A 57671-nucleotide genomic window follows, 5' to 3' on the forward strand; every position below is an offset into this window, starting at 1 on the left:
AGGATCACGGCGTTGATCTTGATCCTGTCAAAGCCGGCTGCTTTGGCGACATCTATGCCCTTGAGCACCCGCTCCAGTTTGCCGTTACGGGTTAGGGTGGTGAAGAGTTCGCTCTTTAGAGTATCCAGGCTGATATTAAGGCGGTTCAAGCCGGCGGCTTTCAGCGCCGGAGCCAGCTTGGCCAGCCTGGAGCCGTTGCTGGTCATGGAAAGATCCTTGAGCCCGGGTAGCGCCGCCAGCTGCGCCACCAAGCGGTCGCAATCACTGCGTACCAAGGGTTCGCCGCCGGTGAGGCGTATCTTGCTGACGCCAAGCTCGGTAAATGCGCGGCCGATAAAGGCCAGTTCCTCCAGGCTCAGTACCTGTTCCCGCTCCAGAAAACAGGGATCTTCACTCATGCAATAGATGCAGCGAAAATCACACCTGTCGGTAATGGAGAGGCGCAGATACTCTATTTTGCGGCCAAAGCCGTCACTCAGGCTGTTCAAGGGCAGCCTCAGAGCAGGTCTGCAAACGGGTGTACATAGACGGTTTCACCCGCCTCTATGCGTTCATCGGCCTCGCCGATGATCACCAAGCAGTTGGCCTTGACCATGGAGCTGAGCATGCCTGAGCCCTGGGCACCGGTCGTGCGTACGTGTAATTGGCCGTCATCTCCCAGGGTCATGATGCCGCGGCTGAATTCGGTGCGGCCGCTGCGGCTGCGCATGGCTTCATCGGCAATCGCCGGTAATAGTCTTGGCTGCCAGCTTGGTTCACCGGCCAGTTTACGCAATGCCGGTTGAACAAACATCAGGAAAGAGACCATCACGGCCACAGGATTGCCGGGCAAGCCGAAGAACAATGTTTGGTCTATCTTACCGAACGCCAATGGGCGTCCCGGGCGCATATTGATACGCCAGAAGTTGATTTTCCCCAGCTGGGCCAGCACTGTCTTGATATAATCGGCATTGCCGACGGACACCCCGCCCGAGCTGATAATCACATCGGCCTGATTCGCCGCCTGGCTCAATGTTTGGCTCAGAACGGCTTCCGAGTCTTCGATGATCCCCAAGTCCAGCACTTCACAGCCAAGGCGTTTGGCCATCGCCTTGATGGTATAGCGGTTGGAGTCGTAGATGCAGTTGGCCCTGAGCTCAGTGCCGGGTTGGCTGACTTCATCGCCGGTGGAAAATACGGCAATTCTGGGGCGGCGTTTGAGGGGCATCTCAAACAGTCCCAGTGAAGCCAGCAGGCCTTGTTCGGCAGCGCCTAAACGTGTGCCACTGCCAAGGGCCACGGCACCTTGGGCTATATCTTCACCCGCCAGACGCACGTGCTGGCCGCGATAGATTTTGCCACTGAAGCTGACCTTGCCATCGGTTTCGGTGGCAAGCTCTCTGGGTTGAATGGTATCTGCGCCAAGAGGAACCGGCGCACCTGTCATAATTCGTACCGCTTCACCCGGCTGCAACTGGCCAGAATATTGATGACCGGCTAGCACTTCTCCTTTCAGTTCAAAGGATTGTGACATATTGTCTTGAAACGCGAAGGCGTAACCATCCATTGCCGAGTTGGTCTGCTGCGGTACGTTCACCGGTGATATGGCGTCCTGGGCCAGAATACGGTTGTCGGCCTCATCGAGCGTCAACAGCTCTGTCTCTGTGACGGGTTTGACTTGCTCCAGGATATGGTCGATGCCCTGACGTACCGACAGATTTTGTTCGCTGCCGAGCTCACAGGCACTTAAGGGCAGGGCTCTTGCTGAAGAGGACTTGAATTCGGGGCGATACTCGCGAACATACTGCTGCACAAAATCAGCAATTTGCGCCACATTGTTGAGATCCAGGCGGCGGATCTCCCCCGGCAGCTTGGTTTCATCACAGCAGGCGATTGCGAGGATATTGGGATCCTCGGTATGGATAAAGGGTTTGCCATGGGCGGCTCTGTGTAATTCAATCTTGGGCAGCGCCAGTTTCTTGAAGCCTTCCACCAACACCAGGTCGGCCTTGTCCTGTTCCAACTGGCCGAGTAGATGCAGCAGGTCCGGATCTCTGTCCAGCGGATCTTCAGTCATCAAGGCCCAACGCACATGGGAGGCCACCAACATCTGTCTGGCGCCGGCCTTGCGCATCTCATAGCTGTCTTTACCCGGCTCATCAATATCAAAGTTGTGATGGGCGTGCTTGATCACTGCCAGTCTTAAACCACGACGATTCAGCTCAGGGATCAACTGCTTCAGCAGCGTGGTCTTGCCTGTGCCGCTGTAGGCGCAGAAGCCCAACACGGGAATGGACAGGGGATTGGTAAAGACAGTGCTCATAAAAACCTCTTAAGCTTGGGATATTTCCGCCGCGAGTTGTTGTTTTTGTTCGTTGGTGTTGACGTTAATAAAGGCGCTGGGTTGATCGGCGAATGATTCAACCACTACCGGGTGTTCACTGTACCAGAGATCGATACGGCGCCTGCCGGAATCGAGAAAGGCCTGCATCGAATCCCTCACCGTCGGTTTGAGCAGCATAACCACTGGCTGCTCACGCTCGCCATCGGATGCCACGGCGAGATCCGCTTCTGACGCCTGCAGCTTTTGCGCCATACGCTCGACCAGGTCTTTGGGCAGCAAAGGGCAGTCGCAAGGCACCACCAACAGCAGATCGGCGTTTGTTTTGTCCAGGGCGCTAATCATCCCCGCCAATGGCCCAGGGTAGCCCTGCTCCAGGTCGGCAATGACAGGAAAACCGAACTCAGCATAACGTGTTTGATTGCGGTTGGCGTTGATCAGGATCTGATTCACTTGAGGTTTTACCCTGTCGATAACGTAGGCAATCATGGGGCGCCCCAGCAGATCTACCAGGCCTTTGTCTTCTCCGCCCATACGCCTGGCCATGCCTCCGGCGAGTATCACCGCATCAATGCGCTGCGACATAGTTCTCCTCCTGCAGTTCTTCCGTGGCCAGGGTCAAATTGGCTGAGGTTGTCAGTTGTTGTGATTCTATATGCCAATGTTGGTGACAAAGTGCTGTCAGTTCTGAATGCTGGTGGCTACTGATCAGCAGCCCTGTGCCTTGTTGCTTCAATTCGGCAATCATAGCAAAAACGGTTTGTTGCGATGCTCTGTCCATATTGGATATGGGTTCATCCAGCATAAGTAACTTGGGTTTCAACAGCCAGGCTCTGGCCAGTGCCAGCCGTTGCCGTTCACCGCCGGACAGCGTTGAGGCGTTGGTTTTGAGTAGTTTCCCCAGTTGGGCATTTTCTATCGCGCTTTGCATCCTAGTGCGCTGCTCGGCTTTATTCAAGCCGCTGTATTTTTGCGCCAGTTGCAGATTGTAGCTGACACTGCCTTCAAACAAGTATGGGTGCTGATGCAGGTAAATAGCCTTACCGAGCAAGGTATCACCTCGCCACCAGGGTGTCGCTGGAAATCCTTGGGTATAGATGGTACCGGCGCTGGGTTTGAGTAAACCGGCCAGCAGTTTCATCAGAGTGGTTTTACCGCAGCCATTGTCACCTTGCAGATAGATGACTTCACCCTGACAAAACTCCAGTTGCCGGGCGCGAAATAACAGGCGTTCACCAAAACGCATCTCAAGATCTTGGGCTATCAGCTTTATCATCAAGCGTCCTAATGACTTCTGGGACTGGCCCTGCCGCGCAGAGTACCCAGAGCAAAATTCAGTATCAGTGCCAGCACCAGCAGTACCAAGCCAAGGGCTATGGCCTGGGCGAAGTCCCCTTTACTGGTTTCCAGCGAAATCGCGGTGGGTATGTTACGGGTAACATGGGCTATATTGCCACCAACCATCATGGAACAGCCGACTTCGGTAATGATACGGGAAAACGCGGCGATAATCGCCAGTAACAGCGGTACTCTTAGTTCGCGGCAAACCACCCAGATAGCCGAGCTCCAGCTGGCACCCAGGGTGCGGCTGGTTTCCCAGGCGCGGCGGTCGACACTGGTGAAGGCGGCATGGCTCATGGCTATCAGTACCGGGGCGCAGATCATCATCTGTCCGAGGATCATCCCCTTTTGGGTAAAGAGCCAGCGCAGGTCGCCCAGGGCGCCGTTACGGGTCAGCAGTAGGTAAGCCAGCAGGCCCACCACCACAGTGGGAATGGATTGCAGGGTTTGCACCAGATTAGTCACCAGCCAGCGGCCGGGAAACTGAACAAACGCCAAGGCGAACCCCAGTATCATTGACGGCAGCAAGGTGATCAGCAGTGCCGCGAAAGATACCGAGAAAGAGACGGAGATAATAGACCAGACTTCGGGGTCTCTGGAAAACAGCAGGCCGAGGGCCTGCTGTATAAGGGCTAACCAGCCTTCACTCATTTGCCGTAAGTTGCCTTGAACAGTTGTTCACCTTGAACTTTATAGCTGTTGATCATGCTTTGTGCTTCTTTGCTAATCAACCAATCACTGAAGGCACGTGCACCTTTGTGATTCAGATCAGGGTATTTGGCAGGATTGATCAGGATTACCTGATAAGGGTTGGCCAGAGTGGCGCCGCCGTCGAAGTCGATACCCAAGTCCAATTTGGCTTTGTAAGCCACGAAGGTACCACGGTCAGACAGAGTGTAACCTTGCAGTTCGTTAGCCATCAGCAGGGTTTTACCCATGCCTTGACCTACAGAAGTGTAGCCTTTGAAGTCTGGAGTCACGTTGGCAGCTTTCCAGATCAGCAGTTCTTTCTTGTGAGTACCTGAATCATCACCACGGGAAACGAAAGGTACGCCTGACTTGGCGATTTTGGCGAAGGCTTCTTCGGCATTCTTGCTGTCACGAGCCTTGGCTGGGTCGTTCTTGGGGCCTAGGACAACAAAGTCGTTTTCCATGATGCCGCGAGGTTCAACACCGAAACCGTCGGCAACGAACTTGGCTTCTGCGCCAGGAGCGTGAGTCATTACCAGATCCACGTCACCTTGAGAGCCCAGTTTCAGAGCCTTACCTGTACCTGTGGCAATCACTTGTACCTTGTAACCTGATTCTGATTCGAATTTTGGCAGCAGGTAACCCAGCAGACCTGAGTTTTCAGTACTGGTGGTGGTGGCCAGCTTGATGGTTTCCTGAGCGGAAGCCGGGGCAGAGATCATCAGGCCTGCCGCAATGGCAAGACCCAGCAGTTGTTTCAAGTTCAACATTATTGCTCCTTGGCATGATTTTATAAGTGTGCCGAACCCATAAGCCAGCGGGCCACGGCCTTGTACTCGCACCCAATAAAGCAATTTGGGTGCCAAAGATGAATGTCTGCTCTAAACCGATATTGAGGGATCCAATATGTGAACTGGATCCCAAGCTTGGTAAATAAGTGTCAGACAAATTGTCCCAATCGGCTTTTTCGCTGGTTCATAGTGACCAATTTTTACCGTATCAATGATAGAATCTATTTCAATTGAGTCAAAATGTCCTGAAGCCGACAATATGAGCCAGATAGAAAAGCCACTAAAGTCTAAGCCAATGCCTTCTGCCGTGTCCGTGTTGATCGTCGACGACGAGCCCGGTATGCGCAGTTTTCTCAACAAAGCGCTGGCAAAGAAATTTGCCCTGGTAGAAACCGCCGCCAGCATAGAAGAAGCCGAACAACTGCGCAGTCGTTGTCACTTCGACCTGCTGATTGTGGATATACGTCTGCCCGGCCGCTCAGGTATTGAGTGGCGTGAGGCGCTGGATGATCAGGAGCGGCGCTCCGACATTATCTTTATGACGGGCTATGCCGATATGGAAGTGGCGATTCAGGCACTCAGGGCCGGCGCTTCCGACTTCATCATGAAGCCTTTCCATCTAGAGCAGATGATGAAGGCGGTCGACCGCTGCATCGAGCGGCGCTTGCTGAAGCGGGAAAATTTAATGCTGCGCCGGGAAGTGTCCAGTGGCTATTCCTCCACCATCATAGGCAACAGTGATGCCATGATGGAGGTCAAGCGGGTGATAGAGCGAGTGGCACCAACCAATGCGGTGGTGCTTATCGAAGGTGAGTCCGGCACGGGTAAGGAGCTGGTGGCCAGGCAACTTCACCTGCTCAGTGGTCGTCAGGGCCCGTTTGTGCCGGTTAACTGCGGCGCCATTGCTCCCGAGCTGCTGGAGAGTGAACTCTTTGGTCATACCGCTGGCTCTTTTACCGGTGCCAAGGGCAATCGCGAAGGTCTATTCAGCTTTGCCTCCGGAGGCACCATCTTCCTCGATGAGATCGGGGAAATGCCGCTGAAAATGCAGACGGCCTTGCTGCGGGTGTTGGAGCAAAAGGCGATTCGTCCGGTTGGCAGTGAAAAAGAAGTTAATATTGATGTCCGGGTGATAGCGGCAACCAACCGTAAGCTGGCTGAAGAGGTTGAAGCCGGGCATTTTCGCCGCGATCTCTTCTACCGTCTCAATGTGCTCGACATAGTTATCCCGCCATTACGGGAAAGACCGGATGATGTGGTGGAATTGACCCATCACTTTACCCGCCAGTTGGCCGCAGAGCTCGGGGTGAAAGAGGTGGTCTGGAGCCATGAAGACCTGCTCAAACTGCAGCAACATCAGTGGCCTGGGAATATTCGCGAATTGCGTAACATGATAGAGCGCTGCATTCTGCTCGGTAAACCACCGGCGGAATACTGGAAAGAACAGCCCAAGGCCGAACTGAATGCCCAGCCTGGCTATCCCCACGACTGGGCGCTCAAGGATGTGGAAAAAGACCATGTCACGGCCGTGGTTGATTCCCACGGCGGCAATAAGTCGGCGGCAGCCCGGGTGCTGGGAGTGTCTCGCAAGACTCTGGATCGTAAATATAAAGAGTGGTTTGACTGCGAGTCGGAGGTCTGAGCTTGTCACTGTTTAAACGGCTCTTTGGCCTGAGCTGGCAGCAGCTGCAGGCAAAGGTGCGTTATCGCATTCTGATCCTGACTCTGTTGCCCATCTTGCTGACGCTGGTGAGCCTGGTGTTTATCACCATTTACTGGAACATCAGCTACACAGGCAAACAGCTGTTTATGAAGGTCAAAGCCGACCTGACTGTGGCCAACAATACACTGGCTGCGGTGCAGGAGCGCCAGGAAAAGCAGCTGGAACATGTGATGCAGTCCTTCGACTTCCAGACCCATTTTCGCTCGATACTCGAAGGGGAGCAACTGAAGCAGAAAGAGCTCAGTGTTTTTCTGGATCAGCAACGTAAGGCGTTGGATCTCGATTTTCTGCGTTTGGTTAGAATCGCTGATGCTGCGGCCGATCCGGATTTGCGGCAGATGCTGCCCTTGGTTCAGGGACAAAGCGCCTATTCTGGGCTGATGGTGCTGTCCAGCTCGCGGCTGGCGCGAATCGATCCCGAGTTGGCCGAACGTGCCAAGATCCCGGTGAAAATGACCCTGAGGGCACAAAATCCCGACAGAGAAGTGGAAGAACGGGGCATGCTTAGCCGCAGCCTGCTGCCGGTAGCCGATGAAAACGGCAAGGTCGGCTGGTATCTGGATGGCGGGATCCTGTTTAATCGCAACACTCGTATCGTCGATCATATTCGCGATCTGGTCTATGACAAGGGCACATTGCCGGAACGTTCCATAGGCACTGTGACTATCTTCCTCGATAATATCCGCATCAGCACCAATGTGCCTCTGCATTTCTTCCCCAAAGAGGATGAGAATCGCGGCCGGGCATTGGGCACTCTGGTGTCTGAAGAGGTGCGTCAGCAGGTGTTGGTTAAAGGCCAACTCTGGGTCGATAGAGCCTTTGTGTACAACGACTGGTTTATCTCGGCCTATGCGCCGCTGACCGATATTCGTGGCCAGCGGATAGGCATGATCTATTCTGGTTTTTCCGAGTCGCCTTTTATCCACAATTATCTGCTTAATATCATAGAATTGGGCACCATTTTGATGTTGGTGTTGCTGGTTTCCGGACTCTTGGTTTATCGCGGCGCTTACAGTTTGTTGCAGCCGATAGAGCGTATTCACCAAGTGGTTAAGGCGGTGCAGTCCGGGCGTAATCTGCGTATCGGCGAGCTGGGACTGGACAGAGACAATGAGCTGGCCAACCTGGCCGAGCAGTTCGACCGTATGCTCGATTTATTGCAGCGCCGCAATGCGCAAATTCAAGCGGCGGCCGAGCAACTGGAGATGAAGGTCGAGGAACGTACCCGTAGCCTGCAGGAAAAAACCGAAGAGCTGCAGCGCAACGTGCAATTATTGAACGAAACCCGTCAGCAGTTGGTAACCAATGAAAAGTTGACTGCCCTCGGGGAACTGACCGCAGGGATTGCCCACGAGATCAACAACCCTACCGCCGTAATCCTCGGTAATATGGAACTGCTGCGGGTGGAGCTTGGCGACAATGCTGAGGTCGTTGAGGAGGAGATAGACCTCATCATCCAGCAGGTAGGGCGTATCAGCACTATTATCCGCAGCTTGCTGCAGTACAGCCGTCCCGGTGAATTCAATGCGCCGCTGGAGATGCATCAAATCACGCCTATTATCGAAGAGATGCAGCTGTTGGTACGTCACTCATTGGGTAAACAGGAAGTGGTGTTGTTGCCTGAGCTGAATGCCAGTTATCCGGTGCAGGTGAATCGTCCGCAACTGCTGCAGGTGTTGATCAATCTGGTGGTCAACGCTGCTCACGCTATGGATGGTAAGGGACGGATCTGGATCCGCACCTATGACTGGGTGGAGCAGGATGAGCCTGTGGGGATCAAGATAGAGATTGAAGATGAGGGATCAGGGATCCCACAGGAGCAGTTGAGCCGGATATTCGATCCCTTCTATACCACTCGTAAGGATGGTACCGGGCTTGGCTTGTCGCTGAGCTACGGTATTATCAAACGCATTGGCGGTACCATAGAAGTCAGCTCGACTTTGGGTAAGGGGACGCAGTTTACTGTCAGTATTTACCATATGGCCAAAGAGGATCAGTCTGGCCCCTATGATGGTTTGCTATTCGGGTAGGCTATTGGTTTACAAACAAAAAAAGAGCCGGGTAATTAACCCGGCCACAAAGAGTGTGTGAGCAATGTCGTGCTTTGCAAACTCAGGAACACCATAACTCTCAGCGGGTACTGCGGGCCTAAAGCTAAGGATGAGTTTTGGAACGCAAGTTAACGATAATCGTTCTCATTTATGTTTGCAACTGTTTTTTGGCTTTTCGCGGTAAAATTTTCCAGCCTAATTTTTCCTACCTTAGATTTCTGAACAGAAAATCCCTTAAGGTAATGATTTTTAATTACTTTAAACTTAGTTTCTCAGGCCGGGAGTCATTAGCTATTTGGGTGTTAAATCCAGACTAACGCCCCTTACTTAGTGCCGGATCCCCCAAGCAGGCTCGTAGAGAGGGAATATCGAATTCAGAAATAGCCGAACGGCATGGGGAAGCGCTGATGGAGAGAAGGAGCATAAAGCTTCGACACAAAAAAAGGGCCGGGTAATTAGCCCGGCCTAAAAGAGTGTGTGAGCAATGTCGTGCTTTGCAAACTCAGGAACACCATAACTTCAAGCAAATCTCAGTCGACTAGCGGTTAACTGACTCTCAGTTAAGGATGAGTTTTGGAACGCAAAACAGATGATAATGGTTCTCATTTTCGATTGCAACTGTTTTTGTCTGAATCTAAGTCAAATTTATCTCAGGCCTCAGATGCGATTGTCCCCTGTGCTACAAGCCAGGATGCGGCTGATGGCGGCCATGCTCCTGCCGCTGCTCTGCTGCCAATGATTGAATATCGCTTGTACCTGGGCCAGGCCGCTCTTTGAGCTGAAGCCTGCATCCACCAGTTTGTGGCTCTTGAGATAGTTTTGAACATCAGCGGTCAGCAGGAAGCTGTCTTTACCTATGCCACGCAAAAAATAGGGGCCGGTATTGCCACCCAAGCGTGCACCACGGCGTTTGAGTTCCTGCCACAGTGAGGTGATCTCCTCCACCGGCCAGAGGGCAATATATCGGGCCAGGCTGCCGTGTTCTCTGGCGATATCCTGCACCATGAGCGCGTTGTCATAAATGGCTTGGGTCTTTTTCTGGTGGCGAATGAGGCGGCTGTCCTCAGCTCGGGCCTGCAACTGCTCGGGGGAGAGCATCAACACTTTCATGGGTTCAAAGCCAAAGAAGGCCTCTTCATAGGCCGGCCATTTGTGTTCCACTACTTTCCAGACAAAACCACTCTGAAATACCTGTTTGCTGAGTGCTGAAAGCAACTCGGCATCTGTGTATTCCAGCAATTCTTCAGTGGAACAGACCCTGGGTAACAGGCTCTCCAGTCGCTCGGCGCCGCCTTTGCGCTCGCAGGCTCTGGCATAGATGGTGGCAAAATCTTCCGGCTTGCTCATGTGCTTTTCCCTTTTGATTGGTTCAGTTGCTGCCGCACCAGTGTAATACCAATCGGGATAAAGATGGCAGCGGATTAACAGCAATACTTGAGGCTTGGTTCCAAGACTGATCAAGCAGGACTTTTTTCAGTGAATGTTCAGCCCCAACAGACGTTTGATGCCCGAATTCAGATAATAAGTTTACCACCTGAAAAGGTGCCCATCACATCTCTCCACGTTGGACTTTTCAAGCGGAAGTGGGGGCAAACAGAGGGTGGATAATGCCTCGCGGCACTCATGGTAACGGGTCACGGCTTCCCTAAGCGGTAGCCAGCAACTAAAGTTAAAGTTGGTAACCATGGGGATCCCTGTCTATGGAGCTTTACTACCATCCATTGTCGCGTTATTCGCAAAAGGTGCTGCTGGCACTTTATGAAAAGCAGGCAAACTTCTTTCCCCGGGTAACGGATCTGCAGGATCCTTTGGAGCGCCAACACTATCTGCATTTCTATCCATCCGGGAAGCTGCCACTCTTGGTGTGCCAGGACGGCAGCTTATTGCCTGAATCCAGCATTATCATAGAGTATCTGGACAATAAAATGGACGCCGGCACCAGGCTGTTGCCCAAGGAGCCCGAGCTCAATCTGCAAGTGCGTCTCTATGACAGAATTGCCGATAACGACCTCAACAACAGTCTCTATCAGCTGGAGCAGCAATATAGCTTACCGGAAGAGCAGCAACTTTCTCTGGTGCAGCGTCAAATTGAAAACCGTCTCAGGCTTTGCCTGCGGGCGTTGGATTTACGTCTGGTTGAGCATCATTGGCTTTGCGGAGATGGGTTCACTTTGGCCGATTGTGCCTTAATCCCTTGTCTTGGTTACCTGCAGCGCAGTTTCAATTTACTGGATTACCAGCATTTGGGGCGCTACTGGCTGCAGGCGCAATTGCGGGGTTCCTGGATGTTGGTGCAGGATGAAGTGACTCTGGCTCAGGAGGAGGCCAGCAGCGGGCTCAGGCCCATCCCCTGAGCAAGAATTCAGCTGTTGCGGGCCTTTTTGAGATCCAGGAACGACTTCCACTTGATGATCTCTGCCGGTAACTCGGGCGTGGTCTCATCGAACCCGGCTTCCGTCAACAGGTTTTCCGTGGGTACAGGCTTGCGTTTGCAGACGAACAAACCTCTGACATGCACTATGGCATGCAGGCCTCTGTCCGACAGGAAACGCTGTTCTATGTAGAAATACTTTTCATCCCAGCCAACCACGCGAGAAGCAATTTCAAACTGCTGTAATGGCCTGATATCCCTTACATAGGTGAACTCAGCAGCATTGACTATCGGCATCCATTTCAGTTTTAGAAAGCGCTTCAGCAAGCCCATTTCGGCCATCATATAAGTGCGGGCCAGATCCATAAATGCCGGATAGCGGGAGTTGGTCAGGTGTAGGTTGATGTCACAGTCACTCGGTAAAGCCCGATAACGGATGCGGCTGGTGCCGAGAAAACCGATATCGTTTGCCCGGCGCACTCGCCAGAGCAGCAGCCAAAACAGGCGAAAGTAGAGGTTCATCAAAGGGTCCAAGAGTTGAGAGGCATTAAAGGCTATCAAAGGTCATACCAGACGGCAAGCGAGAACTGGCTCACAAAAAAGGCGCCCGCAGGCGCCTAATCAATTGCTTCTGCCTCAGGCTTGGATCCCTGAGTGACGCAGCAGTGCGTCTATGCTGGGCTCGCGGCCACGGAAGCGAGTAAATAGCACCATAGGCTCTTCACTGCCGCCCATCTCAAGTATGTTGTGCAGGAAGTCGCGTCCGGTACTCTCGTTGAAAATACCTTCCTCCTCGAAACGGGAGAAGGCATCGGCAGACAACACCTCGGCCCACTTGTAGCTGTAGTAGCCAGCGGCATAACCACCGGCAAAGATATGGGCGAAACCGTTCTGGAAGCGGTTGAACTCAGGCGGTGTGACCACTGCCACCTGGCGTCGAACCTCATCCAACATCTGCTGAATATGGGCGCCCTTGGCCGGATCAAACTCCTGATGCAGGCGGAAGTCGAACAGAGAGAACTCCAGTTGCCGCAGCATCATCATGCCGGACTGGAAGTTCTTGGCGGCCAGCATCTTGTCCAGCATCGCCTTGGGCAGCGGCTCCCCGGTCTGATAATGGCCGGAGATCTCCGCCAGCGCCTCTTCGGCCCAGCACCAGTTCTCCATAAACTGGCTTGGCAGCTCCACGGCATCCCAAGGTACGCCGTTGATGCCGGAAACCCCGCCGACATCGATGCGGGTCAGCATATGGTGAATACCATGACCAAATTCGTGGAACAGGGTAGTGACTTCGTCATGGGTAAACAGCGCCGGCTTGTCACCCACAGGACGATTGAAGTTACAGGTGAGGTAGGCTACCGGCTTTTGCAGGCCTGTGGCCGTCATCCGCCGGGTTCGGCAATCATTCATCCAGGCGCCGCCACGCTTGCCTTCACGGGCATAGAGGTCCAGATAGAAGCTGCCTCTGTGTTCGCCCTCGGCATCCAGGATGTGGAAAAAGCGCACATCTTTATGCCACTTGTCGAAATCCTGCTGCTCTTTGACATCCATGCCGAACAAGCGCTTGATGGTGTAGAACAGGCCGCTGAGCACCTTGTCTTCGGGGAAGAAGGGGCGTAGCTCTTCCTGAGATATCTCATACTTGTGCTGCTTGAGCTTTTCGCCGTAGTAACCCAGATCCCAGGCCGCCAACTCGGTTACACCATAATGCTCCTTGGCAAACTCCTTGAGTTCGGCCAACTCGGCCTTGGCTTGAGACTTGGAGCGCAGCGCCAGCTCATTGAGGAAGGCGATAACCTGCTCGGGCGATTGCGCCATCTTGGTGGCCAGGGACTTATCGGCATAGGTATCAAAGCCCAGTAACTGTGCCAACTCATGGCGCAGGCTCAGGATCTCGTCCATCAGCGGACCATTGTCGAACTCACCGGCATTGGGGCCTTGATCCGAAGCGCGGGTAACAAAGGCGCGGTAGCACTCTTCACGCAGACTGCGGTTGTCGCTGTAGGTCATGACCGGCAGATAGGATGGAAAATCCAGGGTGAATAGCCAACCTTGCTGTTCTTTGGCCTCGGCCATCGCCTTGGCGGCGGCAATGGCAGACTCTGGCAGACCGGCCAATTCGGCTTCATCGGTAACCAGCTTGCTCCAGGCATGTGTGGCATCCAGCAGTTGGTTGGAATAGGTGCTGCTGAGTTCGGACAGGCGCTTTACAATCTCTCCATAGCGGGCTTTTTGTTCATCATTGAGGCCTATTCCCGACAGTTCGAAGTCTCTCAGGCTATGTTCTATCACAGTCTGTTGCGCCTGACTGAGCTGGGCAAATTCCGCCGATGCCTTGAGCTCTTTATAGGCCTGATACAGGCCCTGATGTTGGCCGACAAAGGTGCTGTACTCAGACAACAATGGCAGACAGGCATCGTGCGCGGCGCGCCACTCTTCATTGCTGAGTACAGAATTCATATGGGAAATCGGCGACCAGATCTGGCTCAACTCATCGTCTACCTGCTCCAGAGGTGCCACCAGCTTCTCCCAAGTGTAAGGGCCTCCGGCGGCCAGCACGGCCTCTATTTTATCGCGGCATTTGGCTATGGCCTGTTCGACCGCCGGTTGAATATGCTCGGCCTTGATACTGGAAAAGGGTGGCAGCTCCTGTGCTGTCAGCAGCGGATTGGTCATTGTCTGTCCTCTCTTTGGGCGTGGGCCATAGGGCCTGCATTGGATGCCTGGTCTTGCCGCCATGGCGGCGAATATTCAGGGGCGTGGCTAATAGATAAGGGTTCTGCTTTGAATTATCAAGGTGATCAAAGCGATTGCTGTCATAGGTGAGAAACACATCCATGAAATATGCGCTTATCGGGTCGCCGGAAAGAGTCTGTTGAACAATGCACAAAAAAGCGATAAATGATAACTGGATCCAAAACACGATTCATTATCATTTACATGCATGGCTGGTGAAATAAAATAGCTTTACTTTGTAAGTTTGGTACGTTTTATGCGCTATCCGTTCTTGTTGTTGACACTCCTGTGCTGCAATACATTATTGGCCGATGAGGCTGCCGAAACCCTACTCATGCTGGGGTGGGACAGTCACTATGTTTCTGAGGGGCGGGACAACTTGTCTGCGGGAGGGATTGCCTGGAGTGGCATTCAGCATAGCCGTGATGGCCTGGGGGCCTTCGTGTTGTTTGGCCGAGCCGACAGTGTTAACTACGCCGAGCTCAATGCCGGGGTGGAATACTGTTTCAATCCACTCGAATCAGTGGAAGCCGGTGTCGGCATGCAGCGACTGGAGTTTTACGGTGATGAGCGCGCCCATGACAATGAGGTGTACGCCTATCTCGCCTATCAGGGGCTGAGCTGGCTGACACCATCGATTAACTATACCTATGCTACTGAAGCCTCTGGTTATTTTGTTGAGTTGAGCCTGCACAGCCACTGGCAAGTGAACGAGCAACTGACTCTGACCCCTTATGTGACCCAGGGATTCGACTTTGGCTATGCCAGCCAGACCCATGATGGCCCCAATCATCTGCAGCTTGGTGTAGAGGCATGCTACTCATTAACCCCTTCTTTGGTGGCTTCCTTGCATTTGAGCCACAGCATAGCGCAGGACGATATCAAGCAGCAGGCGCAAGCAGAGGGTTGGCATGGCGATCTGGCTCAGTCTTATGCCGGCTTGCATCTGCAGTGGCAGTTTTAAATTGGCTAACATTCACCGCAGCTTCTAGACTCTGATGTGAAGACAAACAGCATCGACGGATCGATGCGGAGGGACAGGGAATGTTAACCTACAGAATCGGCGGGCTTTGCTGCCTGCTCCTTTGGTTGGGAGTCGCCCCATTGGTTGAATCCCAGGCCGAATCAAGCTCAGACTTGAATCCAGACCTGAATCCAGTGTCGGGTTCAGAGCCCTCAATAGATAAGCAACTCAGCGACCCGGGCAAAGAGTCAGGTTCGCTCCCTCTGGGATTGGTGCTCGACAGCGAAGGTAATCCTATTGCCATTCCACAGCAGTTTGAAGCCGCGCTTGAATATGAGTCTGCACCCTTGCCCAAGGCCTCGCGCGACAGTAAACCAACCAAATCCCGAAAAAAGCAGGCATCCAAGCCTCGCCGCCAAATCGCCGATGATCCCAGTTGTCGCTGGTTGGATAAGCGAATGACAGAGCTGGAGCGGCGCCTCAGGCAGAAAGATTCCCACACTGCCAGATATTTGCAGGCTGAACTCGGTGAGCATCAACAGCAGTTTCGTTGCCTCAAGTGCTCGGGTTCAGGGCCTGAGACTCAGGATTATTCCCGCTGCCGCTTGTATCATTGAAATTTTTACCGGCAGACTCTGGTCTGGTCACTTGATCTGAATCCCCCTACAATGGCTCACAAGTATCCCGTCAGACGGGAGGTCGCCCTGTTGGGCGAGTTAGTCAGTATCAATCTACGGAGATAAACATGGCACAACATTTTGACTATATCTGCCTGGGTGCGGGCAGCGGTGGTATTGCGTCAGCCAATAGAGCCGCTATGCGTGGCGCCAAGGTCTTGCTGATTGAAGCCAAACACCTGGGTGGTACCTGCGTCAACGTCGGCTGTGTGCCCAAAAAGGTCATGTGGTATGGCGCCCAAGTGGCCGAAGCCATGCATCTCTATGCCAAAGATTATGGTTTTGATGTCAGCGTCAACCAGTTTGACTGGAACACTCTGGTGGCCAGTCGTGAAGCCTATATCGAACGGATCCATGGTTCCTATGAACGCGGTCTGGCCAACAACAAAGTCACTGTGGTTAACGGCTATGGCCGCTTTGTTGATAACCACACCATTGAGGTCGACGGCGAACACTATAGTGCCGAGCATATTCTGATAGCTACCGGTGGCGCGCCCAGCATTCCCGCCATTCCCGGGGCAGAATATGGCATAGACTCGGACGGTTTCTTTGCCCTGCGTGAACAGCCCAAGCGGGTAGCCGTAGTGGGTGCCGGTTATATCGCGGTGGAAATTGCCGGTGTATTGCATGCCCTTGGCAGTGAAACCCATCTGTTTGTACGCAAACATGCGCCGCTGCGTAACTTCGACCCCATGCTCTATGAAACACTGATGGAGTCCATGGCCAGCGAAGGGCCTTCGCTGCATACCCAGAGTATTCCCAAGGAAGTGCGTAAAAATGCCGATGGCAGCCTGACTCTGGTGCTGGAAAACGCTGAAGAGTACACAGTGGACTGCCTGATCTGGGCCATTGGTCGGGCACCGGCCACAGGCAATATCGGCCTTGAAAATACCGATGTGCAGTTGGATCCCAAGGGATATGTGATAACTGATGCCCAGCAAAACACCAGCGCTAAAGGGGTTTACTGTGTCGGTGACATCATGGCGGGCGGAGTAGAGCTGACACCGGTTGCCGTCAAGGCGGGTCGCTTGCTGTCAGAGCGTCTCTTTGGCGCCCAGCCGGATGCCAAGATGGACTATGACTGCATCCCGACTGTGGTCTTCAGCCACCCGCCAATTGGCACCATGGGGCTGACAGAGCCTGAGGCCAAAGAGCGCTTCGGTGAGGATCAGGTGAAGGTCTACACTTCCTCCTTTACCTCCATGTACACAGCGGTTACTGCGCACCGTCAGGCTTGTAAGATGAAGCTGGTTTGTGCCGGCGCCGATGAAAAAGTCGTCGGGATCCATGGTATCGGCTTTGGTATGGATGAAATCCTTCAGGGCTTTGGCGTTGCCATCAAGATGGGCGCCACCAAGGCTGACTTTGATGCCGTAGTCGCTATCCATCCAACGGGCGCAGAAGAGTTTGTTACTATGCGTTAAACAAGTGGATGCATATCGCAGGTAAAATAGGCCAGAAGCAGTGCTTCTGGCCTATTTTAGTTTTGCCCCTATTAGAGAGAGTACGCTGAAGCCATATTATTTGGTGTACTTTGTAGGTAGTGATTACCTTAGAAGATATCAATTGCCTTCCGTAATCTTGGTTAAAAAATATCACATTGTGAACATTGTTTTTTATTTTGAAGGCTGTTAGTCTGCTGCCATCTCTTTTCAGGAATGGACACTATGGCAAGACGCAAGGAACACAGTCATCAAGAGATCCGGCTCATGGCACTGGATGCCGTCGAGCAGTTGTTGACGCAGGAGGAATATACCCGCCTGAGTCTTAGACGGATCGCCTCCCAAGTGGGCTATGCCCCCAGTACCCTAATCAACCTGTTTGGTAGCTACAACTATCTGCTCCTGAGCGTATCCGCCAGGGTCTTGGAGCGCCTGCTTGAGCAAATACAGCTGGTGTGTGAACAAACATTCGCAACCGGCGAGCTGAAGCTGTTGGCACTGGCCAAGGCTTATGCCGAGTTTGCCCATAGCCAACCCCAGGCATTTCGTTTGGTGTTTGCCTTACATCTGGGGCCGGAAGAACCTCTGCCCAAATCGCAACAACAGCTGATTGCCGAGCTGATAGGCTTGCTCGAACAGCAACTCGGTGACTTGTTGCCAAACTTGCCCTCATCCAAGCTGGCGCTCGCCAGTCGTAGCTTCTGGAGCAGTATCCATGGGCTAACCGGCCTGGCGCTGGACGATAAGCTTTTCAGTCAGGCTTCTTGGTTGCAGTTACTGACATTTCAGGTGCACTTGTGGTGGACGGCAATGCAACAGGAGGAGGGCGTATGTTCCTGAGCAAACGATTTTTACCCTATTTCGCCACTCAATGTTTGGGGGCGCTCAACGACAACATCTACAAGAATGTGTTGCTGCTGCTGGTGACCTACAGCCAGGTCGATAACCTGCCGATGAGTGTGGATTTGTTTGTCAATCTGGCGGCGGGGATCTTCATCCTGCCTTTCTTTCTGTTTTCCGCCCATGCGGGCATGGTAGCCGACAATATGGATAAGGCGCTGATGATCCGTAGGTTAAAGCTGCTGGAGCTTATCATCATGTCCTGCGCCGCCGCGGCGATTATGGCGCAAAGTTATCTGTTGATGTTGCTGCTGCTGTTTCTTACCGGCACCCAATCGGCCTACTTTGGTCCGGTAAAATACTCGCTGCTGCCGCAGGCGCTTAGAGAGGACGAGTTGGTAACCGGCAACGCCTGGGTAGAGATGGGCACCTTCCTGTCTATTTTGATAGGCACTCTAAGTGCCGGGCTGCTGGTAACCAGTGACAACGGCCTGATGTGGGCGGCGATAACTGTATCTGTGCTGGCCTTGGCCGGTTTCCTCTCCAGCCGGGCGATTCCATCACTGCCGGCGCCGTTGCCGATAGACAAGGTACGCTTTGCGCCCTTGTCCGGCACTCTGGCCAGTATCAAGCGGGTACGGCAAACGCCGTCAATCTGGATGGCGATTCTGGCAATCAGCTGGTTCTGGTTTTTGGGTGCCACCTACCTGACCCAGTTCCCCAATTTTGCCAGAGGCTCACTGCACTCGGATGCCACTGTGGTGTCGTTGCTGCTGGCGCTGTTTTCCATAGGTATTGCGGTCGGCTCCTTTGTTTGTGAGCGTTTCTCCTTTGGCCATGTAGAGCTGGGATTGTTGCCTTTCGGGGTAGCAGGGTTAACCTTCTTTGGCCTGGATCTGCTGTGGGCCATTCCTGACTACAGCCAACTGCCGGCGGGATATCTCTACGACATAGCCGAGTTTGTCGGCCGCAGTGAACACTTCAGGTTGATGTTGGCACTGTTTATGGTGGGCGTCAGTGGCGGCCTGTTTATTGTGCCTCTGTACGCCTTTATTCAGTCGCGTTCGGCCCCCGGTGAATGTGCCCAGGCCATAGCCGCCAACAATATCATCAATGCCTTGTTTATGGTGTGCTCGGCGATATTGTCAATCATCTTGCTGGAGCTGGTGGGTCTGTCGATCCCTCAGCTATTTACTCTGCTGGCGGTATTCAACGCCGTGGTGGCGTTGTATGTGTATAGCAGGGTGCCTGAATTTACGCTGAGGTTTATCAGCTACCTGCTGAGCCATCTCTTGTACCGTCTCAAGGTTGAAGGCCGGGAAAACATTCCCAAGCAGGGGGCCGCCGTGCTGGTGTGTAACCATGTCAGTTACGTCGATGCCTTGGTGTTGCTGGGAGCATCCACTCGTCCGGTGCGTTTTGTGATGGACAAGAGCATAAGTGAAATGCCCTTGCTCAAGTATCTGTTCCGCCACGCCGGGGTGATCCCTATCTGCTCACCGAAAAAGTGCGCTGATACTTACACCCGAGCCTTCGAGCGTATTCACCAGGCGCTGACCAATGAGGAGTTGGTGTGTATTTTCCCTGAGGGCAGGTTGTCTCCTGATGGTGAGTTACATGAGTTTCGGCCCGGTATCGAACAGATACTGGCAAAGGATCCTGTGCCTGTGGTGCCAATGGCGCTCAAAGGTTTGTGGGGATCTTTCTTCAGCCACAAAGATGGCCATGCCCTGACGACCCGTCCAAGACGTTTCTGGTCAAGGCTTAAGGTCAATATTGCAGCTCAGGTACCCGGCGCGGAGGAGAGCCGCCACTCGCTGCAACAGCGGGTAGCCGATCTGCTGGCCAAACCCGACAGCTGAGGTAATGTCAACGAAAGAGCCCGGCAGTTGCCGGGCTCTTCAGATTGAATCTCTCTTGCTTTTGAATTCATTTGGAGCGGTTTGACCGCCTCTCATCCAGCCACTGGTGAATGGCCTGACGGTCACCGCGGAAGATGATCCGCTCGGCCTTTTTCTCCAGTTGGTACTGATACATGGGGTCGTAATACTTCTCCAGCAGTAGCGAGATCCACTCCAGATGTTGCTCTGTAGTGTTGCGTTGCAGCTGGGTCTGCAAGCTTGAGTCGACCAACTGCAACAGTTGATCAGTTTGTTGGTGCCCCATACGCTTACGTATGCCCTCGACACTCTGACGCAGATAGGCGCCGAACGCCGCCATGCCTTCTTCTGCGCCATAATGCTGTTCAAAACCTCGCTGCATCTTGTGCACATATTCATCCAGAAGACGAGGGAGTCTGGCCTCCAGTGGCTCTTCCAACACCAAAACCTGGGCCTGTTGCATGGCACTGAAAAAGACTTTGGGTATGGCGCGGCGGCCAATCAGGAAGCTTTCATCTTCCAGCAGCAGACAGGACTCTTGCCTTTCTTGATGCCTCAACAGCTCCCGAGCCAAACTGTTTTCAAAATTGATCTGACTGGGCTGCGGAGTAACATTCTTGCCAAAGCTTGACCCTCTGTGATTGGCAGTGCCTTCCAGATCCACTGACTCGCTGCGACTGAGAATAAACTCTGTCTTGCCTGAGCCGGTAATGCCGCTGAGGATCAACAGCTGTTGCTGCTGCGGGGTGTTATCTATGGTATCGATAAGGTATTGGCGCATTGCCTTGTAGCCGCCCTGAATATAGGGCACTTCAAGACCGGCCTCGCGGATCCATTGCTGGGTCAGCTGAGATCTCAGGCCACCCCGAAAACAGTAGAGGTTGGCATCTGGGTGGGCGCTGAAGAAATCCAGCCAGGCTTGAATACGCGCGGCCTTGAGCTTGCCTTTGACCAGCGAATGACCGAGCTCTATGGCGGCAGCCTGTCCATGCTCTTTATAACAGGTGCCCACCTTCTGCCTTTCGCTGTCATTCATCAATGGCAGGTTGGTGCTGGCAGGAAAGGCACCCTTGGCAAACTCAACCGGCGCCCGCAGATCGACCAGGGGACGATCGGATAGGAATATCTCCCGGTACTCTGCGGGCGCGATTATCTGTCGACTCATACCAGCTCCACCCATTGCTGACGGTCATTGCGATGGTCGAGCGCACCTATACAGTGTAGCTCCAGCCCTTGGCTGGTCAGCAGTTGCTGCAGTTCGGCCTCACCCTCGGCGCTGACGGCGATAAGTAAGCCACCGCTGGTTTGCGGATCGCACAGTAAGGCTTTTTGTTGCTCGGAAACCTCGGGGAGGTGCTCACCGTAGCTGTCAAAGTTTCTGTGGGTGCCACCCGGGATACAACCCATGGCCAGATACTCGGAGGCTTTTTCCAGCAGTGGCAGTTTGGCGGTATCTATGCTGGCCTTGAGGTCGGCGCCCTGGCACATCTCCAGCAGGTGGCCTGCCAGACCAAAGCCTGTCACATCTGTCATGGCGTGAACCGCGCTTATCTTGGCGACTTCGGCACCTATCTTATTGAGTTGGCACATGGCTTCGGGGGCGATATTGACATCCTGCGGCGCCAGCTTCTTCTGCTTTTGTGCCGTGGTCAGTATGCCAATTCCCAAGGGCTTGGTGAGATAGAGCTTATCACCCGCCTTGGCGGTATCGTTCTGCTTGAGGTGCTCCAGCGCCACTGTGCCGGTTACCGCCAGGCCGAAGATAGGCTCAGGCGCGTCTATGCTATGGCCTCCGGCCAGCATGATCCCGGCATCCATGCAGGCTTGGCGTCCACCATCCACTACCTGCTGGGCTATCTCGGGTGACAGCTTGTTCACCGGCCAGCCAAGAATGGCAATCGCCATAATAGGCTTGCCGCCCATGGCGTAGATATCGCTGATGGCGTTGGTTGCCGCGATACGGCCGAAAGTGAAAGGGTCATCGACTATCGGCATAAAGAAGTCTGTGGTGCTGATAATGCCGGTGTGATCATCCAACTGATACACGGCCGCATCATCCCGGCTCTGGTTGCCGACCAACAGGCGGGGATCTTTAAAGTCCGGCAGTTGAGACGCCAAAATGGTACTGAGGACTTTGGGAGAAATCTTGCAACCGCAACCTGCGCCGTGGCTGTATTCCGTGAGTTTTACTGACTGATCTGACATAGCCGGGTCCCTGAGTGATTGAAATAACCCCTGATCATAAACAGAAACGGTCGCAGTACAAGCCGACCGTTTCACAACTCAGGTAAATTCTGTTAAGCCGATCGCCAAACCTCGCAAGGCTACGATAAGGTCTTAAGCTATGCTGGCTCGTAGTTGGCGCCATTGTTTTCGTTGGGCGTGAAAACGTAAACGCATTTCCGTTACCTGAGACAGCAGATGCTTATCCGCCAACTGCTGCTTGCGGGCCTCAAGCAGCGCCTTCTTGGCTTCAAAGTAGGCCAGCAAGTGGCTCTTCAATTCCTCGTACTCTGCCTGCAGCTTTTCCAGGATCTCCTCGCAATTGGGCAGATGGGCCACCTTATGCTGGGCGCGCTTGAATTGCATCTGCAGTTTGGCGGCTTCGATGCGCTCCTGAGGGCTCTTGCGCAGGTCTTTTGTTAGGCCAAACCAGGACAGGAAACGGATCAACCACTTGGTGGGGTCGTAATGCCACCAGTGGATACCATTGCGGTAATCGTTTTCAAAGATATGGTGGAAGTTATGGTAACCTTCACCATAAGTGAACAGCGCCAGCACACCGTTATCTCTGGCACTGTTGCGATCTGTATAGGGTTGTTTGCCCCAGATATGCGCCAGCGAGTTAATGAAGAAGGTGCAGTGATGCACTACCACCAGGCGGAGCAGACCAGCCAGCAGCAACATCGACAGGATATCGCCGTTCAACCAGCCAAGCAGAGCGGGGAGGCCCACATTCATCAATAGCGCCAGCAGCAGATAATGCTTATGCTGCCACATGACTATGGCATCGTTTTGCAGGTCTCTGACGTTGTTATAGTCGTGATAACGTTGTGCCTGATATTCCCTGAGCATCCAACCAATATGGCTATACCAGAAACCCATGTTCGCTGAGTAGGGATCCTTGTCATTGTCATCCACATGCTTGTGATGGATACGGTGATCCGAAGCCCAATGCAAGGCACTGTTCTGCAACGCCAGCGCACCGCCCAGGGCAAACAGGAAACGCACGGCCGGGTGAGCCTTATAAGCCTTATGTGACCACAGCCTATGGTAACCGGCGGTGATAGACAAGCCACTGGCGAAGGCCAACAGTACGAAGGTGAGCCACTCGCTGAGCTCAAAGCCATGGCTGATGCCTCGCCAAGGCACCAGAATACAGGCACCGGCAAACGTCAGCAGGAAGAGGATCAGGTTGGTCCAGATGAGGGGAGGTTTTTTCATTATGATGACTTCCAAAACGCTTTAAGCTAACAAGTGTACGCTAAGTTGCTATTGGAGCACAATCACAGTGACACCAGCCGAGGATGTGATTATTGAGTAAAGCCTGTATTATTTGCGCAACAGATCCAGTGAATGGAATAAAGATGGGTATCAGAGCACAGCAGAAAGAGAAAACCCGCCGCGCCTTGGTGGATGCAGCATTCAATCAACTGAGTGCCGAGCGCAGCTTTTCCAGCCTGAGTCTTAGGGAAGTGGCCAGGGAAGCCAATATAGCGCCAACCTCTTTCTACCGTCATTTCAAGGATATGAATGAGCTGGGGCTGACCATGGTCGATGAAGGTGGCTTGACGCTGAGACAGATGATGCGTAAGGGACGTCAGCGCGCCGAGGCCGGTGGCAGTGTTATCCGCATCTCGGTCGACACCTTTATGGAAGTACTGGAATCCAACCCCAACGTATTCAGGATCCTGCTGCATGAACGCTCAGGCACCTCGGCAGCCTTTCGTGCCGCCGTGGCGCGGGAGATTGAACACTTTATCTCGGAACTGGCGCACTACACCGAGGACACCGCCGGCCGCAGCCCTGAGTTGGCCAGGGCACAGGCTGAGGCATTGGTGACTCTGGTGTTCAATGCCGGCGCCGCCGCCCTGGATATGAAACGTGCTGATCGTAAGATCCTGGCCGACCGACTGGTGACTCAACTGCGAATGGTGGCAACGGGTGCCGAAGCGCTGCAGCAAAAGCGTGATAGCCGCTAAATTGCGGATGTAGATTTTTCTGGAAAAAATAACGGTCAACCAAATCTGAATAGATAAACCTGACCTATTTAGATTTGGTACACCCTATAATACTTTTCCCTCCTCAGGTCCGTTTCTAAATGTTTTACTTTAAGCAAGCTATTATTAGTGGATAGAGAATCGTTGAATATAAGCCTTTGGTATAGTGCTCTAAGCCTTCAAGCTGGACGATGATTTTTCTGCGATACCTGGAGACCGAATTTGTAGTAGTTTAGAAAACCCGCTATTAGCTTACTATGAAATATATTTAATTTGTTTTAGCCAACAATGCCATTAAAGAGAGTTGCCTGGAAAAGAGAACTGTAATAGCCATTTGACATAATTCCAATGTCAGAATTTTCGTACATTAATAGGGATTTTTCTTAACGATATTCTTTAAACAAGTCTTTATAGTCTGCCTAAACTATCTTTGGGAGGCTGTCAATGGATTTCAGAACTTACCGAGAGTTGGCATTAACAGCTGAACCAGGTTGGGGGATAGCTTTTCTGAAACAACATAAATATGAAATTTATCATCAGACACTCTACTGGCTGATGGATACTGGACTCCATATTTCAAAAGACGAGTTATACGTTGAGCAGTTGGCAGGTTGTGACATTATTTTTTGTCGTTTACACCCTTTTCGCTTGGAGAGCTTCTTAAGAAGCCAAGATATTCCACTTTACAAGAGTGACAGTGAGTCTCGTTGGGTTTTACCTCAACCTATTTTGCCATATCATTATCGTCGTTGGCGAGCCTCTTTGATTATGACATTAGATTGATTTGTTAATCTTACTTTTCTTAAGGTTATTTCAGTATGCTCCTTGATTGAAAATTGATAGAAATGGCAGTCCGATGACTGCCATTCTCACAATTATGCTTTTAGTGATATTACTTGTAAGTCAAGGTGAAGGTGGCCGTGGCATCAGCTCTACCTGGAGTGACTTTGGATTCAGTTTGGATATATCTTGCCTTCAGTGGAATGGTAAAAGTTGTTCTATTGTTATTTAATAAAGTATAATTTAAAAGATTTCCAAATTTTATATATTGGTTAAACCCATTGGAGAACTCGGCAAGCTGAATGGCAACCCCTTTAGCACTATTCGTTGTTGACTTTATGCTCATAATGCCTTGACTATTATCGATTATGCTTGTATTCGGGGATATGGATACGCCCAAGATGTTTTTAGTGTAAGTTCCAGTATTGGATGCACCAGTAGTGTAATTATAGTAGGTATTATTGCCATCATTGAGGGTGCCGTAAAACCTCGGACAATTAGTTAGCCTGATAGATGCATCGACCCAGCCTGTTGTTGCTCCGGTTGTGGTTAACTTATCCCCTATTTTATGTTGTCCCATGGGAACATTTACATTCGAAACATTGCAAGTTTGTGATACTATATTGATGGTGCCTTGTATTTTAACTCTTGCCCATAAAAAATTTGTACCGGGTGCTTTGAACCTTATAATACCGGTAGGTAAGTTCATCCCTCTAATTGTACCAGGCCGTACATTTCCTGTTTTAATTAACAGCAAAGTTATATGAGAATTGTTATAGCGGTAATCACGATTTATATTTTCGTGGGTGGGAGTTTTAAACTTCTTATCACTTGGAAATGGACTGTTATTAGCAGCCATCATTACACCAATTCCTGGTACTCCAGTTTGATAAATGGTGGCTTGCGGATAAGGCCCTCCCTTCCACGGGGAAGCTGAGTATGGTCGTGAGCTATAGCTATGTTCTATATAAGCTTGATATGAAATGTTTGAAGCATTGCAATATGCTGATAGCGTTTGTCCTGACAAGAAATTCTGCTTAAAAATAACAGTACCATTAGGCATGTCAGGGTTAACTGTTAAATTGTTAACAGCCAAAGGCATTTGGGAATCAATAAAATTTGAAGTTTGCGAGCAATCGACGGCTTCAACCATTTTAGGTTGCATCACAAGACTTAAGAAAATAAAAAAAATACCAATAAATTTTTGTATATTATTCATTTGGATTCACCAGGTTCTTTAAGCTAAACTGACCCTTATTGTTGGTAGAGTTATTTCTAATGACAAATTGAGTTGAGTTTATGAACTCCATCTTGTTTTTCTTCCTTGATTTGATAGTCAATTGCGCAGTTTTCCAGTTCAGACCATTGGATATTCAATTTTCCACTATTTTGCTCAACTCTGGCATAGAGTATGCCCCCTTGGCCTACAGTGCCAATATGATTATTTTGACTATCTGTAACATAAGCCCCAAATGGCAATGGCTTTCCGTTATAAGTTGCTTTGACTAGAATCAAACTACCTTGCTTGGTCTTATAGCTTAACTTCACCACAGCTCCTGCATGAGGGGCTACTTTTTGAGAGGTAGACTCCAATTCGACCCCGGCCGGGGTTCCTTTTGGATCGATATTAATTTCATTTATCTGATAAGGTTTCAAATAAGGAACTGCAGCATAACCATTGCTATCAAGGTGAATGCCAGGATATGCAGATACACTTGCCCCCTCAGCACCTATAGCCTCAACTAAAGCAAAGGTGTTTGCCACATAGGGTGTTAGAGTCAATCCGCCTGAGTGAGCTATGATAGTGCCATTTATCCCTGCAGCAGCGCTGTTGTAGTTATCTCCATGGCTATAACTACCAGTCACTGTGGTTGCATGCCCCCGATAATTGGCGTTTAGTGAATGACTGGTTCCGCCTTTATCCGTCTTGGTAATAGTTGCTCCATAACCTAATTGACTCTCTGCACCATATACACCTGATACTGCTAACTGCTGGCTATTATCGCCATTGGTGTTATGGGAAAGATCTACCATCATCTGTGGCGAAAAGTTACTTTTCCCAAGGGGTAGACTCAAGCTCAATAAATAGTTGGTTTCTTCTGTTCCTATACTGGAAAAGCTACGGTTTATACTCAAACCATAAGACAAAAATTTATAACGGTTATTGTATCCAAGTTGGTACTGTTTCTCAGTTCCTTGTTGGTTCCAATAGTTTTGTATTGAACCGCTCAGGTAAAATTGCCCCCAATCTTCGGGCAGACTCTGTGCTGCTGTAATAGTAAATCGATTCTTGGATCTGGAAATCAAATCAGGTGAATAGCCTAAAGAGACTGCATCACGGGTTTGCATTGCTGTCATAAAGTCCATATATCCATCGGTTGAGAATCGATATGCTGCCAATGATAGATTGGTATTTGTTTCGCTGATGGCCTTACTGTAGCTTAGTCGATAACTTTGTCCTGTTATATTTTCTACTTTTTTATTAATATCCATAGGTTCAACGCCGTCTCCTAAGCGGGTTCTTGCGTGGGTAATATCCATAGCAAATGCACCGATAGAAGAACCTATTGCGCCACCAAGTTGCACGGCGTAATAATCGTCACTGGCCTGAAATCCACCATAACTAGTGAAGGCATTATTAACACCATATTGATAAGTTGCCTGATAAATATCAGGATCACTTAATAAGTTATCACTATGAATTTTACCTGCTGTAAATTCATAATGTATTGTACCCGGCCTTAACAACTGAGTTACAGAAGCATAAGGTACTTTAAATGAGTGTTCACTGGCATCGGATTCTCTAACAGTAACAACAAGATCCCCACCAAATCCGGTAGGATAAAGATCGTTAATCAGAAATTCACCTGGAGTTACATTAGTTTCGTAAATGATTTGATCATTTTGGCGGACAAAAACTCGTGCGTTCGTTTTCGCTACCCCCCTTATTTGAGGTGCGTAGCCTTGCTGAGACTCAGGTAACATTCTTCTATCGCTTGCCAAATGAAGGCCAACAAAAGGTAAGGTATCAAAGACTTGCCCAGAAGTATTTGATTGTCCGACTAAAGCACTACTTCTCCATGAAGGGATATCACGTTGTATATATGTATTGATAGCGTTATAGTTCTCTCTTCCCCCTTCAACTGAAGAGTAGTTACCATTATGTCTTAGTTGCCATGCCCCAATATTGATTCCTGTTCTAAAGTTTGCAAATAAAGAGTTGTAATCTTCACCATGGGAACGGCTGCTGTAACCATTGATATTGTATCCAAAAATACCGGAGTTGATGCCTTCATCCCATAGTTCAGGACTAACTTCTCCCCTTGCTTTATTGTACAGATACGCTTGAGGAAGAATAATATCAAGGTGTTGAGTTCCGCTATCATAGTTAACGTTTGCCGTGGTGATATAACTTTTCAAGTCAATGCATGAGTCGATGTTTTTATCAATGGATATGGGTAATTCATCTGGATTGAGTTGAATATCTTTTATCAAGTTTCGACTCAGGCATGGGTATACTTTTTTATTATTGTTTACCTTGAATTCAATATTGTAATATCCAAGTAATATCTTATTGATATATACTGCAGACTTATAATTACCAGGAAGGGCAGATGCGCCATCTTGAAAATAGCTTAAATCGAAGCTATCTGATCCAACCATATTCAATAGAGATGAATCAAAGGTAACGCTAGTAGATGATGCGCCAACAGATGTGGAGGTCTCAGCAAGAGTTATCCTACAACCAAATGATAGTGTATAGCTTACGACTAACAGTGTAATGAAATTACTTATTGATAACTTTTTCAATTTGACCTCGATTTAGTTATTTGGCTAATGCTAATATTGTTGTCCACATTAGCCTGATAATTATTTAACTAAATATTCCAAAAGTTTCATGGCGCCATAATCATTGATATAAGTTGCTTCAATTTTATTTCCAGCTTGATTAGGTAATTGGAAATCCAAAGATGAATATGGTGATACCATCTCGCCATCTATTTCTTTTTTATTGGATACAATTTTTGCAAAGGAAATATGGAAAGGGGTTGGGTTATCAACTCTGATAGTGTCATTGTCAAGTCGGTTGAAACTAATCTTTTCCATAGAGTCCTTAACATCCAACTCTAATGAAATTGGTCGGTAAAACAGCTTTATTCTTGTTCTAAATGCCATTTGTATATAATTTTCATTGCTTTCGGAACTTGGCTTGGCGGGGATTTCAAGTACGTTTAGCCAAAATAAACTCTCCCTATCAGTTGGAAGAATATCTCCTGTGTAACGTATTCTTAGATTTTGTCCGTTATCTGGATCAATTCTATTAACTGGAGGAGTAATGATAAATGGAACATTGATAAAGTCAGGCTTTGTATCAACTTCACCGCTGTCAATCCAACTTTGAACCAAAACAGGAGTTTCTCCCCTGTTATCCAGTTTTACACTCACCTCATTCGCATCAGAAGGGTAGATTACACGAGTGCCAGTAATGACCACACTGGCTAATGCTTGTGGTGCAACTCCTATAGTAAATATTAATGAAACTATAATTAGAATAAGGTAAAAGAAGCGAAACACAGTGTTGTCCTTTTTGATGATAGAGGGGGGGAGCTCCCCCCTCTATATCTCTATTTAATAAAAGGTTTACTTATATTGGATTGAATAAACTACTGATGAATTAACTTTACCAGCAGTTACTGCATTCTCAGCATAATATTCTACAGTGTAAGGCAGTTGAGCCTTACCTCCGGCAGTGGTCGGCAAGTTGACATAAGTGTTTGATGTTGTTTGAGTCGAGTCGCCAACTTTGATTGCTGCATCAGATGAAGCGTCACGTAACTGCAATGTCACGTTACTTGCGGCATTAGTTGGCGCTGTATTTTTAAGACGACCAGTTGCTATATTGACTGCCGAGCCCGACTCGAAGAAAGCAGAACCCTGAGTCATAGTACCTATTGCAGTACATTCACTTAACTCAATGGTAAAGCTGGTTTTCCCGGCGGTATTACCAGCCGATTGAAGTTGGCTATTACTGACAGTTGGCAGTGTTACAGTGGCGTTGCTAGTGCCATTAACCGTAGCATTACAAGTGGCTCCAGTGATTTCACCAACGAATTGAATTTGACCTGTTGATGCTGCATTGGCAGTTCCCAAAGAAGCATAACCAGCTAAAGATACCGCTAATACAATTATTTTCTTCATATGTTTACCTATTAATCCTTAAGATTTAAAGAATAGGTGGTATGCGCTTGTATACTTGCAGAATTTAGAAACCTAGGTAAAACCTAAAATCTCAAAATAAAATTTTGAGCTCTATATTATTCAAGCTAAGCTCGAACCACTTCGAAGGTGATACTACAATTAATTGTTGCTAATATGAAAGGGGGAGGGGGGTAGATCGGAAATAACATTAACCCTATAGGAAAAGTCCTACAGGGTTTGTTGTTGTTGAACTGGGCTTTATGTTTTAGGGACACTTTTTTGAGTGTTTGGTTATTATTATATTGTCTTTGGTGCGATTTAAAATGTCTGTATTTAATCCTTATGCTATGCTGGCGTACTGTAAAAAGCAAGCTTGATAAGTTGTTGATACAGAGAATGTCACAATATAAGTCAGTGACAGCTTATTATTTAATCACAATAGCTTTTACTTAACTCAATCAATAGTATTGTGCCATTTCAATAACTTTAAAGTTTTAAGTCTGTTTTAGAGCATAAAATCCATTGGTTCTCTTTTCTCTGAGTTTAGATATGCTTTTATATCTCGAGCAAGGTGTTCCAATGAATCACTGAGCGAAACCAAAGTTACACGGGCTTCCTCTATGGTTTCCGCATGTTCTAACTGCTCGCAATGTTTGACGATGGAGGTAGCTGAGATAATCTTTGCCGCACCTTTAATTTTGTGGGCTACGCTTTTGCTATCATCTTCATCCCCCTTATTCAGTGCCGTTTGTAATTTTATTAAATCTGCCTCATTGGCATTTAACAGTTCCAGCAATAACTGCTCTGTTAGCTCCAGGTTTCCGCCAGTTAATTTGTCCAAAGTGCTTGGCAGGAAGCTAGGCTTGAGCGGTTCTTGCTCGAGCACCAGGTGGAGGTTATCCAAGGCTTTTTTCAACTCAGCTAAACTGATAGGTTTAAACAGGCAATCATTCATGCCTGCAGAGATACAGGCTTTTTTGACTTCCAATTGGGCATTGGCTGTGTAACCTAAGATAATCGCCGGTGAAAGATTACGGCTTTGTTCCAATTGTCTTAGCTTGCGGCTAAGCTCATAACCATCCATCTCCGGCATATTGCAATCGGTAATGACTATTCGATAGGGGTGTAGGTTGAAGAGATGGAGAGCTTCCTGACCATCGTTCGCTTCATCAATGCTGTGCCCCAGATATTTAAGTTGCTGTGACAACAGCAGCCTGTTGGCCGGATGATCATCCACTATCAACACATGCTGTACTTGTGCCGTAGGGATTACATCTGAGGAAGGGAATGTTGGGCTTTCTTCAGCTGCAGCTTCATTGGTAACTTGTAAAGGTATTCGGATATTGATACAAGTCCCCTGACCCGGTTCGCTGACCAAGTTAATTGAACCGCCCATCATTTCACACAGGGAGCGACATATGGGGAGCCCCAGACCTGTCCCTCCTTTATTATGGGCACCATTTTGAACCTGAACGAAAGGTTTAAATAAGTCTTGTTGTTCCTCTATTGGCATACCTGTTCCAGTATCAGCGACTTTGAAAACCAGCTCGGTTTGACCTTTGGAATTTTGCGATTTAAGCGCTGAGAGGCAAACATTACCTTGGTCGGTGAATTTAATGGCATTACCAATTAGGTTGGATAAAATCTGCTTAACCCTTAGAGGATCTAACAGTGCATACTTAGGTAGTTCAGGATCCATCTCAAGTATTAATTGTAAGCCTTTTTGAATCGCTATACCTTCGAAGATACGAATTACAGAATCCAGAGTTTGCTTCAGCTCCGTCTGTACTGGGTTCAAGCTTAGCTGTCCTGCCTCAATTCTAACTATATCGAGAATATCGCCTATGAGTTCCAGTAGTCCTTTGGCTGAATCATAAGCAACACGAATAGACTTAAAATCATACAGATTTTTCTGAGATCGTTTCATCGATAGCTCCAGCAAGCCAATAATCGCGTTCATAGGTGTACGTATTTCATGGCTCATGGTTGCCAAAAATTGAGTCTTGGCGACACTGGCTTTCTCTGCCTGTTCCTTGGCCAAGTTTAACTGTTGCATTAATTCGACGCGGTCGCTGACATCTATCCATCCACCTATAATACCCTGGATCTGATTTTGTTCGTTTTTATAAGGTCGGAACCAGTGGTAAACATCAATAAGTTTTCCATCCAAATATATGCGCCTGTCTTCGTAACATGCTCTGTTTTCACTAATAGCTTGGGTATAATTTTGATCTATCAAGTGAACATCACTTAGCCTATCACTGTGTTCCAACACAGTTCTATTTATCAAGTCATGAGCTGATACTTGGAAGAATTGTAAATAACTTTGGTTGCAGAGAATTAGTTGGCGTTCTGTATTACGGACATAGATAGGGTGGGGAATACTGTCGATCACCTCTTGCATAAATATAAGTTGTTGTTGTAGTTTCTTTTTAATCATAAGCCGTTTTATATAGTGGCTGCGGGTAAACCAGGCCCAGATTAAAGATGCAGTAATCAATAGTATTGCAGCAACAGTAATTGAATAAATAGTATATTTGTAATCGCGCCAAGTCTCTTGTCCGGGAACGGCATTGCTGCGCCATCTATTCCCTATAGATTGCAATTCATCGGCAGGGATTATGGCCAGAACCTTATTGAGAATACTGATTAATTGAGGGTTGCTCTTACTCGTGGCGAAGGCCGCAGTTGCCGGTGGTAACTCGTCAATAATGCCTTGTATTGCAAGTTTGTGCCCATAATAGTGATTGACATAGTAGTCTGCGATTCCAAGTGGAGCTATAGTGGCATCTACTTTACCTTTTAAGGTGGCTTCCAGGGCATCCATGTAGTTGCTTACTTCTACCACCTCTATTTGTGGTAACACTTTAGGCAGTATTTCCGAGGAGATATGTGCTACTGGGAGGGCGATTTTTAAGTTGGTTTTTTCCTGATTGAAGTGAAGACCTTTTTGGGAGATAAAAACAAAAGGCGCATTAGAAAATTCTTTAGTGAATATCAGTTCTTTTTGGCGCTTATCCGAAGGAGATAACAATGCTAGATCGGCACTTTTATCTTGCAGACGCTGCTCAATTTCATGGAAATTTTGTGTCTTGATAATGACGGTATCAATTCCGCTATAAAGCTTGATGATCTCCAAAACGTCAGCCGCGTAACCGTGTAACCTGTCATTCTGATCAAAATAGGTCATAGGTGCATTGAACTTATTGGCCGCAATTCTTATCGGTTGATGTTGCTTTAGCCAAGCCAGTTCCGTTTCGCTCAGATCCAGATCGAGCTTTTTTCTGGACAGATTCAGGCCGCCTCCACTCCAACGTTTTTTGATGGCCCAATGTTCACTTTCCGGGAGTTGCTTCAATGCTTCATCTATTATTTCTTTAAGTTGCTGTTTATCATTACTTAAGGCAAAGCTTAAGCCTTGGGGCTCAACGGGCAAAAATTTCGTTATCCGCAACTTCTTGGCAAAATAGTTGTTAACTATGTAGTTGGCTGAGAACAGATCCATGATTACGGCATCAGCTTTACCGAACACGGCAGCGGCTACTGTTTTTAGTTTGGAGGGATATCGAGTGATTTGGGCTTTGGGGAGAAGGGGGGCAAGGTCGACCTCCGGCAGATAATCATAAGGCATAGCAATATTGGTTGGAGTCTGCTCTGCAGCTAGTTTTTCTGAAGTGCATAATACAGCTTGATTATCGACATAAGCCTGACTTAGCAGCAACCCTTGGGATGCTTCGTAACCGGAGGCCCCGGTTAGCAGATCCAGTTTACCGGCCTTGATAGCTAAGATAGCGTCCTCTTTGGTATTGAATAAACGTAGTTCTATTTTGAGCTTAAGGGCTTCAGACAAAAGCTGCAGGTAATCGGCACTCAAGCCCTCATAGTAGTCACTGTTACCATCCATGGTCATATCGAATGGTGGGTTATCCGGAGTAACAACTCCTACTCGGATACTTTGCTGTTGTTGTAACCATTGCCACTGCTCATCGGTCAGGATTATCCTAATTTTACTCATGCCGGCATGGCCAGAAATGCCTGGAGTATTCAACTCTGTCCCATTGACCTGCTGTGAAACTAAAGATAAAAAAATCAATATTAAGTAGAGCGCCTGGATAAGAGGGGCTTTTTTCATATGATATGGTTTCTCTTGGATATTTCGATAAGATCGACCAGGGTACGGGCGTTAAGCTTTTCCAGTAAACGGGTCTTATATGTACTTATGGTTTTATTGCTGAGTAACATGCGATCGGCAATCTCTTTATTGGATAGGCCGTGTGACAACTGTTGAAGTACCATCATTTCTCGGCCAGATAGTTGTGCCAATTTATCTGACTCCGGCAGTTGTTTATTTTGTTTATGATGGATGAAGGCGTTATTTGGAAAGTATGAATATCCGGATAATACTGCTCTCAGCGCTCCCAGAACCTCTGTTAGATCCTCTTGTTTAGAGACAAAACCAGAGGCTCCGGCCTGTATGCAGCGGGTGACAAAATATTCAGAAGGCTGTGCCGTCAGCACCAGTATCTTTGGTGGTAAATCCAAACTATTCAATCGGTTAATAACCTCAAGACCATCTAGTTGTGGTATGCCTATATCCAGAACAACGGCATCAGGTTGGTGCTCTCTTATGAGTTTTAGCGCATCTACTCCATTATCTGTTGTGGCTGTGACATGAAAGCCATTTTGCTCGAGTATGATTTTTATAGCCATAATCACTACTGGATGGTCATCGACAACAATAATGTTCTTCATATTATAAACTTCTGTCCCTCTAATCATTCCAAATCAATTGTTACAGAATAATTTTCATATGTAAGTAGGATGTTTCCTACCGAACTTTCAGCCTTTTCTGTTGGGTTTTGCATTTATTATAATATTAGCGGACTTATATTATTTCAAAATAAATTAGGAATAGTGTGAGAAAGACCATTTACGGTGTGTTGGCGTAAATTTAGCTATATAGGATTTTATATAAACTTAATAAAAGAATTCTTAGTTATTTTTACTGATAAATGATGCTAACTGCTATTTATATCCATATCAGTTTTTTTGGCTTAAATAATGAAGAAATGCAAGGTGTTGGTGCTTGAGGATCATCCTTTTCAACGCACTGTGCTGGAGCACAACCTCAAGTCGTTAACTTGTGTGGAAGTCTTCAGCTTTGGCTGCGCGACAGCCGCTTTTTCCTGGCTACAGCAGCATAGGGAAGTCGATATCGTAATTTGCGACTTGATGTTGGCTGGAACCGATGGTTTGTCTTTTTTGCGCCAGGCTAGAGCCAGGTTCAAGATCCGTGGGGTAGCCCTTTATAGTGATGTCGACAAAGATCTGCGCCGGGCTGTCTCCCAGATGGTTAAACTGTTGGGGTTTCAGTATCTTGGTGATTTAGCCAAATCACCGACGATTGAAAACTTGAGCGCTATGATCGAATGTTATCGTGAACTGAACGAACCGCAGACGGTATCACCTGAACCAGAACTGCTTCCAAATTGGTTCTCTTTGAATTTCAGAGATTTTAAGGAAGCGGTCACTGAACATCAGTTCGTTGGTTTCTACCAACCCAAGTTCAGTGTCACGGATTTACAAATAGAAGGAGCGGAAGTCTTGGTGCGTTGGCAGCACCCCGTGTTCGGGTTATTACATCCTAATCTGTTTATCGAACCTCTCATTCGTTATGGCTTGCTGGATGAGATGTTTCTCCAATTATTCCGTCAGGGGATTAAATTGCAAAAGCGATTGTTGGAACAGAACTATCGCTTATCACTCGCCTACAACCTGGACATTTCCCAATTAAACTCCACTGAGCTCGTATATCAAATCTCCAAATTGATCCGGGATTATAAACTTCCACCGAAACTGGTCACTATAGAGATAACGGAATCAGGCCTTATATTGGCGCCGGCCCTCAATATGGAAAACTTAATCCGTTTACGCATGCTAGGATGCGAATTGGCGATAGATGACTTTGGTGCTGCTTATTCATCTTTGGCTCGCCTGTGTGAACTTCCTTTTTCGCAAATGAAGTTGGATGCTTGTTTTGTGGCCGGTCTGGATACTGAGCCCAGATGCAAAGCTGCGATATCCAGTGTGATAGCATTATCTGACTCGCTCGACATGCAGTTGGTTATCGAAGGTATTGAAACGGCTGCCCAGCTCAAGCTATTGCAAAACCTCGGTTGCAATCTGGGCCAGGGGTTTTACTTTTCTCATCCATTGAGCGAGGCTGACTTTTGTAAACACTTCTTACAAAATGAACTTTTAAGGCTTCATGGTTGAATTTAGCGCCGCAATAAGCTGCTGGCGCTGCACTTTGAGCCCCTCGGCAACCTGTTGCGGCCAGGGATAATAGTGTCTCGGGCGCTTAAAGCGAGCCAGCTTGTCTGCCAGGAAGGCGGTCAGTTCGGCTTCGCTCGGCGCCTGTGAGCCTCGATAACGCAAAATGGCGGCCGGCAGTAAGCCAAACTCAGGGTTATCTTCACCAAAGACGATGGCATCCAGGATGGCAGGGTGCCGTTTCAGCGCCGCTTCCACCTCTTCCGGTTGAATATTCTCGCCGCCGCAGATAAACATATTGTCGACCCGCCCCTGAATATGCAGCAGCCCATCCTGACTCCAGAAGCCTTTGTCCTTGGTGCAAAACCAACCGTCTTGGGTCTCTTTAACTATGCTGCCATCCGGCTGCAGGTAACCCATAAACAGGGTCTCGCCCCTGACCCAGATAACTCCCTGTTCTATTTTGAGCTCGCGCCCGGGTAACAGGCTGCCACTGCTGCCATCGCTGCGGGCCATTCCCGTGGTGATCTGCGAGCCCATCTCTGTCATGCCGTAACTGGTAAAGGCTTTCACCTTCAAGGGGGATAGCCTGTCCAGCAGGCCTTGGCCTATGGCGCCGCCGCCGAGTAGCAGGCACTTCACTCCCATAAGGCTTTCCGGGCTGTCGTCCAAAAGGCGTTGCAACTGGGTGGCTACCAGCGAGAGATGAGTGATGGCATCACGCCTTAACTGCGCCGCCATAGTCAGCTTATTGTCCGGCAGCACCACGGCTGCGGCCGCCAGGGCGCAGCGATTGAGAATGGCCAGGCCACCGATATGGAACAGCGGCAGCGAGAGTAACCAGGCATCACCACTCGCCAAGGGGATCAACTGCCGACTACCATTGGCGTTGGCAATATGGTTGTTAAGGCAGTGGACTGCGGCCTTGGGGCAGCCACTGGAGCCCGAGGTAAGAATAATATTGAGCGGCGTATCGGCCGAGACAGTGGCTATCTCGGCTGGGATACAATTCGATTCGAGAATGGCAAAATCCGCCTGCACTCGGGTGATATCCCGCGTTTGCCAAAGCTTATTCCTGGCGTTATCCGGACACCAGATAAAGCGAATATGTAAACGTTCAAGCAGCTCCTGGAGCTGACTATCCGGAAACTTGGGTGACAGCGGGCAAAAGAGCAGCCCCAGATCCAAACAAGCCCAATACAACAACATCAGCTCGCGGCAGTTAGCGGCCACACAGGCCAGTTTATCCCCGCGCTGCAACCCCAAGGCTCGAAGCTTAGCGCCGAGTGCCAATACTTGCCGGCTTACTGCCTGATAACTATGGCTGATACCGCCCTCTACCAAGGCGACGGCATCCGGAGTCTGTTGGCCACTGAGGTGAAGGGGCGAGTAGGTCATGTGCTTTCCTGTTACTGAAATTGGGGGTTGCAGAGGCTGTCAGAGCTTGGCGGTTACAGACAGGGCCATTGACCCAAGAGTTCCAGCTCAGCAAAGTCCAGACGGGGTTTATGGCCTTGGCCGACGATAATATCGCGTCCGAAAGGCGCCAGAGTATCCAGTCCGGGGGCTTCGTTGGGGGTCAAGAGGGCACTGACCGCCTCCAGATCGGCAATTCCCAGAGAAGATTCCAGGCTGGAACTCAATAGGGCGCGCACGCCGGCCGCTTCGGCCTGTTCGATCAGGGTTTGCAGTCTGGTTAAGCTGCCGAGCAACATCGGCTTAAGCACCAGCGCCGTGAGACCGCTTGCGAAGTCATTGCAGTCAGGTACAAACTCACTTTGCAGCAGAGTTTCATCCAGGGCATAGCGGATCCCTGTGGCCTTGAATAGGGCAGGGTTATCGTCGGCGCGGCGGCAGGGTTCCTCAATATATTCAATGCAGGCCTTGGGCAGACAAGCGCAAAAATCCACAGCTTGTTGATACTCAAAGCCCTGATTGGCATCCAGCCTGAGTTTGAGATGAGGTTTGGCGGCCAATACAGCATGGATCAGTCTGAGCTCTTGCTCCATGCTGGTCTGGGCGACCTTGATCTTGGCTCTGAGAACCGTATCGGGAAGCGCCGCCAGCCTTTGTTGCAGTAGCGCCAGTGGCTCTTCTTCCCTGTGATAGATGAGTGGAATGGTTTCAAAGGCCGGCCAACGCTGTGGCAGTTGTCCCTTGAGTTTGGCATCGAGCAGACTTAGCCCCCAGGCGAGCGAGGGATACTGACAGGCATCGGCCGCCTGACTCAACTTAAGTTCTTTGGCGGCCAGTGCTGGCATCAGCGCCAAGGCTGCTTCTGTCACCTCTGTCAGTGATTCACGGCTGAACCCCAGCAGTGGCTCGCCGTTGGCATCCAGGCCGCTCAAGGGGGCGACTTCCACAAAATGTTCTTCATTGCCGCAACTGGCCTTGATAACCAGCCCGGCTCTCTGTTCGATTCTTTGCTTGCCCACAGGTAGTGAGGTTTCCAGCGGCAGCCTATAGCGGGCCAGTGACAGTGAGTCTGGATGCATCATTCACCCCTTGAAATCGCGTTCAGGGCGCCTTTGAGCGCCATGGCAAAAGCGCCGGGTTGGGCCTGATGGCTATTATGGCCCGCATCGGCAATGGTATGCAGCTTGAATCCGGCTTGTGGCTGCCAGGCCTTGGCAAGAGCGCTAAACTTGGAATCCAGATCCCCTAGGTAGTAGTGGCTTTGGCAGGCAAGCTTGGCCGGCACTTGGCGCAGATCCTGTTGCAGTGCCAGTGAGGTGGCCTGGTAACAGTTAATTAGGCCCAGTGGCTGCTGATGGCGGCGTTTTTCGATTAAACCTTCTCGCTCGGCGCTTGATAGGTCGGCAAATACCGCTTGCTGATACCAGAGGGCCAGCACTTGCTCAATCGGCATAGTGTTAAAACGTTCGGCCCACAGCTTATCGGCCATCGCCCTCTGGTGACGTTCATCATGGGATAACAGGCCAGGATGACAGGACTCAAGATGCAGGCTCAGCAGTGCTTCGGGCCAGGTTTGCGCCAGATGCAGCGCGATACGGCCGCCAAGCGAGTATCCCAATAAGTGAAAACGTGGGATGCCAACCTTGAGCAGTGTATGACGCAGCAAGGCAATACAGTCATTGAAGCCTGGGCTGTCGATTTGGATATCACCGCTGCGGCCATGGCCCGGGAGATCGACCGCAATACAGTAGTAGTCCTGACTCAGGTGCGGCAGCAACTCGTGCCAATCATGGCTGCTACCGAGAAAACCGTGCAGCAGCACCAAAGGCGGCTGGGTTGCTGAACCCTGAGTCGTTGTGGCTAACATTAGCTTTGCTTTACCCATTGGCCTATGCTGGCTATCTGGTCGCTGGCCTGGGTTTGGCTGACGCAAACCTCAATAACCGAGGCGCCGTTATAGTTGAGCGCTTCACTGTAGGCATCCATAAAGCCCTGGAAGTCTTCCACCCTATTGTAGGGTAGGCCAAACATGGCCGCGCCATAACCAAACTCCAGCCCGTGGCTTAATCGGTAATAGTGAGCCCTTACTTGCTCATCTGGTACCGGCAGAATATTGAAGATATTGCCGCCATCATTGTTGAGTATCACTATCACTAATGGCCCCTGAGCCTGGCGTGCCAATGCCAGAGAGTTGAGGTCGTGCAGCGCCGATAGATCGCCGAGCACCAAGGTGGTGGCCTGGCCCTTGTGGTGGGCGACGCCGCAGGCACTGGCCAGCAGGCCATCTATCCCCGAAGCACCGCGGTTGGTATAGGTGATGGCGGCGCAGCAACTGATGGGCGCGAACATATCATAAAGCCGTACCGGTAAGCTGTTACCGATAAACAGCTGCTGCTCACCGGTGCGGGTTGCCGCTATGGCTCTTATCACCTGAGCCTCACCGAACTCGCCGTTATCGATTTGGCGTACAAAGAGCTCATTGAGCGCCTCATTCTGGGCGGTGAGCTCCAGCGCCCAATTGGCGGAGGACGAGCGTGGCCACTCAAGGGCGGCTATCTGTTGCAGCTCTGCCAGCCAGATCTGCTTGGGTTTATGGCTGGGATCCAGGCGCATCTGCTGCGGCAATACTTGCCAATATTGGTGCCAGTTCTGCTGTTCCAGATAACTTATCAAGCGTTTCGACAGCAGGCGTCCACCAAACACCAGTGTCCGGTCGGCCTGTTGCAGCAGGGCTCGGCCCTTGGGGTTGAGCAGCAGTTGGTCGACATTGCCTATCGCGGCAGGATGTTGGCGCAGCTGAGACTGGGCATCTGTCAGCAGCGGCCAACCGAGTTTGCTGGCCAGTTCGACCAACTTTTGTGGATTATCGGCACTGTCCAGAGTGCCGGCGATGATAACCCCCTTGCCGTGAACAAAACGCGCCATGGTATCCCAACTTGGGACTTGTCCCATGCCTTTGGTGGCATATTGGTTATAGGGTGTGCTTGCCTGTTGCCAGCTCGCCAGAGGTTGCAGGTAGTGCTCTACGGCTTGGCTTCTGGGGGCATCCAGGCTGCTTGGGTAAAGCGGCTCACGATACATACAATTGATGTGGACCGGCATGCTTTGGTTGGCCACGGCTTCATCAATCTGAGTCAGCAGTGCCTGAGGGGCTATGGCCAGATCCGGTGTCGGCAGGTTCAACTGCTTGGCATATTGGCCGTATATTGCCGGTTGGAGTATGGCTTGGTTGGCGCCGCAAGCTATCAGCTCCGGCGGTCTGTCGCCGGAAAGCACGACCAAGGGGACTTGAGTCAACCAGGCCTCAACGATGGCCGGATACAAGTTGGCCACGGCTGTTCCCGAGGTGGTGATAATGGCGACCGGAGCCCGACTGGCTTTGGCGAGTCCGAGTGCCATAAAGCCCAGTCCTCGCTCATCGAAGTGCAGATGTTGTTTCAGTTTGTCCTGGCGGGCGGCTGCCAGCGTCAGAGGCGTGGAGCGCGAGCCCGGCGCCATGCACACATGCTGAGCCCCAAGGCGTGCCAGTTCTTCAAGTATGAGGGAACCCCAAAGGAGATTGAGTTCGGCGTGAGAATTGATTTGCATAAACAGCTTACCCAGTATCGAATGCTCATTAGTGTACCGCTTTTGGCAACGCTATTGTATGAACTCTTGGGCAAATCTGTCTGTATACTTCAAGTCGTAAAGAGCAGGCTGAGATCCTGTTTAGATTGTTATCACAAGTCTACAGCAAGGTCCCGATCACCAAACGCAACTGTGAACGAATCCATTCCAGATCCGGGTCTTGTTGGCCGCTGGGGCTAAGCAGTGTCAGTGTCAGTGGCTCAGTGACATTGAACAGCCGGGTGGTTTCCATTTCCGACAGCTTGCAAAGGTGTAACAGGGGCTCTTCGCCCAATAGATCGAATACCGCCTTATAGGGCACCAAGGCCACCGCCTGTGAGGCTTCCAGATAGGCACTCAGAGATGAGATCCCGGTGATAGTCATCTCAACATTCAGATCCAGATTGTTGATCCGGCAGTAGTCTTCAAATGGGCTAAGACTGTTGGGCCCAAGGCCCAGATCCGTATTGATATAGGGATATTCGGCAATGGTTTCCAGGGTTAGCTCACGGGAGAGCAGCGGATGATTTTTGTTGCAGATAAGGTAGAGGCTATCCAGTTTTCTCAGAGCTTCTATCTGTAATTTGCTGCCGATAGCTTGCAACTCTTGAGGGTAATGGCAACTGCAGAGTCCTGCACTGATGTTGCCGTCTATTATCCCTTGCAATGAGTTGCAGCCCCAGGAGTTCAAATTGATATGCAACTGCTTGTTCTGTTGTTTAATGGCCTGCATCAACGCCTTGGGGTAGGCGTAAGAGATAAGCCCAGGGGTGACCAGCTCGAAGTTTTTGTTGCCTGCAAATGCTGGATTGCCAAGCTGATTGAAGCCCTTGGCACAGTTCACTATTTCTTTTGCAATAGGGTAAACCTTGGCCGCAAATTCATTGGGAATAAGGCCATATTTCTTTCTTAAAAATAGTTCGTTACCAAAAATAGATCTGGCTGTTTTTAAACAACGGCTTATTTTAGGTGCGGGTACGTTTAAAAGTTTTGAAACGTGTGTTGCAGATTTGTTCTCGTATAAGCTAACAAGAATGGAAAGACTTAAAATATCCAGTTTTTCAAAGTCAATATGGTTCATCTGCAATACTCCTTTAGTGGTACATCCGACATCTATATTAACCTGTTTTTTCAGAAAGAATAATTTTATTCGAAGCTATTTCCGATTCTGTATTCTAGATCACTAAATGCTGTTTTTTTGACTGATTCAAGGAGGTTTGTGAGAGAGGTTCTCATTAAGGAAGGTGCGAATAAGTCCGAGATGTGAGATCATCGTGTTGTAACCTGAACCCAGAATGAGTAACCGGATGAGCCAGCAACTGACTTTTGCCGACAGTGAGTTTTCCAGTAAACGCCGCCAGACCCGCAAAGAAGTTTTCCTTGGCAGAATGGATGACTTGCTTCCCTGGGACAAATTACTTGGCGTTATCGAGCCTGTGTATCCCAAGGCCGGTAATGGTCGCAGGCCCTATCCGCTGGAAACCATGCTGCGTATTCACTGCATGCAGCAATGGTACAACCTGAGCGATGAGGCCATGGAAGATGCCCTCTATGAAATCGCCTCCATGCGACAATTTGCTCGCCTGTCACTGGATAAAGCCATTCCAGACCGCACTACCATCATGAATTTCCGGCATTTGCTGGAGCAGCATGAACTGGCCCGCAAAATCTTCAGTACCGTTAATCACTGGCTAGCAGAGTGTGGCGTTCTAATGACCCAGGGCACCTTGGTGGATGCCACCATCATTCAAGCCCCCAGCTCTACCAAAAACAAACACAACAGCCGTGATGAAGACATGCACCAGACCAAGAAAGGTAACCAGTGGTACTTCGGCATGAAAGCGCACATTGGCGTGGACGCCAAAAGTGGCCTGACCCACAGTCTGGTGACCACGGCGGCTAACGAGCACGACCTCAATCAGGTTGGCAAGTTACTGCATGGCGATGAAGAATTTATCTCAGCCGATGCTGGTTATCAGGGGGCCGAAAAGCGCGATGAGCTCAGCGATGTCAGCGCAGACTGGCTTATCGCCAAGCGTCCCGGCAAAGTGAATGCATTGAAGCAACACCCGCGCAAGAACAAGCTGGCCATCCGTTACGAATACCTGAAAGCGAGTATCCGAGCGAAGGTTGAGCATCCATTTCGGATAGTAAAATGTCAGTTTGGTTTCGTCAAAGCCAGGTACAAGGGGCTGGCTAAAAACGACAGTCAACTGGCGATGTTATTCACCCTAGCGAACCTGGTTCGAGTTGACCAATTGATACGGGCACAGGCGAGATCTACCTGAAATGAGGAAATTGGCCTGAAACAGGGCCAAAATCAGCCACGAAGAGACGATTTTGGGCTGAAAATTGGAAAATTGAGCCACAGGACGTCGATAAAGGACGGTTTGGGGCGTCATATCGGGAGCTGCGGACCACTTAATCGCAGCTTCCTTAACTATGTATATTTCAAATAGTGAAATAGTACATTTTCAAATATCGCATTGTCTAAATGTTATTTCTAATTTTTAGCAGTGCGTTTTCTTTAAAATGGTAATGTAGTCAGTGTCTTATGTTTTGAACTTTCAGTCTTTTCCTCAACGGTTATTTGATGGTGATCAAAATTCATATTGCTGTAGATAGTAATAATTCAACTGCGCAATTAAGCGTATTAAAACTAAAAATGATGTTTGGAGGGTTATTATATGGATACTTCAGTTATTCTAAGTTATGCCTTTATCTATTTCGTGCTTTTTATTGCAGTGCCATTCGTGCTGGTGGTATTTGTAATGACTTGTATCAAGTTCTTTAAGTCAGACGAAAAAAACGCCGAAGAGATAAAGCTCAAAAATCGGTTCTTTGACAAGCAGAGTTTAGACTTTTTTAAATCTCTGAAGTCTTTAACCAATGGTCGATACGAAGTTTGTAGCAATGTGGCGTTGGAGTCAGTGGTTGATATTGACCCACATGCGACCGCGAGCCACTCGCGCCTGGACTATGTATTGATAGATCAGAATTCTTCAGAAATAAAAATGGTAATTTCAGATTTCAGTGATGCTGAAAGCGCCAACTCAAAGAGCCTACTCGAAAAGCTCAACGTTCGCCTCATCGATATGAAACGCTCTAATCCTCTGGATGCACAGCACCTTGAGCAGATGTTGACGGCTTAGGCTGCAATAACGGGTGGCGGTTTAGACCGCTACCCTTTAGTCCCTGTTATATCCAATTGAAAGTGAGGACCCGAGATGTCCAGTATTCGATGGCGTGCAATATTAGGCGCGGCCTCTATGACCTGTTTGTTGGGGGTAAGCGGCATTGCATATGCCGAGACCGCGTTGAAAATCAACAGTGATCCCTGTGTGAAGTGTCACAAACGCAATGGCTTAATGCAGGGACACCATGGTCAGGACCAGCTCAATATGAGTTGCAGCACCTGTCATGGGGAAAAAGGAAAACATCCAAGAAAACCTAATGATTTAAGAGTTTTTACTCCTCAGGAAGGGATTGCTCCTGCAACCCAGAATGCCACTTGTCTCAAGTGTCACCAGCCACAGAAATTGGCTGAGAAAGAGTGGACCCACAATGTTCACGCCGACAAGTTGAGCTGCGCCGCCTGCCACAAGCTGCACCCGTTGGACGATCCAATGAAGCAAGCAACTGGCACACAGCACAGCAAGCTGTGCCGTGACTGTCATACGGTCAACTAAGGGGTAAGAGTAATGGAAAATTCCAGAAGACGTTTTTTAAAAGGGGGCTGTGCCCTGATGGCCGGTGCCTCTCTCTATCCATTGAGTGGCAATGAGGCGGTTGCCAGCGCCGATCATGACTCTGGCATCAACTATGCCCTGCTCCATGATGAAACCAAGTGTATTGGCTGTAATGCCTGTAGTGATGCCTGCCGGGAAGTGAACCAGGTACCTGAAGGGGTTTCCCGGTTGGAGATTATTCGCACTGGCCCATATGGTGAATACCCGAACCAGTTTTACCACTTTAGCCGTAAGTCTTGTCAGCACTGTGAAGACGCGCCTTGCGTCAACGTTTGCCCAACCGGTGCGGCGTTTAAAGACAAGAAAACCGGCATTGTGACTGTGGATGCCTGGAAGTGTGTTGGTTGCCAGTACTGTATTGCGGCTTGCCCCTATCAGGTGCGCTTTATTAACCCGGTTACCAAGGCGGCCGACAAATGTGATTTCTGCCGTGAGACTCAACTCAAGCAGGGCAAACAGCCGGCCTGTGTAGAAGCCTGCCCAACCAAGGCTTTGGTATTCGGTAACCTGAAAGATCCGAGTTCAGAAGTGGTGCAGATGATTCGGGCCAACCCAACCCAGAGATCCAAGGTTGATCTCGGCACCCGGCCCAAGCTGTTCAAGATTGTGGCCAAACAGGGGGAGATTAAGCTATGAGTCCTTTTCATTTTGATACTTTGGTTTGGCACTGGCCCATTGCGTTTTATCTGTTCTTCGCCGGGGTATCGGCGGGCGCCATGTTCTTTGCCGTATTGCTGAAAAACCGTTGCCTGAAACAGGATGCCTGGCGTTCCGGCTTTGTCCAGGCCGCTTGTTTGGTCGCCCCACTTACTGTGATGGCGGGTTTGGGGATCTTGGTCATTGACCTGACCAAGCCGTTCCATTTCTGGAAGATTTTGGTGTTCTATAACCCCACTTCGGTGATGTCCATCGGGGTGATGATCCTCATGGTCTATATGGTGTTTATGTTCGCCTGGATTGCCATGGTGTTCCGTCAACCGATAGATGACTGGTGTGAGCAGCGCTTCCCCGTGGTGCTCAAAGTGACCGGATTTTTGGCCAAACATGAACCCAGTTTAACAGGTTTATTGGTGATCTTGTCTCTGGCGCTGGGGGCTTATACCGGCTTCCTGCTGTCGGCTCTGCCCGGTTACCCCATGCTGAAGAATCCGGTATTACCGCTGCTGTTCCTGATCTCCGGTCTATCTTCCGGTGCGGCGGCGTCTCTGCTCGGTGGTGTGCTGCTCAAGGGTAACCCCGATGGCAAAGAAGTGCACTTTATTCACAAGATAGAGATCCCACTGATCCTGGTGGAAATTGCGGTGATCTTCACCTTCTTTGTCGGGCTGGTGCTTACCGGTGGCCAAAGCAAGGTTGCGGCCTTCAATGCCATAGGGGAAGGTTTCTGGGGTTGGGTGTTCTGGCTCGGTATCCTGGGTTGTGGTCTCTCTATCCCATTAGCCATGAATCTGTTTATGACCGCCACGGCCAAGCGTAAATGGTCTTATGTGGCAGCGACAGCAACCCTGAGTCTGTTGGGGGTCATTTTGCTGCGCCACTTCATCCTGTACACAGGACAAATGACGATTGCTTAACCCCCATAAAAAGGAAAATGTGATGTTGAAAAAAATGCTTCTGATGATGGCTCTGGGTTTCTCCGGTTCACTGCTGGCAGCCCCAATAGCTGATTCTCACACGGAAATGTCCGGCTGCGAAGCCTGCCATAAAGATGGTTCGCCTTCCGCCGATTATGCCTTTGAAAACGAGCAATGTGCTTCCTGTCACGGTGATATGAAGTCGCTCGAAGGTGAGGCACACAAGAAACATGATGGCGTGCTCAGCTGTACTGACTGTCACACAGCTCACGAAGAAAAAGACCCGGCAGCGGGTTGCAAAGACTGCCACTAATAAGAGGTTAAGGAATGCGGCGGCTTTGCAGTCAAGAACAAGCACCGCCGCATCCTGAAGCAACGTTATTACGTTGCAGACAAGGAAGTGATTGGGCAGGAAGCCACTTTGTTATTGCGCTTTTGACGCATTTCCCGATCCTCCACGGGACTCGCCACCTATTGAGCACGCGGGTGGCTTTTCTTGGTTTTAGCTCACTGATTATTAATCCACTCGCTCATCACCACATGGGTTTTAATCTTCACTATCTCGGTATGAGTATCGATATACTCGCGGATCTCATGTAGTCGTCGCATGGATGGCGTTTTGACAAACACCAGCAGATCCATGTCGCCGGAGATACCATGGCAGGTCACGACTTCCGGAATGGCATGAAATACATGCACCACATCGCTGCAGCGGGGGCATTTGTGTTGAATTTCAAAGTAGGCACTCACAGCTTCTTTTTGGGATTCGCTGAGCAGCAATTGGTAACCACGGATCACCCCATTTTGCTCGAGTTTCTTGATCCTGTCCGAGACGGCGCTGCGGGACAGTGACACTTCGGCTGCCACATCTGAAATGCTCCGGCGGGCGTTTTTTTTAAGCGCATTAATGATTGCTTTATCGAACTTATCCATGCTACCTGACGTTTTGTGTGTTTTTTGCTGATTTGCCGTCATTTCGTCGGCTTAAAAGCCGTATTTGACGGAAACGAATGACAGAAATTCTGCCGGAGAACGACTATACTGGCGCCATTCAAGATACTGATAATTTAGCAGATGAATCAAGTTACAGGAACTATCGGACGCTGGCAGGGTGCTGGCTTAATGGCCACCACATTGTTGGGTACCGGGGTGTTTATTTTGCCACAGATGACAGTCGCCAAAGCCGGTAGTGGCGCCTTGCTGGCTTGGGCTCTGTTGACCCTAGCCATTATTCCGGTGACCTTGGTGTTTGCCCGTTTGGCCAGCCGTTTCCCTCACGCTGCTGGCCCCGCTTATTTTGTCGAACGAGCCTTTGGCCGTACCCTGGGCCGCACCATAGGCCTGAGCTTTTTGATGGCTGTGCCTATCGGCGCGCCCGCCGCCATTTTGATGACTTTCCAATTCGTTAACGCCTTGGTTCCCGTGTCCGGTTGGGTGCAGGTGGGCTGTGAACTCTTGGTTCTGCTCGGGCTTTGGCTACTCAATCTCAGGGGCATTCAAGTGTCGGCCAAGGCGCAATTTGCCCTGACACTGGGGATTGTTGCCGTGGTGGTGATGATGTTCGGCGCCGGTGGTGCCAAGGCAGGTGAGCTGGTGTCTTTGACCGCTCATTCCACTCCTGACTATGACGGTGTGATGCTGGCGATAGGCATTGCCTTCTGGAGTTTCCTCGGCGTGGAGGCCATGACTCACTTGGCCAACGATTTTCGGCGCCCGGATCGGGACTTGATTCCCGCTATGGTGATAGGGGTGATTTTGGTCGGTGCGGTTTATCTGGTCTGTACCTTGCTGTTATTGCTGGTGGAAGTGGATACCAAGGTCGCCATGATAGGCGCATTCGATACCTTGCTCGGCGGATACGGTGCTCAGGTGATAGGAGTGCTGGGTATTGCCAGTGGTCTGGCGGCAGTGAACGTCTATGCCGCCAGTGTATCGCGGCTGCTTTGGAGCTTCAGTACCGAGGGAATATTGCCGGCCTGGTTCCGTGAGCGTAACAGTTATCAGGTACCGGTCAGGGCTTTGTCGGCAGTGCTGGGGGTGATGGGGCTGGTGATAGTGCTGACCTATATTTCAGGCCAACAACTCGAGCAGCTGATTGCCTGGAGCAACGGGGTATTTGTGGTGATCTATCTTTTGTCCATGCTGGCTGCCATTCGCTTGCTGAGCAAACGCTACCTGCCTTTGGTACTGCTAAGCTGCGCGCTTTGTGTCTTGTTGGCGTTTGCACTCGGCAGCGCCATGGCCTACGCTCTGGGGTTGCTGTGTGTGCTGGCCGTATTGCTAACGTTGCAGCAGCAGTGGCAGAAACGCCAATTGCCGCCGGTGATCCCTATGCAATAAAAGCGTGCAATAAAGCATGCAATATAGGACGGGCTCAGTTTGTGCCGCCAGTCATGGCTTGGTTGCGCAGCTGGATCAGCTCAGAGTGTTTGAGATACAGCAGGTCGGCACAGCGGCGAATGATCTGGTCTTCGTAGCGGCACAGTTCGCCGTCGGCATAGGCCACACGCCACATCGCCAGGATCAGCTGCTGCTTCTGATCAAGGGTAAAGCTATCATTGATGGCTGAGGTGAACTCAAACAGTGAAGTGGCATCGTGACGGCTTTGTTTCGCCTCAATTATCAGCTCGGCCGCTGCTTCGGTGGCGATACCCAGCGTTTGTTCAAGGAGTTCGGGTAACAGCTGGGATTCGGTGCCGGACATCTCCTCATCGGCATAAACCACTTCCAACAACATGCTGGCGGCTGCCAGTTCCAGTTGTTTCTGTTGTTCCTGCGGGGACTGACTTTGTTGGTGGGCATTCAAAAACTGCTTGAGCTTGGCGATCATAGGCTTCTCTTGTCAGTTGGTTCAGTATAGGTTCTAAACGTGTCGGGCCACGTGGTTTGCGGTTTGGAGCCGGATAAAATCCGGCCCTGCCGATGCACGCTTAAACCGAGTGGCCACACTTTTTAGACGTTATCAGTGGCTGCAGGTTCCCACTGATAGTGCGGGCTGCTTTACAGCAGTGAGCCCAATCCTTTAGTCAATAGATCGGCTGTGCCTTCACCGCCGCTGCTTTGCAGGTAGTTTTTGACTATATCTATCATGGGTGCTGCCAGCTCTTTGGAAATTCCCAGCTTGGCAAAGGCATCATAGACCATGGCGCTGCCCTGTAGAGAGTTACCCAGGTCTCCGGCTTTGGACAGCAGGCCCGTCATCCCTGAGTTGCCATCCAGTTTGGGCGCCGCGGCCAGCAAGCCATCAATACCGGGAATGCTGTCGGCAATAGGGGAGAAAGATTCTTGCCCCAATGAGGTCTTGGCCAGTCCTAGTAGACTGCCAAGGCCACCTTCGGCCTGGGTTTGAGTCAGACCCAGCTGTGACATCACGGTGCCAACCAGTTCACTGTTTTGAGTGGTGGTCTGGTTATTGGTAGCCGTATCGTTTTGGGTCTGGGTGTTGTTGGTGAGTTTGTCGAACCAACCGGCCTGCGCTGGTGTCGCCAACAGTGAGCCCATGATTACGGCTGCTGTGATATAAGCTTTCATTTCTGCTTTCCTGTGCATATAAAAGGTCTTCTGGGGCCATATTCTAGTCTTATCTCAGGCGTTGATGCACGGCTTTTGCGTGACAGGCGGTCGTTTTGCTGTATTTCATTTGTGCATTGGCGTGGGAATTTGGGTATCCTTGGCGTCTATCTTGATCCTTTAATTACAACCTTTTTGGGAAAGCTGCATGTCTCTGTCTGCCATCCTGACCGAAGCTTATAACTTCTTCCGTAATCATATCGTTCAGCTGGCAATGCTGACCGTTCCCTTGCTGCTACTGCAGGTGGGTATTCAAATGTGGCTCGGTACCGAGTTGCAAAGTGCCGATCCTGAAAACCCACAATTCGGTACCCCTCATATGCTGGCTGTGATCGCCTTGATGGTGATCTTCTCTGTGCTTATTGCGGCCTTGACACTATTTATGGAACTGCGTACCGAAGGAATGCAGCCCAGTACGGGTCAGGTATTAAAGTCCAGTCTGGCATTTGTGCCGGGGTTGATGTTGGCCGGGGTGTTCTCCGGCATGGCGATTGCTGCACCGACCATGATCCTGGCAGCCATTGGGCCGGTATGGATCCTGGGGATGGGGATTAGTCTGTATCTGTTTGCCCGCCTGGCTTTTGTTAACTTTATGGTGGTGGTCGAGCGTCTGACCCCGCTACAGGCGATTAAGGCCAGTTTTGAGTTCAGTAGCGGTCTCACCGGCAAGACAATCTTGGTGCTTTTGAGCTACTTTCCGCTGCTTATTATAGGGAGTGTGCTGTCGCAACTGGGGCAGGCAGGTGGTATGCCACTGCAGTTGGTGGTGGATACCTTGGTGGCTTTCATTGGTTTGTTCGTCAATGTGGCCTTATTCCGCCTCTATCGCGTTGCCCGCAAGGGCTAATCATCAACTCTCTGCCGGCCGCTCCTGCGGCCCTGTGAGGTTAGACTGTGCTGGATGATGTTGCCTTTATTGCCAGTGTGTCAGAAGACTTGGCCCGGGAGTACCGGACTGCCAAGCGTTATGTGCAGGATGTGCCAACCCAGGCGTTGCTGCATGTTCGCAGTTTTGCCCACAAATTGACTGGGCTGTTGGCCGAGTCCGCCGAGCTCACTTTTGATAGCCCTAACCTTTATGATCGTATCGAACAGCTCAATCGCCTGCGGCTGATAGATGTGCGTATCACCCGGGCGCTGCATAGGCTGCGAGCCGATGGCAACCGCGGTGCCCATCCGGAAAAGTTTCACCTTACCGAAACTCAGTTGCTGGCGCTGGCCAAAAAAGCCATCGGCGATCTGCTGAAACTGATGGAACTGGCCTATCCCAGGCTAAAGGGCCGGGAAGCTCCTGAATACCGTTTCGATGACTTTGATTTACAGGCCGGACGTGAGCTCTGTTATCGGGCCGTAATGAAAGATGATGCCGAGGCGCAATATCTGTTGGGGATGGCGCTCAAGAATCGTGCTCTGATTGCTCGGGGCCAGGAGCAGGCCCTGCAAGATAAGGCTGACGAGCCGCTTGCCGGCGATTCGGCGCGCATGTTGGCCAAGGCAGCACACTGGTTTGCCGAGGCGGCAGCAAACGAACCCAAGGCACTGTTTGAGCACGGAGTCGCCCTAATTCATGGCTATCGCGGCGACGTTGATATCGCCGCCGGGCAGCAGGCGATTAGCCAAGCCGCCGAGGCCGGCGTGACCGATGCCATGGCACTCCTGGGTTACTTTTATCTGGTAGGTAGCGGTGAGCTGGCTAAAGATGAAACCGAGGCAGAGCGTTTCCTCAGTGCTGCTGCCGCCAACGAACAATCTGAGGCTATGGCCAATCTCGGGGTGCTCTGCTATCAACGCGGCGAGCTGCAACAAGCTTTTGAACACATCACCCGGGCGGCCAGAGCCGGAGATCCCCACGCTCAATACCACCTAGCCCTGATGTTGGCCCGTGGCGAAGGCTGTGAAGCCGACCCTGGGGCCAGTGAACAATGGTTGGCTGAAGCGGCAGAGCAGGGGCAACTGGATGCTATGTTGGCGCGGGCGCAGCATATGCTTAACGATGATGCTGCATTTGGTTCGGATCTGTCTCAGGCGGAGAGTTACTTAAGGCAGGTTATTCGCTATGGTCACAGTGTGACCGCCATGATTGAATTGGCGATAGCCCTGACCGATGGTTGCCTTGGACGCATAGATGTAGTGGAGGCTGTTGCCTGGTTGCGACTGGCGCGAGAGCGTGCCGATGAGCGTGAACTGGAGGTGATAGGCCCCTTGTGGCAGTCACTGCAACAACAGGTGGAGAGCGTATTGCAACTGAGCCAGTCTGCGGATGAGCGGCGTGCCCTGAAACGGGCGCAGGAACTACTCGCCGATTAGTCCGGTTCGTGTTCTAGGATTCGACCTCTTGAACCCAATCCAGAATCCCGGCACAGGTTGGGATACAAGTCATAGAGATCTCTTTGTCTGCCTTTGTGGCGGCACTGCTGGATACTAGCCAATTGACGCTTTAAGTAGTTGCGGCCAAACAGGCTCAGACACAGGAGTGTGGTTGCTGCCAATATCAATACCAGGGGCATAAGCAAGAGGGCCAGGCTAAAAGCGCAGAGACTCAGCAATGCTCCCGTCAAGGTTCTGGGGTTGAGTGGCAGATTCTGCACAAACTGTCGATACATGTTTCTTCCTCCGGACTTGCTTGGGTCCAAGTATGACCCCGTGCTTGGCTCAGGTCAGGTCTAAATCTACTTCATTATTTATCATGTTTAATACCGCTTTATTAAGAAAGCGTTAAGAGGTAGGAGTTCCCCGAATAAATATTTATTCATCAACTGTGATTTAATACTTGAAAAGTGTTTTTTGTTGCGGCTTAGGCTGGTTTTTCAAATGATTGTGAACTAACTCTCAACTGCAGCGACAGAATATGTAATCATCTCGACCAAATCGTACCGCGCCTATAGCTGTTGGCTTTTCTCAAATATCGGACCCTGTTGATGATGAAACTCCGCTCATTGAAACACAAGTTGCTGGTGTGTGTGGCACTGGCATTGACTCTGATCGTGGTGCTGCTTTCCTGGCAAAGCTACAGCACTCAGAAAACACAATTGCTGCAAGCCAGTCAGCAAGAGTTAATGCGTATTGGTGAGATGCAGGCTCAGCGGGTCACCGAGTGGTTGGCGATTCGCACCAACGTGGTTTCATCCTTGCAGGAATACATAAGTGATGACTTTGTACCTGCACTGCAGCAGGCCCGTGCAGCCGGCAAGTTGGAGTCTGTCTACTTCGGTGGCAATGATGGCAAAATGCAGGATGCCGACCCCAATGTGGACAACAGTCATTACGACCCCCGCAGTCGTCCCTGGTATCAGGACGCCATGGCTAAAGGCCGGGCCATTATCACCAAACCCTATATCGACAGCGGCTATGGTATTCAGGTGATCTCTTTGGCGCAGCCAACCGCCAAAGGGGTGATAGGTGGCGATTTGGCAATTGATACTCTGGTGGCTGAGGTTAACAGCATGGCGATCCCGGCTGCTGGTTTTGCCATCATGATGCATAACGACGGTACCGTAATCGCTTATAAGGATGGCAGCAAGGCGATGCGTCCGGTTGCCGAAATTGATGATGATCTCGGTGCGGGCATTTTGGCCAATATTCAAAAAACGGCGCAGTTGCAATCCCTGTATTTTGATGCCGATGGTCGGAACAAACTTGTTTGGGCAACGGCTATTCCGGATACCGACTGGCAGCTCTTGCTGCTGCTGGACAAGGCGACACTTGAAGCACCGCTCGGCAAATTGCTTTGGACCCAGGTTGGTTTGGCGGCGCTTGTGCTGCTGGTGAGTACGGCGGCTATCTCTTGGTTTCTCGGACTCTTGTTGGCTCCCCTTGGGCGGGTATCCCAGGCGCTGGCACGGATTGCCGACGGCAATGGCGATCTGACCCAAAGGATCACGGTCGACAGCAATGATGAAGTGGCCGAGCTGGCCGACAACTTCAACCGCTTTGTCTCGGCCCAGCATCAGCTGATAAGCCATATACGTCAGTTGGCGGCCGAACTGGATCTGGATGCTGAGCGGGGGTTGAACACCACCCAGAGCTCGGTTGCTGAGCTGCAAAGGCAGCAGCAGGAAGTGACCATGGTGGCGACCGCAGTTACTGAAATGGCCAGTGCCACCCAGGAGATTGCTGCCAACGCCGAGTTGACCGCTACTGCAGCGCAGCAATCTTCCTGCAGCTCGCAGCAGGGTAAGAGTTTGGTACTGCAGACCCGAAACTCGATACATTCATTGGCCGAGGAAGTCGGCCAAACCACCGAAGTGATCAATGAGCTCAATCGTCATGCCCAGGCTATCAGCGGTATTCTCACCGCAATTCAAGGGGTGGCCGAACAGACCAATCTGTTGGCGTTGAACGCCGCCATCGAGGCTGCCCGTGCCGGTGAACAAGGGCGCGGTTTTGCCGTGGTGGCCGATGAAGTGAGGGTTCTGTCTCAGCGTACTCAGGAATCGGCCTCCGAAATCCACGACACCATAGAGGCTTTGCAGCATACCACTGCCAGGGCGGTTGCCTCCATGGAAAACAGTCGCCAGATGGCAGGTCGCAGTGTCGGCGATGCCGAAGAGGCCAGCAAGGCGCTGGAAGAGATAGCTATTGCTGTGGCGCAGATATCCGATATGGCGGGGCAGATAGCCACGGCGGCGGAAGAGCAGACTCAGGTAACAGGGGAGATTACCCAAAACACCACGGCCATCAAGGATGTTACCGATGAGATCACCGCCACCGCCATGGACGACCTTGAACACGCCAAGGCGCTCAAGGTGCGTGCGACCGATCTCAATGCCAAGGTTGCGACCTTCGTGCTCTAATCACATTTAATCCAAGACCGCTGCTCAGGCGGTCTTTTTACTGCTCATGCTGTCACCTATCAGCTGCCGCATCCAGCGGTGGCCGGGGTCGTCGTTATTGCGCTCATGCCAGAGCAGCACATAAGCCATGGGCATAAAGTCTATCGGCAGTGGCAATTGCTGCAGCGAGTAAAGCTTGCAGGCGTGCAGTGCAAAACTGGAGGGCAGGGTAAATACCAAGTCACTGTGAGCGCAAATACTGGCAGCACCGTAGAAGTCGGGCACTGTAGCACTGAGGCGGCGATGATGACCGAGATCCGCCAGAAAGTAGTCCAGCGCCCACCAATCATTACCCTCACAACGCACCTGTACATGGGGTAGCGCCAGGTAGGCCGCCAGATCCCAGACTTTGTTCTTTTGAGCTTGCAGCGCCGGGTGTCCTTCGCGTACCAGACACACTTGATGATCCTGAAATAGAGTTTGATACAGGATCCCTTCCGGCAACTGGCTGAAGTGAAAGCTGGAGCTGGGCTGCAGATCCCTTCCCGAAATACCCAAATCTATCTGCCCTTGCTGCAGTGCCTGCATGGATTTTTCGGTCCAGACGTAGGAGTCGAGCCTGACATTGGGGGCGTTGCTGAGCAAGCGACCGATAAAACTGGGCAGCAGAGTTTCATAGGCGCTTTCTACCATGGTGAGCGAAAACTGCCGGTTGCTGCTGGCCGGGGTAAACACGGGAGGTTGGGTCAGTTGATGCAAACTTTGTAAGGCGATAGGTAGATGTTGTGCTAACTGTTCGGCGTGCGCTGTCGGTTTGAGACCGTGAGCGGTGCGCTGAAACAGAGGATCGCCCAACATGTCGCGCAGACGGTTGAGACTCTTGCTCAATGCAGATTGACTCAGGTGCAGCCGATTGGCGGCGCGGGTCACGCTGCGCTCTTCCAGCAGCACCTGCAACATGACCAACAGGTTGAGGTCGATACGGGCCAGGTTATCCAGATTCACCCTGATATTCCTCAGAGGAAATTATGTTGTGAGATTATATCATTTCTTTTCATACCACCAGTTCATTAGAATGTGCCCCATCTCAGTTTTCACTCAGGATTGAACGACAACCTATGGCAAAAAGACTCCTGCCTATGCTGATGGCCATGGTGCTGCTAAGCCCGCTGGCCATCGATATTTATCTGCCTTCTCTGCCAACCATGGCCAGTGAATATGGCGTCAGTGCCGGCGAAGTCCAGTCGACTCTGGTGCTTTTCCTGTTCGCCATGGGGGTGGGACAGATCCTCATAGGCCCCTTGGCAGACAGATTTGGCCGCAGGCCTGTGGCATTGGGAGGAATTGCTCTCTATGTGCTCAGTGCGCTGTTGGCTGTGGTTGCCATGGAGTTCGAATGGTTACAGATTGCCAGGGTATTGCAGGGGTTGGCAGCTTGCTCCACTTCTATTGTGGTGTTTAGCGCGGTGCGTGACTGTTACACACCGGCTGAAAGTACCCGCATCTACAGCTATCTCAACGGTGCGATTTGCGTCATCCCCGCACTGGCACCAACGATTGGCGGCGTGATGGCGATGCACTTCGGTTGGCGCTCTACCTTTGGGCTGATGGCTGTTTACGGCTTGGTGATCCTGCTGCTGGTGAGCCTGCGTTTTCCAGAAACCCGGCCGCAGAATACCGTCAGCAGTGGGCCGCTGTACCGTTGGGGCCGTTATCAGCCTGTATTGGCCGAACGCCACTTCCTGTTTTATGCCTTCTGCTGCATGGCGGGTATGGCCTCAATATTGAGTTATGTGTCCTACGCTCCTGTGTGGCTGATTGATCATCTGGGTATGTCAGAACTGGCATTCAGTGGCCTGTTTGGCCTTAACGCCTTGGTGAATATTATTGCCTGTTTTGCTGCGCCAGTGGTCACCAAACGCCTTGGAAATCGCACGACTGTTGTGTTTTCGCTCTGGTTGTTGCTGGCTTCTGCCGCCATACAACCTGTACTGCAGATCTATGGTCCTCAGCAAGGTATGGCTGCCGCCATGAGCTTTATGTTGCCCATGATGTTGCTGTGTGTCGGCTTTGCCTTCCTGCTGGGTCCGGCAACCAGTATGGCGTTGGCGGCCTTCGGTGAGCGCGCCGGTACTGCGGCGGCCTTGCTTGGTTTCATTCAGATGAGCGGCGCTTCTTTGCTGGCCGGTCTGGTGCAGCAAACCGACCTCGGTGCGCCATTTGCCGTGACTTTGGTGATGGGCAGCCTGTCTATGGTGCTGCTGCTGGTCATGGCCCAGAGCCGTTTTAATGCTTGGCATCAGGAGCAACAGTGTGCGCATCACTGAGCTTTAGTTTCAACAGATTAAGGTTTCACCCTTGGCCCGTTGCAGTTGACCGCTGCAGCGGGCATTTTTTATTTTCATACCAATGTCTTATTAGAGTAACAAGCTTGTCATGTGATGGGCTTAATCTCGATTGCGAGTCTTCTTTATGGCGCGGTGATTCACTCGCTGATTCCCCACTGATTTGCTGGTGCCCCGTTTTTTAACGGGGCTTTTTTTATCTGTTTTGGCAGCTTGTTGTCGGTTTAGGTAACCAGATATCGAAACTTGGGCCGCCGTTTGCGGTGTCGCTAATGGTGATGTCTCCGCCATGTTGGCGAATGATCTGGGCGCTGATGGCCAGTCCCAGGCCGTGACCGCCG

General features: G+C 50.5%; 51 protein-coding genes (2 of these 51 running past the window's edge). 22 read left to right on the top strand and 29 right to left on the bottom strand.

All coding sequences use genetic code 11. The features are described from left to right. The 6 genes in view from moaA to WKR14_RS00555 are tightly spaced (at most 9 nt apart) and all read right to left on the bottom strand, a layout consistent with a single transcriptional unit that may run on beyond the window. A protein-coding gene (gene moaA, locus WKR14_RS00530) for a GTP 3',8-cyclase MoaA (RefSeq protein WP_208143357.1) crosses the window boundary here: on the bottom strand, nucleotides 1-488 show its 5' portion. 499 nt of this gene lie to the left of the window's left edge; 488 of the gene's 987 nt are visible here — the first part of the coding sequence; it begins with the start codon at nucleotides 486-488; its stop codon lies off the left edge, out of view. An 8-nt stretch (nucleotides 489-496) separates the two neighbouring features. Next, nucleotides 497-2302, bottom strand: coding sequence for a bifunctional molybdopterin-guanine dinucleotide biosynthesis adaptor protein MobB/molybdopterin molybdotransferase MoeA (locus WKR14_RS00535; RefSeq protein ID WP_208143356.1), 1806 nt, complete (start codon nucleotides 2300-2302; stop codon nucleotides 497-499). Nucleotides 2303-2311: 9 nt separating this feature from the next. Beyond that, the gene (gene mobA / locus WKR14_RS00540) at nucleotides 2312-2905 is read right to left on the bottom strand and encodes a molybdenum cofactor guanylyltransferase MobA (protein WP_101053238.1); all 594 of its coding nucleotides are present in this window, start codon (nucleotides 2903-2905) and stop codon (nucleotides 2312-2314) included. Further along, nucleotides 2889-3596 (bottom strand): ABC transporter ATP-binding protein, encoded by a 708-nt coding sequence (locus WKR14_RS00545; protein WP_101053235.1) that lies wholly within the window; start codon nucleotides 3594-3596, stop codon nucleotides 2889-2891. The genes mobA and WKR14_RS00545 overlap by 17 nt, the downstream gene beginning before the upstream one ends. An 8-nt stretch (nucleotides 3597-3604) precedes the next feature. Further along, nucleotides 3605-4312: an ABC transporter permease gene (locus WKR14_RS00550; protein WP_101053233.1), complete on the bottom strand. Its 708-nt coding sequence runs from the start codon at nucleotides 4310-4312 to the stop codon at nucleotides 3605-3607. Continuing rightward, nucleotides 4309-5121: a substrate-binding domain-containing protein gene (locus WKR14_RS00555; RefSeq protein ID WP_101053231.1), complete on the bottom strand. Its 813-nt coding sequence runs from the start codon at nucleotides 5119-5121 to the stop codon at nucleotides 4309-4311. The genes WKR14_RS00550 and WKR14_RS00555 overlap by 4 nt, the downstream gene beginning before the upstream one ends. 280 nt (nucleotides 5122-5401) lie before the next feature. Here WKR14_RS00555 and WKR14_RS00560 point away from each other — a divergent pair, with 280 nt between their 5' ends. Both WKR14_RS00560 and WKR14_RS00565 read left to right on the top strand, forming a co-directional pair. After that, complete coding sequence (locus WKR14_RS00560) at nucleotides 5402-6784, top strand: sigma-54-dependent transcriptional regulator (RefSeq protein ID WP_039035395.1); 1383 nt, start codon at nucleotides 5402-5404, stop codon at nucleotides 6782-6784. Between the two features lie 2 nt (nucleotides 6785-6786). Then, nucleotides 6787-8895, top strand: coding sequence for a sensor histidine kinase (locus WKR14_RS00565; protein WP_101053229.1), 2109 nt, complete (start codon nucleotides 6787-6789; stop codon nucleotides 8893-8895). Nucleotides 8896-9573: 678 nt separating this feature from the next. Here WKR14_RS00565 and WKR14_RS00570 read toward each other — a convergent pair. Further along, a complete protein-coding gene (locus WKR14_RS00570) occupies nucleotides 9574-10263 on the bottom strand; it encodes a DNA-3-methyladenine glycosylase I (RefSeq protein ID WP_165564256.1) in 690 nt (229 codons plus the stop codon). A 353-nt stretch (nucleotides 10264-10616) separates the two neighbouring features. On the opposite strand from WKR14_RS00570, the gene WKR14_RS00575 reads away from it, so the two are divergent. After that, a complete protein-coding gene (locus WKR14_RS00575; RefSeq protein WP_144190848.1) occupies nucleotides 10617-11270 on the top strand; it encodes a glutathione S-transferase family protein in 654 nt (217 codons plus the stop codon). An 8-nt stretch (nucleotides 11271-11278) separates the two neighbouring features. Here the strand turns inward: WKR14_RS00575 and WKR14_RS00580 are convergent, their stop codons facing one another. Both WKR14_RS00580 and prlC read right to left on the bottom strand, forming a co-directional pair. Next, entirely contained in the window at nucleotides 11279-11809 is a 531-nt protein-coding gene (locus tag WKR14_RS00580) for a thioesterase family protein (protein ID WP_025009092.1), read from the bottom strand. Between the two features lie 114 nt (nucleotides 11810-11923). Then, nucleotides 11924-13963 (bottom strand): oligopeptidase A, encoded by a 2040-nt coding sequence (prlC, locus tag WKR14_RS00585; protein WP_165564257.1) that lies wholly within the window; start codon nucleotides 13961-13963, stop codon nucleotides 11924-11926. A gap of 316 nt (nucleotides 13964-14279) precedes the next feature. On the opposite strand from prlC, the gene WKR14_RS00590 reads away from it, so the two are divergent. From WKR14_RS00590 to WKR14_RS00610, 5 genes are all read left to right on the top strand, one after another. Further along, nucleotides 14280-14987, top strand: a complete 708-nt coding sequence (locus WKR14_RS00590) for a hypothetical protein (protein ID WP_339087203.1) — start codon at nucleotides 14280-14282, stop codon at nucleotides 14985-14987. A gap of 80 nt (nucleotides 14988-15067) precedes the next feature. Next, nucleotides 15068-15604 carry a hypothetical protein gene (locus WKR14_RS00595; RefSeq protein ID WP_248952222.1) on the top strand — a complete coding sequence of 179 codons (537 nt, stop codon included), beginning with the start codon at nucleotides 15068-15070 and terminating at the stop codon, nucleotides 15602-15604. A gap of 128 nt (nucleotides 15605-15732) precedes the next feature. Then, entirely contained in the window at nucleotides 15733-17088 is a 1356-nt protein-coding gene (gene gorA, locus WKR14_RS00600) for a glutathione-disulfide reductase (protein WP_101053217.1), read from the top strand. Between the two features lie 243 nt (nucleotides 17089-17331). Then, nucleotides 17332-17946, top strand: coding sequence for a TetR/AcrR family transcriptional regulator (locus WKR14_RS00605; RefSeq protein ID WP_165564259.1), 615 nt, complete (start codon nucleotides 17332-17334; stop codon nucleotides 17944-17946). Then, nucleotides 17937-19808: an MFS transporter gene (locus WKR14_RS00610; protein ID WP_165564260.1), complete on the top strand. Its 1872-nt coding sequence runs from the start codon at nucleotides 17937-17939 to the stop codon at nucleotides 19806-19808. The genes WKR14_RS00605 and WKR14_RS00610 overlap by 10 nt, the downstream gene beginning before the upstream one ends. Nucleotides 19809-19875: 67 nt before the next feature. Here the strand turns inward: WKR14_RS00610 and mnmH are convergent, their stop codons facing one another. The 3 genes from mnmH to WKR14_RS00625 all read right to left on the bottom strand — a co-directional run bounded on the left by mnmH (nucleotide 19876) and on the right by WKR14_RS00625 (nucleotide 23270). Then, entirely contained in the window at nucleotides 19876-20991 is a 1116-nt protein-coding gene (mnmH, locus tag WKR14_RS00615; RefSeq protein ID WP_224866822.1) for a tRNA 2-selenouridine(34) synthase MnmH, read from the bottom strand. Then, nucleotides 20988-22031 (bottom strand): selenide, water dikinase SelD, encoded by a 1044-nt coding sequence (selD, locus tag WKR14_RS00620; RefSeq protein ID WP_339087205.1) that lies wholly within the window; start codon nucleotides 22029-22031, stop codon nucleotides 20988-20990. The genes mnmH and selD overlap by 4 nt, the downstream gene beginning before the upstream one ends. A 132-nt stretch (nucleotides 22032-22163) precedes the next feature. Further along, a complete protein-coding gene (locus WKR14_RS00625) occupies nucleotides 22164-23270 on the bottom strand; it encodes an acyl-CoA desaturase (RefSeq protein ID WP_101053207.1) in 1107 nt (368 codons plus the stop codon). A 143-nt stretch (nucleotides 23271-23413) separates the two neighbouring features. Here WKR14_RS00625 and fabR point away from each other — a divergent pair, with 143 nt between their 5' ends. After that, a complete protein-coding gene (gene fabR / locus WKR14_RS00630) occupies nucleotides 23414-24028 on the top strand; it encodes an HTH-type transcriptional repressor FabR (protein ID WP_025010659.1) in 615 nt (204 codons plus the stop codon). A 462-nt stretch (nucleotides 24029-24490) separates the two neighbouring features. After that, entirely contained in the window at nucleotides 24491-24829 is a 339-nt protein-coding gene (locus tag WKR14_RS00635) for a hypothetical protein (protein WP_146225983.1), read from the top strand. Between the two features lie 109 nt (nucleotides 24830-24938). On the opposite strand, the gene WKR14_RS00640 is transcribed toward WKR14_RS00635, so the two are convergent. From WKR14_RS00640 to WKR14_RS00665, 6 genes are all read right to left on the bottom strand, one after another. Next, nucleotides 24939-26045, bottom strand: coding sequence for a fimbrial protein (locus tag WKR14_RS00640; RefSeq protein WP_224866824.1), 1107 nt, complete (start codon nucleotides 26043-26045; stop codon nucleotides 24939-24941). 56 nt (nucleotides 26046-26101) lie between these two features. Further along, nucleotides 26102-28636, bottom strand: a complete 2535-nt coding sequence (locus WKR14_RS00645) for a fimbria/pilus outer membrane usher protein (protein WP_224866826.1) — start codon at nucleotides 28634-28636, stop codon at nucleotides 26102-26104. A 60-nt stretch (nucleotides 28637-28696) separates the two neighbouring features. Next, complete coding sequence (locus WKR14_RS00650; RefSeq protein ID WP_339087206.1) at nucleotides 28697-29401, bottom strand: fimbrial biogenesis chaperone; 705 nt, start codon at nucleotides 29399-29401, stop codon at nucleotides 28697-28699. A 66-nt stretch (nucleotides 29402-29467) separates the two neighbouring features. Next, the gene (locus WKR14_RS00655; protein ID WP_339087207.1) at nucleotides 29468-30025 is read right to left on the bottom strand and encodes a fimbrial protein; all 558 of its coding nucleotides are present in this window, start codon (nucleotides 30023-30025) and stop codon (nucleotides 29468-29470) included. A 505-nt stretch (nucleotides 30026-30530) separates the two neighbouring features. Then, nucleotides 30531-34157, bottom strand: coding sequence for an ATP-binding protein (locus tag WKR14_RS00660; protein WP_339087208.1), 3627 nt, complete (start codon nucleotides 34155-34157; stop codon nucleotides 30531-30533). Then, nucleotides 34154-34777, bottom strand: a complete 624-nt coding sequence (locus WKR14_RS00665) for a response regulator transcription factor (protein WP_101053195.1) — start codon at nucleotides 34775-34777, stop codon at nucleotides 34154-34156. Before WKR14_RS00665 ends, WKR14_RS00660 begins: the two co-directional genes overlap by 4 nt. A gap of 309 nt (nucleotides 34778-35086) precedes the next feature. Here WKR14_RS00665 and WKR14_RS00670 point away from each other — a divergent pair, with 309 nt between their 5' ends. Continuing rightward, nucleotides 35087-36301: an EAL domain-containing response regulator gene (locus tag WKR14_RS00670; protein WP_101053193.1), complete on the top strand. Its 1215-nt coding sequence runs from the start codon at nucleotides 35087-35089 to the stop codon at nucleotides 36299-36301. Here the strand turns inward: WKR14_RS00670 and menE are convergent. The 5 genes from menE to WKR14_RS00695 form a co-directional block, all read right to left on the bottom strand. Continuing rightward, on the bottom strand, nucleotides 36284-37696 hold the full coding sequence (gene menE / locus WKR14_RS00675; protein WP_339087209.1) for an o-succinylbenzoate--CoA ligase: 1413 nt from the start codon (nucleotides 37694-37696) through the stop codon (nucleotides 36284-36286). The genes WKR14_RS00670 and menE overlap by 18 nt on opposite strands. Nucleotides 37697-37749: 53 nt before the next feature. Further along, the gene (gene menC / locus WKR14_RS00680) at nucleotides 37750-38793 is read right to left on the bottom strand and encodes an o-succinylbenzoate synthase (RefSeq protein WP_101053189.1); all 1044 of its coding nucleotides are present in this window, start codon (nucleotides 38791-38793) and stop codon (nucleotides 37750-37752) included. Beyond that, on the bottom strand, nucleotides 38793-39581 hold the full coding sequence (gene menH / locus WKR14_RS00685; RefSeq protein WP_339087210.1) for a 2-succinyl-6-hydroxy-2,4-cyclohexadiene-1-carboxylate synthase: 789 nt from the start codon (nucleotides 39579-39581) through the stop codon (nucleotides 38793-38795). The genes menC and menH overlap by 1 nt, the downstream gene beginning before the upstream one ends. Next, the gene (gene menD, locus WKR14_RS00690) at nucleotides 39581-41302 is read right to left on the bottom strand and encodes a 2-succinyl-5-enolpyruvyl-6-hydroxy-3-cyclohexene-1-carboxylic-acid synthase (RefSeq protein WP_339087212.1); all 1722 of its coding nucleotides are present in this window, start codon (nucleotides 41300-41302) and stop codon (nucleotides 39581-39583) included. Before menD ends, menH begins: the two co-directional genes overlap by 1 nt. Before the next feature lie 139 nt (nucleotides 41303-41441). Then, entirely contained in the window at nucleotides 41442-42164 is a 723-nt protein-coding gene (locus WKR14_RS00695) for a LysR family transcriptional regulator substrate-binding protein (protein ID WP_339087213.1), read from the bottom strand. A gap of 463 nt (nucleotides 42165-42627) precedes the next feature. Between WKR14_RS00695 and WKR14_RS00700 the strand changes: the two genes are divergently transcribed. The 6 genes from WKR14_RS00700 (at nucleotide 42628) to WKR14_RS00725 (ending at nucleotide 46956) form a co-directional block, all read left to right on the top strand. Further along, nucleotides 42628-43608, top strand: a complete 981-nt coding sequence (locus WKR14_RS00700; protein WP_000082736.1) for an IS5-like element ISEc68 family transposase — start codon at nucleotides 42628-42630, stop codon at nucleotides 43606-43608. Between the two features lie 399 nt (nucleotides 43609-44007). Beyond that, the gene (locus WKR14_RS00705; RefSeq protein WP_039035723.1) at nucleotides 44008-44472 is read left to right on the top strand and encodes a hypothetical protein; all 465 of its coding nucleotides are present in this window, start codon (nucleotides 44008-44010) and stop codon (nucleotides 44470-44472) included. A 75-nt stretch (nucleotides 44473-44547) separates the two neighbouring features. Then, a complete protein-coding gene (locus WKR14_RS00710; RefSeq protein ID WP_039035724.1) occupies nucleotides 44548-45009 on the top strand; it encodes a cytochrome c3 family protein in 462 nt (153 codons plus the stop codon). A 12-nt stretch (nucleotides 45010-45021) separates the two neighbouring features. Then, nucleotides 45022-45705, top strand: coding sequence for a 4Fe-4S dicluster domain-containing protein (locus tag WKR14_RS00715; RefSeq protein ID WP_025010745.1), 684 nt, complete (start codon nucleotides 45022-45024; stop codon nucleotides 45703-45705). Continuing rightward, entirely contained in the window at nucleotides 45702-46643 is a 942-nt protein-coding gene (gene nrfD, locus WKR14_RS00720; protein WP_101053179.1) for a cytochrome c nitrite reductase subunit NrfD, read from the top strand. The genes WKR14_RS00715 and nrfD overlap by 4 nt, the downstream gene beginning before the upstream one ends. Before the next feature lie 22 nt (nucleotides 46644-46665). Further along, a complete protein-coding gene (locus tag WKR14_RS00725; protein ID WP_025010747.1) occupies nucleotides 46666-46956 on the top strand; it encodes a cytochrome c3 family protein in 291 nt (96 codons plus the stop codon). A gap of 194 nt (nucleotides 46957-47150) precedes the next feature. On the opposite strand, the gene WKR14_RS00730 is transcribed toward WKR14_RS00725, so the two are convergent. Then, nucleotides 47151-47576: an Lrp/AsnC family transcriptional regulator gene (locus tag WKR14_RS00730; protein ID WP_028780007.1), complete on the bottom strand. Its 426-nt coding sequence runs from the start codon at nucleotides 47574-47576 to the stop codon at nucleotides 47151-47153. Between the two features lie 141 nt (nucleotides 47577-47717). Here WKR14_RS00730 and yjeH point away from each other — a divergent pair, with 141 nt between their 5' ends. Next, a complete protein-coding gene (yjeH, locus tag WKR14_RS00735) occupies nucleotides 47718-48983 on the top strand; it encodes an L-methionine/branched-chain amino acid transporter (RefSeq protein WP_101053177.1) in 1266 nt (421 codons plus the stop codon). 34 nt (nucleotides 48984-49017) lie between these two features. Here the strand turns inward: yjeH and WKR14_RS00740 are convergent, their stop codons facing one another. After that, a complete protein-coding gene (locus WKR14_RS00740) occupies nucleotides 49018-49473 on the bottom strand; it encodes a TerB family tellurite resistance protein (protein ID WP_101053174.1) in 456 nt (151 codons plus the stop codon). 170 nt (nucleotides 49474-49643) lie between these two features. Beyond that, nucleotides 49644-50174: a DUF2780 domain-containing protein gene (locus WKR14_RS00745; RefSeq protein ID WP_101053173.1), complete on the bottom strand. Its 531-nt coding sequence runs from the start codon at nucleotides 50172-50174 to the stop codon at nucleotides 49644-49646. 187 nt (nucleotides 50175-50361) lie between these two features. On the opposite strand from WKR14_RS00745, the gene WKR14_RS00750 reads away from it, so the two are divergent. Beyond that, nucleotides 50362-51060, top strand: a complete 699-nt coding sequence (locus WKR14_RS00750; protein WP_101053170.1) for a hypothetical protein — start codon at nucleotides 50362-50364, stop codon at nucleotides 51058-51060. A 47-nt stretch (nucleotides 51061-51107) separates the two neighbouring features. Then, a complete protein-coding gene (locus WKR14_RS00755; RefSeq protein WP_101053168.1) occupies nucleotides 51108-52520 on the top strand; it encodes a tetratricopeptide repeat protein in 1413 nt (470 codons plus the stop codon). On the opposite strand, the gene WKR14_RS00760 is transcribed toward WKR14_RS00755, so the two are convergent. Beyond that, nucleotides 52517-52816: a hypothetical protein gene (locus tag WKR14_RS00760; RefSeq protein WP_165564274.1), complete on the bottom strand. Its 300-nt coding sequence runs from the start codon at nucleotides 52814-52816 to the stop codon at nucleotides 52517-52519. The two genes, WKR14_RS00755 and WKR14_RS00760, sit on opposite strands and share 4 nt — an antisense overlap. A 318-nt stretch (nucleotides 52817-53134) precedes the next feature. On the opposite strand from WKR14_RS00760, the gene WKR14_RS00765 reads away from it, so the two are divergent. Continuing rightward, nucleotides 53135-55006, top strand: a complete 1872-nt coding sequence (locus WKR14_RS00765; protein WP_101053164.1) for a methyl-accepting chemotaxis protein — start codon at nucleotides 53135-53137, stop codon at nucleotides 55004-55006. Nucleotides 55007-55030: 24 nt separating this feature from the next. Here WKR14_RS00765 and WKR14_RS00770 read toward each other — a convergent pair whose 3' ends face one another. Continuing rightward, nucleotides 55031-55990: a LysR family transcriptional regulator gene (locus WKR14_RS00770; protein ID WP_025888907.1), complete on the bottom strand. Its 960-nt coding sequence runs from the start codon at nucleotides 55988-55990 to the stop codon at nucleotides 55031-55033. A 113-nt stretch (nucleotides 55991-56103) separates the two neighbouring features. Between WKR14_RS00770 and WKR14_RS00775 the strand changes: the two genes are divergently transcribed. Beyond that, nucleotides 56104-57312, top strand: coding sequence for a multidrug effflux MFS transporter (locus WKR14_RS00775; protein WP_101053162.1), 1209 nt, complete (start codon nucleotides 56104-56106; stop codon nucleotides 57310-57312). Nucleotides 57313-57526: 214 nt separating this feature from the next. On the opposite strand, the gene WKR14_RS00780 is transcribed toward WKR14_RS00775, so the two are convergent. Next, nucleotides 57527-57671, bottom strand: the end of a protein-coding gene (locus WKR14_RS00780) for an ATP-binding protein (RefSeq protein ID WP_339087214.1). The gene runs 1163 nt beyond the window's last position; 145 of the gene's 1308 nt are visible here — the last part of the coding sequence; its start codon lies beyond the right edge, outside the window — the gene reads right to left on this strand; it ends in the stop codon at nucleotides 57527-57529.

The sequence above is a fragment of the Shewanella chilikensis genome, from assembly GCF_037953065.1.
Classification (GTDB): Bacteria; Pseudomonadota; Gammaproteobacteria; order Enterobacterales; family Shewanellaceae; genus Shewanella; species Shewanella chilikensis.

Bases quoted from the DNA above. Each gene is read 5' to 3' on its own strand.
- WKR14_RS00670 (WP_101053193.1), top strand. From the start codon at position 35,087: ATGAAGAAATGCAAGGTGTTGGTGCTTGAGGATCATCCTTTTCAACGC.
- WKR14_RS00710 (WP_039035724.1), top strand. From the start codon at position 44,548: ATGTCCAGTATTCGATGGCGTGCAATATTAGGCGCGGCCTCTATGACC.
- WKR14_RS00740 (WP_101053174.1), bottom strand. From the start codon at position 49,473: ATGATCGCCAAGCTCAAGCAGTTTTTGAATGCCCACCAACAAAGTCAG.
- mobA (WP_101053238.1), bottom strand. From the start codon at position 2,905: ATGTCGCAGCGCATTGATGCGGTGATACTCGCCGGAGGCATGGCCAGG.
- WKR14_RS00560 (WP_039035395.1), top strand. From the start codon at position 5,402: ATGAGCCAGATAGAAAAGCCACTAAAGTCTAAGCCAATGCCTTCTGCC.
- nrfD (WP_101053179.1), top strand. From the start codon at position 45,702: ATGAGTCCTTTTCATTTTGATACTTTGGTTTGGCACTGGCCCATTGCG.
- WKR14_RS00705 (WP_039035723.1), top strand. From the start codon at position 44,008: ATGGATACTTCAGTTATTCTAAGTTATGCCTTTATCTATTTCGTGCTT.
- menD (WP_339087212.1), bottom strand. From the start codon at position 41,302: ATGCAAATCAATTCTCACGCCGAACTCAATCTCCTTTGGGGTTCCCTC.
- WKR14_RS00745 (WP_101053173.1), bottom strand. From the start codon at position 50,174: ATGAAAGCTTATATCACAGCAGCCGTAATCATGGGCTCACTGTTGGCG.
- mnmH (WP_224866822.1), bottom strand. From the start codon at position 20,991: ATGAGTCGACAGATAATCGCGCCCGCAGAGTACCGGGAGATATTCCTA.
- WKR14_RS00595 (WP_248952222.1), top strand. From the start codon at position 15,068: ATGTTAACCTACAGAATCGGCGGGCTTTGCTGCCTGCTCCTTTGGTTG.
- WKR14_RS00635 (WP_146225983.1), top strand. From the start codon at position 24,491: ATGGATTTCAGAACTTACCGAGAGTTGGCATTAACAGCTGAACCAGGT.
- WKR14_RS00750 (WP_101053170.1), top strand. From the start codon at position 50,362: ATGTCTCTGTCTGCCATCCTGACCGAAGCTTATAACTTCTTCCGTAAT.
- WKR14_RS00575 (WP_144190848.1), top strand. From the start codon at position 10,617: ATGGAGCTTTACTACCATCCATTGTCGCGTTATTCGCAAAAGGTGCTG.
- WKR14_RS00555 (WP_101053231.1), bottom strand. From the start codon at position 5,121: ATGTTGAACTTGAAACAACTGCTGGGTCTTGCCATTGCGGCAGGCCTG.
- WKR14_RS00775 (WP_101053162.1), top strand. From the start codon at position 56,104: ATGGCAAAAAGACTCCTGCCTATGCTGATGGCCATGGTGCTGCTAAGC.
- prlC (WP_165564257.1), bottom strand. From the start codon at position 13,963: ATGACCAATCCGCTGCTGACAGCACAGGAGCTGCCACCCTTTTCCAGT.
- menE (WP_339087209.1), bottom strand. From the start codon at position 37,696: ATGACCTACTCGCCCCTTCACCTCAGTGGCCAACAGACTCCGGATGCC.
- WKR14_RS00730 (WP_028780007.1), bottom strand. From the start codon at position 47,576: ATGGATAAGTTCGATAAAGCAATCATTAATGCGCTTAAAAAAAACGCC.
- WKR14_RS00605 (WP_165564259.1), top strand. From the start codon at position 17,332: ATGGCAAGACGCAAGGAACACAGTCATCAAGAGATCCGGCTCATGGCA.
- WKR14_RS00610 (WP_165564260.1), top strand. From the start codon at position 17,937: ATGTTCCTGAGCAAACGATTTTTACCCTATTTCGCCACTCAATGTTTG.
- WKR14_RS00700 (WP_000082736.1), top strand. From the start codon at position 42,628: ATGAGCCAGCAACTGACTTTTGCCGACAGTGAGTTTTCCAGTAAACGC.
- WKR14_RS00535 (WP_208143356.1), bottom strand. From the start codon at position 2,302: ATGAGCACTGTCTTTACCAATCCCCTGTCCATTCCCGTGTTGGGCTTC.
- yjeH (WP_101053177.1), top strand. From the start codon at position 47,718: ATGAATCAAGTTACAGGAACTATCGGACGCTGGCAGGGTGCTGGCTTA.
- fabR (WP_025010659.1), top strand. From the start codon at position 23,414: ATGGGTATCAGAGCACAGCAGAAAGAGAAAACCCGCCGCGCCTTGGTG.
- WKR14_RS00725 (WP_025010747.1), top strand. From the start codon at position 46,666: ATGTTGAAAAAAATGCTTCTGATGATGGCTCTGGGTTTCTCCGGTTCA.
- WKR14_RS00545 (WP_101053235.1), bottom strand. From the start codon at position 3,596: ATGATAAAGCTGATAGCCCAAGATCTTGAGATGCGTTTTGGTGAACGC.
- WKR14_RS00655 (WP_339087207.1), bottom strand. From the start codon at position 30,025: ATGAAGAAAATAATTGTATTAGCGGTATCTTTAGCTGGTTATGCTTCT.
- WKR14_RS00550 (WP_101053233.1), bottom strand. From the start codon at position 4,312: ATGAGTGAAGGCTGGTTAGCCCTTATACAGCAGGCCCTCGGCCTGCTG.
- WKR14_RS00665 (WP_101053195.1), bottom strand. From the start codon at position 34,777: ATGAAGAACATTATTGTTGTCGATGACCATCCAGTAGTGATTATGGCT.
- WKR14_RS00640 (WP_224866824.1), bottom strand. From the start codon at position 26,045: ATGAATAATATACAAAAATTTATTGGTATTTTTTTTATTTTCTTAAGT.
- WKR14_RS00590 (WP_339087203.1), top strand. From the start codon at position 14,280: ATGCGCTATCCGTTCTTGTTGTTGACACTCCTGTGCTGCAATACATTA.
- WKR14_RS00625 (WP_101053207.1), bottom strand. From the start codon at position 23,270: ATGAAAAAACCTCCCCTCATCTGGACCAACCTGATCCTCTTCCTGCTG.
- gorA (WP_101053217.1), top strand. From the start codon at position 15,733: ATGGCACAACATTTTGACTATATCTGCCTGGGTGCGGGCAGCGGTGGT.
- selD (WP_339087205.1), bottom strand. From the start codon at position 22,031: ATGTCAGATCAGTCAGTAAAACTCACGGAATACAGCCACGGCGCAGGT.
- WKR14_RS00570 (WP_165564256.1), bottom strand. From the start codon at position 10,263: ATGAGCAAGCCGGAAGATTTTGCCACCATCTATGCCAGAGCCTGCGAG.
- menC (WP_101053189.1), bottom strand. From the start codon at position 38,793: ATGCATCCAGACTCACTGTCACTGGCCCGCTATAGGCTGCCGCTGGAA.
- WKR14_RS00760 (WP_165564274.1), bottom strand. From the start codon at position 52,816: ATGTATCGACAGTTTGTGCAGAATCTGCCACTCAACCCCAGAACCTTG.
- menH (WP_339087210.1), bottom strand. From the start codon at position 39,581: ATGTTAGCCACAACGACTCAGGGTTCAGCAACCCAGCCGCCTTTGGTG.
- WKR14_RS00765 (WP_101053164.1), top strand. From the start codon at position 53,135: ATGAAACTCCGCTCATTGAAACACAAGTTGCTGGTGTGTGTGGCACTG.
- WKR14_RS00580 (WP_025009092.1), bottom strand. From the start codon at position 11,809: ATGAACCTCTACTTTCGCCTGTTTTGGCTGCTGCTCTGGCGAGTGCGC.
- WKR14_RS00660 (WP_339087208.1), bottom strand. From the start codon at position 34,157: ATGAAAAAAGCCCCTCTTATCCAGGCGCTCTACTTAATATTGATTTTT.
- WKR14_RS00715 (WP_025010745.1), top strand. From the start codon at position 45,022: ATGGAAAATTCCAGAAGACGTTTTTTAAAAGGGGGCTGTGCCCTGATG.